Source organism: Sphingobium sp. MK2 (genome assembly GCF_040170545.1).
Taxonomy (GTDB): domain Bacteria; phylum Pseudomonadota; class Alphaproteobacteria; order Sphingomonadales; family Sphingomonadaceae; genus Sphingobium.
The window spans coordinates 230729-285873 of sequence record NZ_JAZDXA010000001.1; the positions used below are offsets into that span (position 1 = coordinate 230729).

Sequence of the window (55145 nt, forward strand, 5' to 3'; positions counted from 1 at the left end):
CCCCCCCCCCCCCCCCCCCCTCACCCTATCGATAGGGTGACACCCCTCCGTCTGGCCTGCGGCCAGCCACCTCCCCCACTGGGGGAGGATGTTTTTCAGGCGATCCCCGCGCGTTGGCGGACCGTTTGCTTCAATATGTCGAGCGGCATGGCACCGAGTGTCAGCACGTCATGGAAGGCCTTGATGTCGAAGGCGTTGCCCTGTTTGCGCTTCACTTCCTCGCGCAGGTCGTTCCAGACGGTGTGGCCGATCTTGTAGCTGCAGGCCTGACCCGGCCAGACGGTGTAGCGGTCGATTTCGCCCTGGCTGCGGCCGCGGGCGATGCCGGTGGTGGCGATCAGATAATCGGTTGCCTTCTCGCGGCTCCAGCGTTTGACGTGCATGCCGGAGTCGACGACGAGGCGAGTGGCGCGGAAGAGGAGCGACTGGAGATAACCGACCTGGCCCAGCGGATCGCCTTCATACATGCCCATTTCGTCGGCGAGCTGTTCGGAATAGAGCGCCCAGCCTTCGCTATAACCGCTATAACCGCCGCGACGGCGGATCATCGGGATAGCATCAGATTCCAGCGCGACCGACACCTGGAGATGATGCCCTGGCACGGCTTCATGATGGGTCAGGGTCGCGAGGCCGAATTTGGGCCGGTCGAACGTGTCGCGCAGGTTGATATAATAGATGGCCGGACGCGAGCCATCGAGCGAGGCGTTTTGATAATAGCCGCCCGGTGCGCCCGCCTGAATGGTGACCGGCACGCGGCGGACCTCGACCGGGGCCTTGGGCACGGTGTTGAAGGCTTCGCCGAGGCGTTTCTGCATGGCGATGATCTGGACATTGAGTTGGGCGAGCAGTGCTTCGCGACCGGGATCGGTATTGGGGAAAAGCTGGTCGGGGCGCTTGTTGAGCGCGACGAGCCGATCGCCGACCGTCCCCTGGCTCATCCCTTCGCCCTTGAGAATCGTGTCGATCCGGGCGCTGATCTGGGCGACCTGATCGAGGCCGATCTGGTGGATTTCATCGCCAGTGAGCGCGGTGGTGGTCGCCGCTTCTGCGGCGGCAGCATAGAAGGCCTCGCCTTCGGGCAGACGCCACACGCCCGCGTCATGGGTGGCCTTGGCGCGGAGATCCTGCACCAGGGCGCGCTGGCGGTCGAGTGCGGGGAAGATCTTGTCGGTGACGATCTTTTCAGCCTGCGCGGCGCGTTCGGGCGGCAGGCCGGCGGCGGCGAGTTTCTTCACGAAGGAGGCGACCAGGACGGTCTGCGCGGCGGGCTGATCGCGTAGCGACGCCTGCATCTTGAGCGTCGTGTCGAGAATATAGTCGGGCGCAAACACGCCCTTGGCCGCATCCTCCTTCTGCCGGGCCAGTTCGCCGTCCATGGCGGCCGGGAAGGCTTCGAGGCGGGCGAGATAGGCGTCGGCATCGGCGGCATTGGCGACGCGATGTTGCGAATCGAGGAAGTCGGGGGTTTCGCGATAGCTGCCAGTGAGTTGGCTCAGAATATAGGGGGCATAGCGGCCCGCCGTTTCGCCATAGCCGAAGCGTTCGCCGCCGATCGCGCGGTCGAGCTGATAGGTGACGACATCATAATCGAGTTTGGACGTGTCGCTGAGGGAATTGCGGTCGATGGTCGCGAGTTGCCTCGCCTGCGCCTTGCTGCGCGCGAGGTCGCGGGCGACCCCGGCGGCGGAGGTGTCGCTGAGCTTGCCGCGCAGGGCGGCGCGCTCGCCGGTGTCGAGGCCAAGGCGGGTGGCCTGTTCGGGCGAGTCGGCGAGCCGTTCGTAGAAGAAGCCATCGAGCATGGCGCGCAGCCGGGCGTCGGCGGAGCCAGCTTGGGCCAAGGCGGGGGAGGCTGTGGCGGCGCTCAGCGCGGTGGCGCCGCTGGTGGCGAGAAATTGGCGTCGGTTCACGACTATGGGCTCCACAAATGGGGGAAGGGCGGCGAGGGACGTCGCCCGCGATGCCCCCTTGTGCCGTGATCCCAAGGGCTTGGCTAGGGCAGTCCGGTGCAAAGCCACTGGCGCTATACGCTGCGATGTCGATGGGATATGCGACAGCCGCCTCCAAGGGAGACTTACCATGGCCTACACGCTGATCACCGCGAACCGCAATTATAGCAGCTGGTCGCTGCGCCCCTGGGTGCTGATGACCGCGCTGGGCATCCCGTTCATCGACCGGATCGAGCCGTTTTTGCAGCCGACCAACTATGCCGCCTTCCGCAGTTTTTCGCCGACGGGGCAGGTGCCTGCGCTGATCGATGGCGAGCGGACGGTGTGGGATTCGCTGGGGATCATCCTCTATCTCGCCGATCGCCATGCCGAAGTCTGGCCGCGCGATGAGGCGGCGCGGGCCTGGGCGCAATGTGCAGCGGCGGAGATGCATAGCGGCTTTGCGACGTTGCGGAACGATTGCCCGATGAACATCGGGGTGCGGGTGGAACCGCATTTGCCCTCGCCCGCGCTCAACAAGGATATCGCCCGGCTGACCGAGCTGTGGGAGGAGGGGCTTGCGCGCTTTGGCGGGCCGTTTCTGGCGGGGGATGCCTTTACCGCCGTCGATGCCTTTTACGCGCCGGTCGCGTTTCGGGTGCGGACCTATGGGCTGGATGTCGGCCCGGCCGGGCAGGCGTGGGTCGAGCATATGCTGGCGCTGCCCGCGATGCAGGCGTGGGAGGCGGCGGCGCTGGCGGAAAGCTGGCGCGAGGACGGCCATGAAGCGGAAATCGGCGCGGCCGGGCGCATCGTGGCGGATTATCGCGCGGTGTAACTTTCTTGCCTGCGTGGTGGAGAAAGCATAAGATAGCATCGGCTTTCCCCCTTTTCCCCCTGCCCTTACGGGTCTAGGGGGGAGGCACTATGGTTAAACTCCGCACCCTCTATGAGAAGATCTGGGACGCGCATGTCGTGGAGCGTCGCCCGGATGGCACTTGCCTCATCTATATCGACCGGCATCTCGTCCATGAAGTGACGAGCCCGCAGGCATTTGAGGGGCTTCGTCTTGCCGGGCGCAAGGTGCGGCGGCCCGACCTGACGCTGGCGGTGCCCGATCATAACCTGCCCACGACCCCGCGTCGCGACGCCGATGGCAAGCGCATCCCGATCGCCGATCCGCAGAGCGCGCAGCAGTTGGAAGCGCTGGAACGCAATGCGCCGGAATTTGGTGTCCGCCTGATCGGTGACGCCGATGTCGAGCAGGGTATCGTCCATGTCGTGGGACCGGAGCAGGGCTTCACCCTGCCGGGCACGACGTTGGTGTGCGGTGACAGCCATACCAGTTCGCACGGGGCCTTGGGCGCGCTGGCGTTCGGGATCGGCACGTCGGAGGTCGAGCATGTGCTGGCGACCCAGACCTTGCTGCTAAAGCAGTCGAAGACGATGGCGGTCGTGGTCGAGGGCGAATTGGGCTTTGGCGTTACGCCCAAAGATGTCGCGCTGGCGATTTGCGGGCGGATCGGCACCGCAGGCGGCACCGGCTATGTCATGGAATATCGCGGGTCCGTATTTCGCGCCATGTCGATCGAGGGGCGTCTGACGGTCGCCAACATGTCGATCGAGGCGGGCGCCCGGTCGGGTCTGTTTGCGCCGGACGAGACGACCTTTGCCTATCTGAAAGGGCGTCCGATGGCGCCCAAGGGCGCGGATTGGGACGCGGCGGTGGCCTGGTGGCGCACGCTCGTCACCGATGAGGGCGCGGTGTTCGACAAGGTGGTGGTGATCGACGCGGCCGACATCGTGCCGACCGTCACTTGGGGCACCAGTCCCGAAGATGTGGTTGCGGTGACGGGTGTGGTGCCTGACCCGGACAGCTTCGAGGATGCGTCGAAGCGCGCGGCTGCGCAAAAGTCGCTCGATTATATGGGGCTGACCGCCGGGCAGCGGATGGCCGACGTGGCGGTGGAGCATATTTTCATCGGCAGTTGCACCAATAGCCGGATCGAGGATCTGCGCGCGGCGGCGGCGTTGCTCGACGGGCGCCGGATTGCCAGCGGGATCAAGCATGCCATGGTCGTGCCGGGGTCTGGCCTGGTCAAGCGGCAGGCGGAGGCCGAAGGGCTGGATCGCATTTTCACCGACGCGGGCTTTGAATGGCGCGAGCCGGGCTGTTCGGCGTGCCTGGGCATGAACCCGGACAAGGTGCCGGCGGGCGAGCGCTGTGCATCGACCAGCAACCGTAATTTCATGGGTCGTCAGGGGCCGGGTGCCCGCACGCATCTGGTGTCGCCTGCCATGGCCGCTGCGGCGGCGCTGACCGGGCGGCTGACCGACGTGCGCGAATTATTGAAAGAACAAGAGGGGATGGCATTGTGAAAATGATATTCTGGCTGCTGACAGCAGGCGCGCTGGCAAGTGCGGCGATGGCTGCGACGCTGGGCCATGCCGAAGATGCGACCGCTGCGAAAGCACAGCAGGCGCGCTGATGGAGAAGCTGACGACCGTCGAGGGGAAGGCCTATCCGTTCGGGATGAAGAATGTCGACACCGACATTGTCATCCCCTCGCACTGGCTCAAGACGATTTCGCGCGCCGGGCTTGGCAAGGGCGCGTTCGAGGTCTTGCGCAAGGAACCGGGTAATGTCTTCGACGATCCGGCCTATGCGGGCAGCCCCATCCTGATCGCAGGCGACAATTTCGGCTGCGGCTCCAGCCGCGAACATGCCGCCTGGGCGCTGGGTGACCTGGGCATCAAGGTGGTGATCGCGCCGAGTTTCTCCGACATCTTCTCTAGCAATGCGTTCAAGAACGGCATATTGACCGTGGCACTGCCGCAGGCGGCGATCGACCGGCTGATGGAGGTCGCAGAGACCGACGAGATTCATGTCGACCTGGAGCAGCAGACGGTCACGACGCAGTTTCAGGACCGTTTCCGCTTCGAGATCGATCCTTTCCGCAAACATTGCCTGCTGGGTGGCCTGGACGAGATCGGCCTGACGCTGGGCGATGCGGACGGGATCGCCGTCTATGAAAAGAGCGTTGCGCAGGATCGTCCCTGGATCATCCCCGCCGTTGCGTAATCGCGCGCTTCTGCCTATCTCATTTTTTCGATATCCGCTTTGAACAGGGCTTTTGGGCATGACGACTTTCAACGATCGCGAACGGGCCTTTGAAAATATGTTCGCGCATGACCAGGAAATGCAGTTCCGCATCCAGGCGCGACGCAACCGGCTGCTGGGCGAATGGGCCGCAGCCAAGATGGGCCTGACGCCCGAAGAGACCGACGCTTACGCCAAGGCGGTGGTGCAGGCCGATTTCGAGGAAGCGGGCGACGAGGATGTGATCCGCAAGCTGGTGGGCGACATGACATCGGCCGGGATCGATATTGACGAGCCGGGCGTGCGCGCCGCGCTGGAAGAGCAAGCGGTGATTGCCCGCCGCATGTTCATCGAAGCGCAGTAAGGCCGCCCGCAATGCCAATGGCCGCCGACGAAATTGCCGACATGATTCGCGCCGCCATTCCCGATGCAAAGGTCGAGATTACCGATCTGGCGGGTGACGGCGACCATTATGCCGCGCGCGTGGTAGCGGAAAGTTTCCGGGGGATGAGCCGGGTGGCGCAGCAACGCGCCGTCTATGCTGCGCTCGACGGGCGGATGGGGGGCGTGCTGCACGCCTTGCAACTGACCACGGCGGTTCCCAACTAGCACCGCATGGATAGTATGCGTCGGCCTAGCGCGACGCCAGACAGGAATGGACTTTGGATCATGACCGACGCCGTGCATCAGCGCATCGCCGACCTTGTGGGTGCCCATGACGTGGTGCTTTTCATGAAGGGCACGCCGCTCTTTCCGCAATGCGGCTTTTCGAGCCGCGCGATTGCGATTTTGGAGCATCTGGGCGTTGCCTATGACACGGTGGACGTGTTGCAGGACCAGGCCGTGCGGCAGGGCATCAAGGCCTTTTCCGACTGGCCGACCATTCCCCAGCTTTATGTGAAGGGCGAATTTGTCGGCGGCAGCGACATCATGATGGAAATGTATGAAGCGGGCGAACTGCACCAGTTGATGGCCGACCAGGGCGTCGCCGCCGCGAACTGATCGTAGCCGCGATGATGGAATAGAAAAGGGCGGTCCGGTATGGGCCGCCCTTTTTCGTGCGCGGCGCATGGGTCAGCCGCCACAGCGGTATTTTGCTGATTGACTACAGCCGTAATCGGTGCGATTACAAATGTAGTTGAACAGGAGCGCGGGTGCGTGGCGGACATAAGCGAGAAGATCAGCGAAGCCGAGCTGGTGGTGATGGAGGCGCTGTGGGAGCAGTCGCCACAGACCGCCACCGATGTCGCCGATCGCGTCGCCGCCGCGCGCGACTGGAGCGTCCAGACGGTCAAGACGTTGCTGTCGCGGCTGATGGCCAAGGATATCATTGCCGCCGATCAGGATGGTCGCCGCTTTCTCTATCGGCCGCTGGTCGCGCGCGATGATTATGTCGCAGGCGAATCGGGGCGGCTGGTCAATCGCCTGTTCGGCGGTCGCATTTCGCCGCTGGTCGCGCAGTTGGCGAGTCAGGATCAGTTGACGGCGGAGGATATCGCCGAGCTGGAGGATATCCTCAAGGGGCTGAAATCATGAGCGTCTGGATCGTCGAAACGCTGATCGCCACCAGTTTGCTGATGGCGCTGGTGATGCTGCTGCGCCGTCCCGTGGCGCGCTGGCTGGGCGCCGGGGCGGCCTATAGTCTGTGGCTGCTGCCGTTGCTGCGGATGATGCTGCCCGTATTGCCCCAGGAAATGGCAGCGCCATCGCCCCTGCACATCGCGGTCGATCAATCCGGCTTGCCGGGATTGCTCGCGCTTTCCAGTGAAGCGCAGGCGGCATCGGCGTCGGGCTTCCCTTGGCTGGAGGCAGGGATTGCGCTGTGGTTCGCCGGATTGCTCGGCTTTATCGTGGTGCAGGCCGTGGGCTATATCCGCTTTCGTCGGCATATGATGGATGGCGCTGTTGTGCTGGGGCAGGAGGGGCGTATCCGCACGATCGCCAGCCCGCAGGCGTCGGGACCACTGGCCTTTGGCGTGACGCGGCCGATGATCGTCCTGCCGATTGATTTCGCGCAGCGTTATGATGATCTGGAGCAGGAAATGGCCATAGCGCATGAGCGCGCGCATCATGAGCGCGGCGACCTGCTGGCCAATATGATCGCGCTACTGCTGCTTGCCATCCATTGGTGCAACCCGATCGCCTGGATCGCTTATCGCGCCTATCGCGCGGACCAGGAAACCGCCTGCGATGCGCGCGTCCTCTCGCTCTATGGCCGCGACCAGGCTCATGCCTATGGCCGCGCCATCCTGAAAGCCGCCGGCGGGCGCCAATTTGTCGCCGCCTGTCATCTCAATCGCATCGCTACACTCAAGGGGAGGCTTGCCATGCTTTCACGTCATGAAATTTCGCTCCAGCGGATCAGTTGGGGTATGGCCGCCGTTGCCATTGTCACCGCCACGGGCCTGGCCCTCACGGCGTCGGGTAGCCGTGCGGCGCGACAAATGGCGGCGATCAGCGAAACCGTTGAATCCGCCGATCTGGCCCGACTGAGCGATCTGGTCGCCCGGCCTGCTGCCGCCTCCGCGCCGACCGTGCCCGATGTTGCGGCGGCACCGGCGGTTCCCGATGTGCCCAAAGCGCCGACTGCCGCGACCATCGCCGCCGAAACCGAGCCGCTGCCGCCGCCCATGGTACCGCCAGCGCCGATCGTGCCTGCCGCCGACATGATCGCGCCGTTGCCGCCCGTGCCCCCTGCTCCGCCTGTGACCTGGCGCGCGGAAAAGGCGCGGATCGACGCAGGCCGTGCCAACAAGTGGGGGCAGGCCCGGCCCATCCCGACCGAGGCAGACATTGCCCGCATGGTGCCGGTGGTGGATGTTCGCAAGGGCTGCGAGGGCAATCAGACGGTCAACCAGCGCGAGACGGTGGACAGCAATGGCCGCCGGACCATCCGAGTTCGCATCTGCGAAGCGCAGATCGAGGCGCAGGCGTTGCGATCAGCACGCGCCGGTCTGATGGCGACGCGAAAGAGCGTGGTGCGTGCGACGAATATGTCCGATCGCATTCGCGCCGACGTGCTGCGCGATCTGGACGAGGAAATCGCGAAGATCGACGGTCAGCGCGACTGACGGCGCACCGTCAGCGGCTGAGGATGCGGGCTACGGCGACGAAATCCTCGACGCTGACGGTTTCGGCGCGGCGTTGGGGGTCGATGCCGACCTCTGCCAAGGCATCGAGCGCGCCGGGTAGTCCTTTGAGGCTCTGGCGCAGCATCTTGCGGCGTTGGCCGAAAGCCGCGGCGGTCAGGCGTTCCAGCATCTTGAGTTGAACGCCGTCCGGGGCGGGTTTCGCGGTAATATGCACCACCGCCGACATGACCTTGGGCGGTGGGGTGAAGGCGCTGCGATGCACTTTCATCGCGATCCGCGCCTCGCTGCGCCACTGCGACAGAATGGCGAGGCGGCCATAATGGTCCGTACCCGGCTGGGCGACGATGCGTTCGGCCACTTCCATCTGGAACATGAGCGTCAAGCTGGACCACCAGGGCAGCGGTTCCCACGCCGCCGACAGCCAGCCGACGAGCAGGGGCGTGCCGACATTATAGGGCAGGTTGGCGATAATATGCGCGCCCTCGCCAGCCTCGGCGCGGGCATCCACTTCCATGGCGTCGCCCGACAGGACACGCAACTGGTCGGGGAAAGCCTCTTCCAACTCGGCGAGGGCAGGCAGGCAGCGGTGGTCGCGCTCGACCGCCACAAGCCGTGCCCCTGCACGCAGGATGGCGCGGGTCAGGCCGCCAGGGCCGGGGCCTACCTCGAAAGCGGGCTGGCCGTCCAAGGGGCCGGGAATGGTGGCGATCCGGTCGAGCAATTGTTCGTCGAGCAGGAAATTCTGCCCCAGCGCCTTGCTGGCGGCAAGACCATGGCGGGCGATGACATCGCGCAGGGGTGGTAGCGCCGGGCGGGTGTCAGCCATGCGCGATGCGAGCGCGGGCAGCGGCTTCGGCCATGCGGATCGCGGCAATCATCGCGCCCGGATTGGCGCTGTCCGTGCCCGCGATGCCGAACGCAGTGCCATGGTCGGGCGAGGTACGGACGATCGGCAGGCCCAATGTGATGTTGACGCCATCGTCGAAATTCAGGGTCTTGATCGGGATCAACGCCTGATCATGATACATGCACAGCGCCACATCATAGGTTTCGCGCGCGCGGGCGTGGAACATGCCGTCGGCCGCCAAGGGGCCGACAATGTCCAGCCCTTCGGCGCGCAACTGTTCGATCGCGGGGCGGATGATCTCGATCTCTTCACGGCCCAGCGCGCCATTTTCCCCGGCATGGGGGTTGAGGCCCGCGACGGCGAGGCGCGGGCGGGCGATACCGAAATTCTTTTGCATCCCCTTGGCCGTGGTGATGGCGCGGGCGCGGATCAGGTCGATGGTGAGTGCGGCGGGCACATCGGCGAGCGCGATATGGATGGTGATCGGCACGACTTTGAGCGACGGGCCGGCCAGCATCATCACCGCATTATGGGATGATACGCCGCAGCGTTCGGCGACGAACTCGGTCTGGCCCGGATGGGTGAAGCCGACGCCATAAAGCTGTTCCTTGCCGACCGGGGCAGTGACGATGCCAGCGGCGGAACCGGAGCGGGCAAGGCCGACCGCGACTTCGAGCGCCTGAAACGCGATGCGCGCACCATCGACGCTGGGCGACCCCGGCACGATCTCGCCAGCTTTGGCGATTTCAAGGCAGGGGAGGCCGGTCGCAAAGGCTGCCGTCGCTTCTTCGGGCGCGCTGATCGGGGTGATCGGGCCGAGCCAGACCGCGCGCAACGCGGCGGGATCGCCCACCGCGAAGAAGGGCGCAAGGCCGCGCGCCTCCCGCATGACCCAGCTTTTGGCGACGATCTCCGGCCCGATACCGGCCGGATCGCCCAGCGGCACCGCAAAGGGTGCTAGAGAGACGACATCAATTATATTCGATCACCGCGTCGCGCCGCAGATCGCGCAGATAGATGCGCGCCCGCTTGTTGACCCGTTCCTCTTCCAACTGCGCCTGGATCTGTTCCGCATTGGGCGCATTGGCCGATGCCGGATCGTCGCGGCCGCAGACGATCAGCACGCGCACGCCGTCGGTGATGGACCCGAAGGGCGGGGTGGCTTCGCCGACCTGAAGATTAAGGAGAATATCCTGCAACTGGGGCGGCAGGTCGCGGATCGCCACATTGTCGTTATCGACCACGTCGGCACCGATGCGCGCGCCCACTTCATTCGCCTGGCCGCAGCCCTTGATCTCCTTGATCGCGGCGGCGAAATCGGCGGCCTTGGCACTGGCCTGCTGCGTGCTCGTGCCCTTGGGGAAAAGCACGGAAAGCTGCTTGAGGCTGAGCAGCGAATCGCGCGGATCAGCGGTCAGCACCTTGCGCTTGTCCATGACATAGAGCAGCGACATGCCGCCGACCGTTTCAATGGGACCGGCGATCTGCCCAACCTGCATTTCCGCGGCGGCCTGCGCCAGTTCGGGCGGCAACTGCGCGGGGCGGACCCAGCCCAGGTCGCCACCGACAGCCGCCGTCGAGGCTTCGGAGAATTGGCGGGCATAGGCGGGGAAGCTGCCGCCCTGCTGAATCTGCTGAATGATGTTGCGGGCGTTGGCGATGATCTGCGGCCGATTTTCCGGTGTCGCCGACAGATAAATTTCGCCGATCCGATATTCATCGCTGCCCTTGGCAGCGTTCAGCCGGTCGACCACCGACTTCACTTCATCTTCCGACACATTGACGAAGGGCTGGATATTGCGACGGAGCAGACGGCTCCAGGCCAGCTCGCCTTCGATCTGGCGCTTGATGCTGGCCGCCGAACTGCCCTGCGTGCGCAGATAGGCTTCGAATTGTTCGGGCGACTGGCGGAAATTGGCGGCGACCCGCTCGTAACTCTGCTGCACTTCGGCAGGGTCAATCCGAATGTCGTTGGCGGCGGCTTCCTGAATTTGAAGCGTTTCGTCGATCAGGTTGCGCAGAACCTGAACGCGCAGCCGTTCCTTTTCTTCCTCTTCCACCTTGCCGCCATTAGCGGTGATGATCAGCGCGAGCCGCTGGTCAATGTCCGTGCCGGTGAGGATACGACCGTTGATGATCGCGGTCGCCTTGCGGACATTGGGGTCGCTCTTGCCGAAAACCGTGACATTGTCGGGCAGGTTGAGTTGCTGGTTCGCGACTTCGCCACCGTCATCGACGATCTGCGCGACGACGCCCTGGACCCCCATGCTCAGCAGCGCGCTGGAGGCGAGCGCCATGCGCAGGCCGGAGCGAAGGGAATGGCGGATGCGGTAAGGCAGGAAAACCATGGGCAGCATCGTCGGCAAAAATCTCCAATACGGTCCTGCGCCAATGCGCCGGTCCGCCTTAACCAGTCCTGACGGGACGCGGGAAGGCTGATCCTTATATGCCAATATTGCGGAAAGCTAGCCGTAGCTGGAAGCCATTGCCCTTTCGCGCGTCGCCATTGGCCACATAATCGCGCCGCCAGGTGAGGCCAAGCGTAAGGCAATCATCCTCATAGGCGACGCCCAGCCGGTGGCGGACCGGCTGATAACCGTCCGCCGCGCTCAGCGGGTCTTCCTTGGCATCGGTGAGGTCAATGACGGTCGATCCGAAGGCCGACCAGAAGCGGGCGAACTGCACCCGGCCGCCCAGCCGTATTTCCTCGCGATCCTGCAAATCCTCCAAAGTCGCGTCGGCATCGCGATTGAGGCGCAGATAGCCGACCATGACATAGGTGCTTTTGCTGCCCACCGTCGCGTCGACTTCGTTGCGGCGAACCGCCATGCTGCCCTTGTCCAGGCGGAATCGGTGGGTCAGGCTGATGAAATCCTTGTACCGCGCCGTAACGCGGCCGACGATATCGGACGTGCGGCCTGACAGGCCGGTGCCTTCAGGCAGGATGCTTTCCCGGTTGGTCAGGCGATAGCTTTGCCCGACAATGCTCTGGAGCGAGAAGTCAGGCAAGGCGAGGCTATATTCGAGACCATAGGTGATACGGGTCGAATCCTCGAACCGATCATAGCCTGCGAAGCGGTTGAGCGCGAAGAGATTGCTATCCTCCAGATCGACCGCGCGGGCATCCTCGTTGGGCAGCGACAGATTGGCAAGACGCGGCGCGGCGACGATCTGGATGCGCGGCGCTATGCGTTGCACCCCGCCGAACGCTTCGCCCACGAAGGGCCAGCGCATGTCGATGGCCGCGGCCGCGATGCCGCGGCCCTGCCAGCCGGGGCTGCCCGCATAGGTGTCGACGGAGGTCAGGTCATTGTCGCTGCTATGATAGGCGTCACCGCGCAGATAGCCGGTGAAGGTCACTTCCTGGCCCAGGCCGGTCAGCGTGCGCAAATTCCATTCAGCCGCCGCGAAGGCGCGCTGTGTATCCTGACCATGGGTACGTGTGATGGCCAATGTGTTGGCCTGCAATTGCAGCACGCCGCCCAGCAGAGGGTCATTCACCCGCAGCCGATAGTCGATCAGCGGCAGGGCGATCGGGGTCTGCCCCTGCGAATCGCCGGCGCGCAGTGTTTGCACGGCCCAGCCGCGAATCGAGAAATAGCTGTTGTCGCCAATCCGTTGCGCGCCCAGGGTCGAGCGGAGCCGGTCGTCGCGGTTGATGTCGTAACGGCGCAGGAAGGTCCGGTCGGAGGCGAAGCGGATCGACCCGTCCAGGCTCCATTCCGGCGTCAACTGCATGGCGCCGGAAGCGTCGAGATAGCCACGTATGTCTTTTTCCGCTTCGGTCGGTAGGGTTCCGATCGGCGTGTCGCCCGTCGCCACGCGGCTGCCATAGGTCAGGAAACCCGTGACCTGATAGGCACCGCGATCATAGAGATGGCGGTAGTTCGCCTCCAGCATCGGCAGCGCATTGGTATAGACATGCGGGGTGACGGTAAGGTCGCGATTGGGCGCGAGCTTGAAGAAATAGGGGAGCGCGACTTCGAAGCCATTATTGCGGTCATAGCGCAGATTGGGCATCAAAAGCCCGCTGCCGCCGCCTTCGCCGACGGGATGGGACAGGCCGGGCAGGGGGATGAGCGGCAGGCCGAACAGTTCGATATTGGCGTTGGTATAGCTCACCCGCTCGCGGGTGGGATTATAGACGACCTTGACCGCGTTGATCTGCCAGGTGGGCTCCTTGGGGCAGCCCTTGCTGTCTTCCACCGCGCAGCCCGTATAGGCTGCCCGTTCGAGCGTATAGATGCCGTTGACCCGCGTGCCTCTGGTCGAGGCGAGCCGCCCGCCCGACTGAAGGACCAGCAGCATATTGTCGACCATGCCGTCCTTGAGCGTGTCCGTCACATCGAATCGGTCGCCATAAGCGATATTGCCGTCCGCATCGGTGAGCGAGACATTGCCGAGCGCTTCGACCTTTCCGGTCTCCCGGTCCCACACCACCTTGTCGGCGCGCAGGCGGTTGCCCTCGCGCAGCAATTGAACGCTGCCGGTCGCGGTCACGACCTCCGCATTGCTGTCATATTGCAGCGCGTCGGCGGCGAATCCAATCTGGTCGTCGTTGGTGGGAACAGGCGCGTCGGGCGCGCTGATGGGGGTCTGCGGCTCGTTAAGCTGCTGCGCCAAGGCTTGGGGAGCCAGCGCCAGCAAGGGCAGGGCACTGCCCAGCAACAAGGCGGAACGAAACGGGAAAAGGGGCGTGACCAACAAAAAGAGCCTCGAAACAGGGGCGCATATCGTCTCGCCTATCGCATTGCTTCGCCCGCGCCGCAATCATGCGACCATGGTCTTTTACGGTAAAATCGGTCGAACGGCTTTGCCAGACACGGTTCGCCGCACTATCTGACGAACATCAGCGGGCCAGACGCCCCGAAAGCCGTCCTCACGCCAAGAAAAGGTCCATCCATGGATATCGTCATCAGCCCGACCCGTCCCGACACCGACAGCCTGGCCTTTGCCGTTGCCAAGGGCGCGCTGGCCAGCCTGCCGCTCGCCGCGTCCGCGACGCTTGTCGCCGGTGCGGCGGCTGCGCGTTTCACCGGCGAAGCCGGGTCGAGCTTCGAGAGTTTCGTGGAGGAAGGCGGCAAGACATTGCGCATCGTGCTGGTGGGCACGGGCAGCGGCAGCGACGCCGACATGGAGCGGGCTGGCGGCGCGCTGGTGGCGAAGCTGCTGAGCAGCGGCGCGACCCATGTCGCGGTGGAATATGTCGGCGATGTCACGGGCGAGGGCGCGGCGCGATTTGCGTTCGGCGCACTGCTGCGTAGCTGGCGGATCGACACCTATCGCACCAAAATGCCCGAAAAGGCCAAGCCGACGCTCGAAACTGTGACGATTGTGTCGGCCGATGCGGGTGCGGCCTGGGATCGTTGGGCAGCGGTGGCGGCGGGCGTCGCCTTTACGCGCGAACTGGTGTCCGAACCCGCCAACATCCTCTATCCCGAAAGCTTCGTGGAACGCTGCCGTCACTTGGCGGACCTCGGCGTCAAGATCAGCGTGCTTGACCGCGCGGCGATGGAAGAATTGGGTATGGGGTCGCTGCTCGGCGTGGCGCAGGGGTCGGTGCGCGAAGCGCGGCTGCTCGCGATGGAATGGGACGGCACGGGCGGCACGTCGGACAAGCCGGTCGTGTTCGTCGGCAAGGGCGTGACGTTCGACACCGGCGGCATCTCGATCAAGCCGGCGGCCGGTATGGAAGATATGAAGTGGGACATGGGCGGTGCTGGCGCGGTCGCTGGCGCGATGAAGGCGCTGGCCGGGCGCAAGGCCAAGGCGCATGTCGTGGGCATTTGCGGGCTGGTTGAAAATATGCCCGACGGCAATGCGCAGCGGCCGGGCGACATCGTGACCTCTATGTCCGGGCAGACGATCGAAGTGCTCAATACCGATGCCGAAGGGCGGCTGGTGCTGTGCGATGCGCTGACATGGGCGCAAAAGACATATGCGCCGGAAGTGGTCATTGATCTGGCGACGCTGACCGGCGCGATCCTGGTGTCGCTGGGCGACCAATATGCAGGCCTCTTCTCGAACGATGATGGCCTGTCCGATGACCTGATCGCGGCGGGCAAGGCCAGCGGCGATGAATTGTGGCGCTTCCCCTTGTCCGACGCCTATAACAAGCTGATCGACAGCCCGATCGCCGACATGAAGAATATCGGCGGGCGCTATGCCGGGTCGATCACTGCCGCGCAGTTCCTCAAGCGCTTCATCGACGATGGCGTCAAATGGGCGCATCTCGACATTGCGGGCATGGTATGGTCCGACAAGCCCGGTGCGACATGGGACAAGGGCGCGACCGGCTATGGCGTGCGGCTGATCGACCAGTTGGTAGCGGACAAGTTCGAGCAGTAAGATGCCCCCACGCCCGTTCGGGCTGAGCTTGTCGAAGCCCTGTCCTTCTGCGCAAAGAAGAACAGCCCCCTTCGACTGCCTGCCAAGGCAGGCGCTCAGGACAGGCTTCGACAGGCTCAGGGCGAACGGGGTTAGGATTGTAAGACCATGCAGGTCGATTTCTACCAGCTAAGCCGCGATCCGGTCGAACAGGTACTGCCCGCCATCGCGGCGCGCATCCTGGGGCTGGGCGCGCGGCTGCTGGTGGTGGCGGATACGGCCGACCGGCGGGAGCGGATATCGCAGGGCTTGTGGGCCGGGCCGCCCGAAAGCTTCCTGGCGCATGGGCAGGCGGGGGAGGGGCATGAGGCGATACAGCCCATCCTGCTCGCCCCGACCTGCGCGCCCGCCAATGGCGCGCGGCATGTGGCGCTGGCCGATGGCGTGTGGCGTGACGAGGCGCTGGAATTCGAGCGGGCCTTTTATTTTTTCGACGCCGATACGATCGAGGGCGCGCGGGCAAGCTGGCGGGCCCTGTCGAAGCGCGAGGGTGTCGAGCCGCGCTTCTGGCGGCAGGAGGGACGCAAATGGGTGCGGGGGCCATAGCGCGGGCTTTGGCTTCAAGCCTCTTGCAGCGCAGCACGGCCCCGTCTAAAGGCGCGGCCAGCATTTCCACCCATTCGGAGTATCGAGGGCCATGGCCGTCACGCGCACCTTTTCTATCATCAAGCCCGACGCGACCCGTCGCAACCTGACCGGCGCCGTTACCAAGATGCTGGAGGAAGCGGGCCTGCGTGTCGTCGCTTCCAAGCGCATCCGCATGAGCCGGGAGCAGGCCGAAGGCTTCTATGCCGTTCACAAGGAACGCCCCTTCTTCGCCGACCTCGTCGCCTTCATGATTTCCGGCCCGGTCGTCGTCCAGGTGCTGGAAGGCGAAAATGCCGTGCAGCGTAACCGCGACATCATGGGCGCGACCAACCCGGCCAATGCCGACGCCGGTACGATCCGCAAGGAACTGGCCGAATCGATCGAAGCCAATTCGGTCCATGGTTCAGACAGCGAAGAAAATGCCGCGATTGAAATCGCCTATTTCTTCAAGCCCGAAGAAATCGTCGGCTAAAGCCCCGAACCTTTCGAGCGGAAAAAGCCCGGTCCTTCCATGAAGGGCCGGGCTTTTTCGTGGGGCCGCCTCAGTTGCGCGCGGTGATGACCGCCGCCCATCGCGCGTCAACCTGTGCGGCGGGGGGATTTGCCGGTTTCGCGCGTGACGAGCGACAGACCGCGCAACGCTACATCATGCCCCGACAGCCATCGGCCCGAAATGCCATAGCCGATATCATAGATGGCGCAGTCTTCCCGCGTTTCGCCATTCACGACAAAACGGGTGGTGATGAACACGGGCAATTGTTCGTCGCCTACGCTGTTGTCGGGCAGCTCGGCTTTGTCCCGCGCCCGCTTGAGCGCATTGTCGAACCAGCGTGCCTCGATTCGCGCTTCGCCTGTGGTCGATATTGGCGCGATGCCGAGCGCCGCGGGAAACAGAAAGGTCTGGCCCTGTACGACCTGATCTGTGGCGGCCGGGGTCAGCACCAGTCGCTTGCCATCCTCCGCCCTGGCATTCAGCACGAGCTTGGCGGCGCGGACGGATGCCTGGCGGCTTTCGAGCGCCTTCTCGGCGCGCTCGTCCTGCTTGTTGGACCAGTTGAGATAGAGGGTCAGACCGGAAATGCTGACGGCCAGCAGCGCCAGCATTTCGCCCAGCGTGATCCAGCGGCGGCGAATCGCGGCAGCCTCGGCCGCGCGCGCTTCCTTGGGAGTATCGGGCGCGTCGGTCATTGCCTTACGCCACCTGCGGCGGCACCTCGAAGCGATCAATCACCCAGTCTTCGGCCTGCGCGCCGCCAATCCATTCCTGCATCCAGGGATGGGCGATGATCGCCTGCATATAGGCTTGGGCGAAGCGGGCGACCGGCAATTGATAGGTAATGAAGCGGGTGACGACCGGCGCGAACATCACATCGGCCGCGCTGAAGGCACCGAACAGAAATTCGCCTTCGCCGCCATGGCGCGCACGGGCCTGCGCCCAGAGCTGCATCATGCGGAAAATATCCTGCGCCACCGCCTCGGAGGGCGGTACGGCGTCGTAGATGCGGCGGATGTTCATGCTATGCTCGCGACGTAGCGCGGCGAAGCTGCTGTGCATTTCCGCTGCCATCGACCGGGCCATGGCGCGCGCGGCGGGATCGGTCGGCCAGAACAGGTCGCCGCTGGTTTTTTCGTTCAGATATTCGATGATGGCGAGGCTGTCCCACACGACGATATCGTCGCCGTCCCACAAGATCGGCACCTTGCCGGAGGAGGGCGCGAACTCGTCGCCTTCGCGCCGCTTTTCCCACGCCTCGTCATAGAGGGGGACCACGACTTCCTCGAAGGGCAGGCCCGATAGCTTGCACGCCAGCCAGCCGCGCAGCGACCAGCTTGAATAGGCCTTGTTACCGATAAACAGCTTCATCATGCCCCCTCTTAGACGGGAGGAGCGCGGCAAGTCGAGCGGGAAGAAGGGGCCGGCCCCATAGCTGTCCGGGATTCACAGCTTGAGCGCCAATTGAGGTGGCGGTGGTAGTTTTGCGGGTTGGGTCGGCGGGGGGGGGGGTAGCGCGTCCTGAGAGATCAATCCGGTTGAAGAGTGCGACCTTGATGCGCATGATGAGAGCCTTTGGCGCATGGCGGTTGGAGGCGGCGCAAGTTTGCCGCAGCATGCGCAGGAGCAGATAGGCGATCAGAGCGACGTAGATCTGGATTTTGACGGCGTTTTTGCGGCGTCCCAGGAAGCGTTTGATCTTGAGGTTCTGCTTGATCCACTTGAACAGGAGTTCGATCTGCCAGCGCTCCTTGTAGAGGGCGGCGGTCTCGGTTGCGGGGCGCACCAGGTCGTTGGTGACAAGGCGCATGGGAGCCTTAACCCTCGCGCGCGACGAGTATCTCGCGAAGCGGCGTGTTGAACAGCAGGTTCCTGGCCCTGCTGGCGTACCACCCGGCTCACCTGACCGATCAGCATCTGGCAGATGTCGTGGAAAACCGCCGCTGGCCGGTGCGCCTGCGCATCGCTCAGCGTCGATCGGCGCGGCAGGCGAAGGTCGAGATGATACAGTCCGCCAGGATGCGCAGCCAGTCCCTGCTCGATCTCGCGCAACGAGTTGAGGCCCGCAAATTGCGCGAACAGCATCGTGCGCAAATGCCGCACGCAGGTCCATGCTTTAGGACCAGACCCCACACCGCGGTCCTCATCATGTCGCGCGACAAGGCGATTGAGCACCCGCCGATCAAGCGGTTCCAGAAGCTGCGAAAACGCGCTAGCCATATGAGGAACGGCAGATCTCCAAAATCATGTCTCGACACCATGATCTTGGCAGATTCCGCAGGACGCCGCTGCCGTGCAATCTATCCCCGCAAAAATATCCCGGACAGTTGTGGGATCAAGTCCGGGATCCATTAGCCTCACTTTTTCGATGGCGAACGACCATCAGGCCCGGTCGGAAACACCGTCACCGCAAACGCTGGCCTATCCCGCCAGTCCTGCTATGCGCAGGCGATGCAAAATATGCACAATCTTGCGGGCATCATCCACGTCGATGGTGAAACCTATGAATGGGAACTCCGCCGCGAACCCCAATGGAGCGACATTGACGGGTGGAAAGGCATGGCCATCGCCTTGCAGCAGAAAGACACGCAACGCGGCGCGCTCCTTGAATTTCCGCCGCCCAAGCGCTTGCTGAAAGGCCTGCAACGCGGCCGCCTGCAGATCAACGATGCGATCATCGCCCGTGGCATCCGCGCCGCGCTGGAAGCCGGCTGGGAACCCACCTCGCGCGGCAAGCCCATGGTGTTCACCGTCGACGCCGAGGGTAATTGAAGGATTTTAGGCGCTCCGCCCTTAGCCCTCTCCCGTCTTTCACGGGAGAGGGTTGGGTGAGGGTCTGCCTTTCTGTCCGGTTCCCCTGCCAAAGCCGCTAGCTGCATCTGCCGTCAGCTTGCGCTAGACCGGCGTGACAACCACAGGAGGGATGCCCCGATGATCGACCTGACCCGCACCCATCACAAGGGTATTGCCGTTGCCGATATCGACCGCGCCGTCGCGGATTATGGCGCGGCGCTCGACCTGACTTTCGCGCCGGTGCGCGATTTCGATCCGCTGCCTTTCTGGACGCCGGAAGACGGCCTGCGTGAGATTCGCGTGCGCGCTACCTATTCGCTGGGTGGCCCGATCCACATCGAACTGGTGCAGGGGCAGGGACCATTCTACGATCCCGCGACCGCCACCACGGCCCGCCATATCGGTGTCTGGGTCGACGACCTGCCCGCCGAAACCGCCCGGTTGGTCGATCTGGGCTGGACCGTACGCGCGGCGAACGCGAAGCCTGAAGATGGCTATGGGCTGATCGCCTATCTTGCGTCCCCGGACGATGCGCTGCTGGTCGAGTTGATCTCGACGGCGCTCAAGCCCGCAATCGACGAATGGCTGGGCGAATAAGCGCGCCCGACTCGGCGCGTGGCTTGAAATTCCGCGCCGTTTCGCTATTTTGTCACGATGGCGATACTTCCTATTCTTGAGGCACCCGATCCACGGTTGCGCACCATTTCGACCCCGGTCGAGGCGATTGACGACGATCTGCAACGGCTGATCGACGATATGTTCGAAACGATGTACGACGCGCCCGGCATCGGACTGGCCGCGATCCAGGTCGGCGTGCCCAAGCGGGTGCTGGTGATGGACTTGCAGGAGCCCGAATCGGACGCGGAGGATGCGCCCCCGGTCAAACGGCCGATGGTCTTTATCAATCCCGAAATCCTGCGCGAATCGCAGGATATGTCGGTCTATAATGAAGGTTGCCTGTCGGTGCCGGAGCAATATGCCGAGGTGGAGCGCCCCGCGACGATCCGCGCCAGTTGGATGGATCGCGATGGCCGCATCCATGAGGAGCAGCTTGAAGGCCTGCTCGCCACCTGCCTCCAGCATGAGATGGACCATCTGGAAGGCGTTCTATTTATCGATCATCTCTCGCGCATGAAGCGCGACATGCTGCTCAAGAAGCTGACCAAGGCCCGCCGCGCGGCCTGATCCGATATAATGGAACGCCCCGGCCATGGCGACCGGGGCGTTCCGTCATGTCACGCTACCCCGTCGGTATCCAGCGCATAGCCAGCCGACCGCACCGTGCGGATGATGTCGGTATAGACGCCATCGGCGTTGATCGCCTTGCGCAGGCGACGGATATGCACATCGACCGTGCGCAGTTCGATATCGCTATCCTGTCCCCACACGCTGTCGAGTAGCCGCTCGCGCGAAAAAACCCAGCCCGGATGCTCCAGAAAATGCTTGAGCAGCCGGAATTCGGTCGGCCCAAGCGGGATCACTTGCCCGCCGCGCCGCACCTTATGCCCCACCGTGTCCATCTCGACATCGGCGAAGGTCAGCGTTTCACCGGCCAGTGCTGGACGCACCCGACGCAGCACCGCGCCGACCCGCGCCACCAGTTCGCGGGGCGAGAAGGGCTTGGTCACATAATCGTCCGCGCCCGTTTCCAGGCCACGGACGCGATCTTCTTCCTCGCCGCGTGCGGTCAGCATGATGATCGGCACATTGGCGGTGCCGGTCATCCGCCGCAGCCGACGGCACACCTCGATCCCCGACAGGCTCTCGACCATCCAGTCGAGCAGCACGATGTCGGGCACATTCTCCTGCGCCATCAGCAAGGCTTCCTCGCCATCGACCGTATGGGCGACGTCGAAATCCTCGCGCTTGAAATGCCAGATGAGCAATTCGGCCAGCGCCGCGTCATCCTCCACCAGCAGCATCTTGGCCCGTGCCATGGTCAGATCTCCGCCTGGGCGTCAGTGCCGCCACGCTCGCGTTCCGGCATGGTCTGCCCGGTTGCGGCATAATAGACCATTTCGGCGACATTGGTGGCGTGGTCGCCGATCCGCTCGATATGCTTGGCGACGAACAGCAATTGTGCGCATTCGCTGATCGTCTTGGGGTTTTCGACCATGAAGGTCACCAGCGTACGGAACACGCTGTTGTAGAAATCATCGACCACGGCATCGCGGTCCACCACCGCCTGCGCAAGGTCAGGATCACGCGCCGCATAGGCGTTCAGCACATCATGCACCATTTCAGCCGCGACCTGCCCCATGGAGGGAAGGAGCGACATGGGTTCGAGCAACCGCTTGTTCGTCGCGATCAAGGGCACCCGCTTGGCGATATTCTTGGCATAGTCGCCGATCCGCTCGATCACGCTGACGATCTTGAGCGCGGCGATCACGTCGCGCAGATCGTTGGCCATCGGCGCACGCAGCGCGATCACCTCGATCACCAGCTTCTCGACCTCCGCCTCGATCGCGTCGATCCGCTTGTCGCCCTCGACCACCTCGGCCGCCAGCGCCAGATCCTGCCGTTGTAGCGCCAGCATGGCGTTTTCGATCGCCGCCTCGGCGCGACCGCCCATTTCTGCGATCAGGCCGCGCAGCCTGTCGATTTCATCATCGAATGCCTTGATCGTATGTTCAGCCATGTCTTGTCTCTCTCCGCCCGGTCAGCGCCGCAAATCAGCCGTAACGCCCGGTGATATAGTCCTTGGTCCGCTCTTGGCGCGGATTGGTGAAGATGTCCGACGTCACCCCATATTCGACCAGTTCGCCCAGATGGAAGAAGGCGGTCCGCTGCGACACGCGCGCGGCCTGCTGCATATTATGGGTGACGATGACGATCGCATAGCGGCCGCGCAGCTCGTGGATCAGTTCCTCGATCTTGGCGGTGGCGATCGGATCGAGCGCCGAACAGGGCTCGTCCATCAGGATGACTTCGGGTTCGACCGCGATCGCGCGGCCGATGCAAAGCCGCTGCTGCTGTCCACCCGATAAGGCCGTGCCGCTGTCGTGCAGCCGGTCCTTCACTTCTTCCCACAGGCCGGCGCGGCGCAGCGACTTTTCAACCACCACGTCCATGTCCGCCTTCGATGCGGCCAGGCCATGGATGCGCGGTCCATAAGCGATATTTTCGTAGATCGACTTGGGGAAGGGGTTGGGCTTCTGGAACACCATCCCAACCCGTGCGCGCAACTGCACCACATCCATCGACGAGGCATAGATATCCTCGCCGTCCAGCGTGATTTCGCCTTCGACCCGTGCCGAAGCGACAGTGTCGTTCATGCGGTTCAAGGTCCGCAGGAAGGTCGATTTGCCACAGCCCGAAGGGCCGATGAAGGCGGTGACATGGTCCATGTCGACATCAATCGACACGCCCTTGATCGCCTGCTTCTCGCCATAGAAAACCTTGACGTCACGGGCGGACATCTTTGGATTGGCGATCGTCAGATTGCTTTGGTCTTGGGTCATGGGCGTCATTACCACCGTGTTTCAAACTTGTTGCGCAGATAAATGGCGAGGCCGTTCATCGCGAGGAGGAAGGCCAGCAGCACGATGATCGCGGCCGAAGTCTTTTCGACAAAGCCTTTGGACACTTCATCCGACCACAGGAAAATCTGGACCGGCAGGACGGTCGCCGGATCGCTGATGCCGCCGGGCGGCGTCGCGATGAAGGCGCGCATGCCGATCATCAGCAGCGGCGCGGTTTCGCCGAGCGCACGCGCCATGCCGATGATCGTGCCGGTCAGGATGCCGGGCAGGGCGAGTGGCAGCACATGCTGGAACACCACCTGTACAGGACTGGCCCCGATGCCGAGCGCCGCGTCACGGATGCTGGGCGGCACGGACTTGATCGCGTTGCGCCCGGCGATGACGATGACCGGCATCGTCATCAGCGCCAGCGTCATGCCGCCGACCAGCGCCGCGGATCGCGGCAGGTGCAGCAGGTTAAGGAAGATCGACAGGCCAAGCAAGCCGAAGATGATCGAAGGCACGGCGGCGAGGTTGTTGATCGACACTTCGATAATGTCGGTCCACCACGCCTTGGGCGCATATTCCTCCAGATAGAGGGCGGTGGCGACACCGACAGGGAAGCTGAGCAATAGCGTCACCAGCATCGTCAGCAATGTGCCCTTGAACGCCCCCCAGATACCGACCTGCGCCGGATCGGTGCCGTCACTGGCGGACAGGAAGTTCCAGTTGAAACCCGTCGTCAGTACGCCCGCCTTCTTCAGCCGCGCCACGGCGGCTTCCGCTTCGGGCGGTCCCTCGCTCTTGGCCGCCAGGTCAATACTGGTCGAAGCGGGCAGGGCAATCGTCTCGGTGCGGCTCAGGATCGACGGATCGGCCTTGATCGCATCGCGAATGCTGATCCAGGCTGTCGGGGCCAGCAAGCTGTCGGCATCCGGTCCCAGCACGCGCTGGGCGACCGTGCTGGTGACCATCGGCAAATTGGCCTGGTTGAGCGATTCGTCCGTAATCGCGGCCGGATCGAGCAACAGCGGCGAGGATGGAAAATCGACCGTGAGGGCAATCTCCGTCCGGGTAAAGCCGCGCAGGCCATTGCCCATCATGGTGAAGAGCAGGAAGGCGAGGAAAGCAGCGGACAGCACCACGGCCCCTAAGCCGATCAGCCGGAAGCGGCGTTCCTTGGCATAGCGTCCCGCAATCCGCTTGCGCATCGCCTCCGACTTCCAGTCGGTGGGCAGACGTTCGACGGTCATTCGTAAGCCTCGCGATATTTCTTCACGACCCGCAGGGCCACGATGTTGAGCAACAGGGTGATGATGAACAGCACCAGCCCCAGCGCGAAGGCGGCGAGCGTCTTGGCGCTGTCAAACTCCTGGTCGCCGGTCAGCAACTGGACGATCTGGGTCGTCACCGTAGTCACGCTGGCAAAGGGGTTGAGCGTCAGGTTGGCGGCAAGGCCAGCGGCCATCACCACGATCATCGTCTCGCCGATCGCGCGGCTGACGGCGAGCAACACGCCGCCGACGACGCCGGGCAGCGCGGCGGGGATGAGGACGCGCTTGATCGTTTCGCTGGTGGTCGCGCCCATCGCCAGGCTGCCGTCGCGCATCGACTGCGGCACGGCGGCGATGCTGTCATCGGCCATGGAGGAAACGAAGGGAATGATCATCACGCCCATGACAAGACCTGCGGCCAGCGCGCTCTCCGATGATGCGCCGGAAATTCCGATCATTACCGCAAAGTCGCGCAACGCAGGCGCAATGGTGAGCGCCGCGAAATAGCCATAGACGACCGTCGGCACGCCCGCGAGCATCTCCAGCGTCGGCTTCATCCAGCGGCGCACCGTCGGGCTGGCATATTGGGTCAGATAGACCGCGCTCATCAGGCCGAGCGGAATGGCGACGATCATGGCGATGATCGCGCCGATGAAGATCGTGCCCCAGAAAAGCGGGATCGCGCCAAAGGCATCCTTATTGCCATAGCCCATGGCGGCCGATTGCGGGCTCCAATTGGTCCCGAACAGAAAGTCGATCGGATTGACCATCGAGAAGAAGCGGAAACTTTCCCACAGTAGCGAGGCGACGATGCCGACCGTGGTGACAATGGCCAGCAGCGACGCTGCCAGCAGCAAGGCCATCACCAGCCGTTCGACCCGTGTGCGCGCCCGGAAGTCGGGACGGACGCGGGTAAAGGCATAGGCACCCCCGGCAAAGGCCAGCACCAGCGCCAATATCGCCCCTGCCAGCCCGAACTTGTCGAGTGCCCGCATATAAGGCTCGACCAGCGCTTGCGAGGCGGGATTGAAGGCACCCGCCTGCTTGCCCGTCGCAATCGCGCGCGCTTCGCCCAGGATGGCGGAGCGGGAGAAGCTGTCGAGCGGCAAGGCCTGTGCGGCCGGGTCGTCCAGCACTGCCTGCGTCACGAGGCCCGGCGACACATTCGCCCACACGATCAGGAACAGGGCAGCAGGCAGCAATGTCCACAGCGCCACATACCAGCCATGATAGCCAGGCAGGCTGTGGACGGCGTCACGCCGCCCGGTGGTCCGCGCCACGGCTTGCAAACGCAAGGCGCGCGCGCGGGCGCTGACCCAGGCGATCGCGCCCAGGCCTGCGAGCAGCAGGAAGATTGCGGGTCCGGTCATGGAATAAGGCTCAATGCAACTGCGAACCGTCGAGCACGGTCAAAGCCTTGACGGCTTGCGCGCTCGCGGTGCGGACATCCTCAGGGGCAGCGACCATGCCACGCTTGGTCAGCGCGCCGCCCGGTGCCCAATTGGCGGCAAAGGCATTGAGAAAGCCCTGCAACCCCGGAATGGCGGCCATATGCGCCTTCTTCACATAGATAAATATGGGGCGCGCACCGGGATATTGGCCGGACGATACGGTTTCATAGGATGCCTCGATCCCGTCGATCGGAATATCCTTCAGCGTCGCGCGATTTTCTTCGAGGAAGCTGAAGCCGAACACGCCAACCGCATTGGGGTTCGCACCCAGCTTTTGCACGATCAGATTGTCGTTTTCGCCCGAATCGACATATTTGCCGTCCTCGCGAACGCGGGTGCAGGTCGCCTTAAATTCGTCCTCGCTCTTTTCCTTGAGCGCCTTCATCGCCGGATCGCTCTGGCATCCCTTTTCCAGGATCAGTTCGGCCAGCGAATCGCGCGTGCCGCTGGTGGAGGGCGGGCCGAACACCGAAATGGTGATGGCGGGCAGGCTGGGGTCGACATCCTTCCAGGTCTGCGTCTTGTTCGGCCCCTTGCCATAAGGATTGGCGGCCAGCGCCTCATAGACGATCTTGGGGGTCAGCTTGTAACCGGGGCCGTTCTTCGATTCAGCAAAGGCCAGCCCATCGACGCCGATCTGAACCTCGATGATATCGGTGACGCCATTGCCTTGGCACAGGTCGAACTCGGCCTTCTTCATCCGGCGCGATGCGTTGGCGATGTCGGGATATTGCGCCCCGACGCCGCTGCAGAACAGCTTCATGCCGCCGCCGGTGCCGGTCGATTCGATGATCGGCGACTTCATGCCCGGATTGGTCTGAACGAACAGTTCGGATGCGGCCGTGGCGAAAGGATAGACGGTGGAGGAGCCGACCGCGCGGATCTGATCGCGGGTCGCGCTGGCGCCACCCTGATCACCACAAGCGGCAAGGCCAAGGACGCTCAGCGCCGTGGCAGCGAGCAAGGCGAATCTCTTCACGGAAAACCTCCATAGACTAAGGCCGCGATTCGCATGTCGCCGCCCCCCATGGAGCAAGCGTCTAGCTGCGGACCATCGCGCCTTTGTGACAGTCAGGTTGCAGTTTCATGACATGGTGCCCGAAAGCGCCGATGGCCGCCGCCGTTCCTCAGCCTTTGTTACCCCTTCATCGGTCGCTGGAGGCAGCAATATGGTGATGGTTGTACCTTTCCCCAGCGTGCTGGCTATGTCCAGTCGCCCGCGATGCCGCTCGACAATATGTTTAACGATGGCCAAGCCAAGCCCCGTGCCGCCCATCGCTCGGCTGCGCCCCGAATCGACGCGATAGAAACGCTCGGTCAGGCGTGGCAGATGGTCGGGGCCAATGCCTTCGCCCTCATCGGCGACCGCCAGCCGCGTCATGCCGCTCGGTCCCTCGGTCAGTGTGACGCGGATCGGCGTGTCGGGCCGACCATATTTCACCGAATTGCCGATCAGATTATGCACCAGTTGCGACAATTGCGCGCGATCGCCCAGCACCGGGGGCAGCGAATGGGCGATCTCCATCTCCACATCGCGGCCGCGCGCGCCATGGCTGGACCGGAATATGCCGACCACTTCGGCGACCAGTTCCGACAGGTCGACCGCACCGTCGGGCGCGCGATATTTTTCCGCCTCGATTCGCGACAGCGAGATCAGATCGTCGATCAACCGCTGCATCCGCCGCGCTTCGCCGTCCATGATCTTGAGGAAACGCTGCCGCGTCTCATGGTCCTTGCCCAATTCCGGGTCGGCCAGCGTCTCGATGAAGCCCAATATCCCGGCTAGCGGCGTGCGCAGTTCGTGGCTCGCATTGGCAACGAAATCGACCCGCATCCGCTCCGCCGCATGGGTGCCGCTATGATCGACCAGATGCACCAGTCGCCGCATCGACGTGACCGCTCCCACGGGGGCCACACGCATCTGCCAGCGCTGTTCGCGCGTGCCGAGGCCCACCAGTTCGATCATGAACGGATCGGCCAGCGGCGCAGTGCTGGCCAATCGTTCGGCCGCAGCGGGATGACGGATGGCGATCCGCGCATCGTCGCCTTCGATATGCGCGCCCAGCAAGCGCTGCGCCGCGCGATTGGCGCGCACGATCTTGCCCTTTTCCACCAGCATCAGCGGATCGGAAATCCCTTCCAGCAATGTCGGAAAATCGGGATGATCGGCAAAGTCAGGCTGTTCGAGCGGCGGCGGGGCCTGCTCTGGTTCCGGGTCCTGGCCATGGGCCGCAATCAACAGGACGAACAATCCAGCCAGAATCGGCAGGGCAATGCCGATTGGCGAGGCACCGAGCAATAATGCGCCGCCCGTGCCCAGCATAAGCACGGCAAGCGACGCGGTAATCTGGGAAATGCTGAGTCGATTCATGGTTACCGCACTGGATTTGTCGCGCAAAGACTGCAAAGACCTTGGCCCAATAGCGTGCAATCATTACGCTTTGGCAAGCGCGAGATGCGGAACAGGACGATATGAGCGAGCAGATGCCCGATCAGGACGGTCCCCAGATGGACGAAACCGCCGCCGAGTCGGCCGTCGCCTCGCGTCGCCAATTGTTGATGGGTGGAGCCATGGCGGCGTCCGCCATCGTCTCGATCCGCCCCGCGCTCGCCAACACCGCCGCTTCGGTCCTCAACTGCACCATCCCGGTGCCCGACAATAGCCGGGCGGGCAATTTCATCGCACCCAACGGTCAGGTCGTGCCTGCGGGCACCCCTGGAGCCTTTCCCGGTACGGGTCGCAGCTTCACCGGCGAACAGGTGAAGCAAGCCTTGCGCGGCCGCCCGCTGCCCGGCACCGGCTATCAGCAAAATCAGGCCTATCTCAATTATATCCGTCGCCTCCAATCGGGGCAGAGCGGCTTCACCTGCTACGCCTCGCTGCAGATGCCGCGCTGAGCTGAAGCGCCACTTTTCCGCGACTACCCTAGCTGCAACGATCAAGCCGAATACGGCTTTCCTGCGTTGAGGACGTCGAACCTGCGAAGGTTTGATCCAACGCGAGGGCAGCGCCATGTTCCACTTCCGCCAGTCCCCGGCGCATGCCCTGTCGGTGGCGGTCTATCTCTATGAGCCAGGCGATGGCGGTCTTGATCGGGTGGCGATCCTGCTGGCCAATCATCTTCTGCGTCGTGGCGTGCGCGTCGAACTGTGGATGACCCGCACCGATGGACCGACGGCGCATCTGATCGACCCGGCACTGACCGTCCGCCGCATTCCCGCACCGGGCGGCAACCGGCGGCTGGCGATGATCGCGCAATGGCCTGCGCTTGCCCGACTGGTCCGGCGGCATCGCCCCGACATCCTCTATTCGGCCGGCAATCAGAGCAATATGCTGGTCGCGCTCGCGGCGCTGGGCACGGCGACGCAGGCGGTCGCCCGCATTTCCAATCCGATCCAGCGCCCCGGTGGCTATGGCCTCGCGGCCCAGGCCCGGCTCCTCCGCTTCCGCGCCATCGCGCGGCTCAGTGCCCTGACGATCGTGATGGGCCAGCATGATCGCGCCTTGCTGGCGGACAGCGGCCCCGTGCGCCTGCTCCCGCGCCCGACCGTCACGCCGGTCATGGATCAGGCCCGCGCCGCCCGCTTACCCCGCAATCCCGCCGCGCCGGTGCGTTTGCTGATGGTAGGCCGCCTGACCGCGCAGAAGGATCAGGCAACCGCGCTTGAAGCGCTGGCGCTCCTGCCCCATCTCGACTGGCAGTTGACGATCGCTGGCCAGGGTCCGCTGCGCGCTGCCCTTCAGAAGCAATGTCTTGCGTTGGGCATCGCCGACCGCGTGCATTTTACCGGCTTCGTCGCCGAGCCACAGAAGCTCGCCGCGCTGATGGGGCAAGCCGACCTGCTGCTCCAGCCTTCTCGCTGGGAGGGCCTCTGCGCCACCCTGATCGAAGCCCTGGCCTGCGGCGCGGGCGTGGTCGCGACCGACAGCACGCCCAACATTCACCCCGTCCTCGCCGCCGCCACCCAGCATCCCCCGGTGCCCATCGGCGACGCGACCGCCTTCGCCCGCGCCATCGAACGCGCGCTGCGCCAGCCCGCCGACCCCGCAACGCTCGCCGCCGCCGTGCGCGATCATCATGTCGATCGAGCGCTCGACGGCTATTGGCGCGCCTTCGCGGCTCTCGCCGATCGCCCCGAAACCCACGCCCTGCCATCGCCAGCCCTGCGCTGATACGTTAGGCACTTGGCTACGCTTCCGCGCTAGAGGGAGCCAAAGCAGCAGGGTGCCGGACTATGGACAACAGCCTATCCTATCGACGCGATACGGCCGACGCGCTGCTCAGTTGCGCGCTCGATGACTTGACGCTGCTCTATCATCGCCGGTCGGGCCAGACCCACATGGTCATCAGCCCCGTGCCCGAACTGCTCGACCGCATGGCCGACGGCGCCCCCGTCACCGCGAACCTACTGCATGACCGGCTGGCGCAGGAATTCGACCTCGGCTTGCCCGACGACGCCATCGCCGAAATCGCCACCCATCTCGACGCGCTGGCCGCGCTAGGCCTGGTGCGTCCGGCATGAAGCATGCGCTGACCCTGCGCATCGGCCCCGCCACCTTCCGCATCGGCGCGGCCTGGCCCCAACCGATCGCGCAGTTACAGCGCCTTTATGCCGCCTATCCCGATGTGACGGGACAAGTCGCCGACTTCACTGTCCGCCTCCAGCCGACCAGCGCGCTACGCCGCTGGCTGCGCCCTTCCATCTTCATCACCGGCGACCATGGCCTGGCCGACGCCGCGCCCATGAGTCTCTCGCATGGACTGCTGGCAGCGGAGATGGGCATGAACCTTCAGATGGCGCTCGGCTGGCGACGGCATCTGCTGCTCCACGCATCGAGCGTCGAAAAGGATGGCCGCGTGCTGGTGATGACCGGCGAGTCCGGGTCTGGCAAATCCACCCTCGCGGCGCTGCTCGGCGAACGCGGCTGGCGCTTCATGGGCGATGAATTTGCGTTGCTCGATCTCGACAGCGGCGCGATCCTGCCATTCCCCCGCCTCGTCAGCCTGAAAAATCGCGCGATCGACGTGGTCGCCGATACGGTGGGGCAGGCCCGCATGGGTCCACTGCTCGCCGCCACCGCCAAGGGCGACATCCGCCACATGGTCCCCCGCGCCGATGCCGTGGCGCGCATGGGGGAGGGAGCAATGCCCGCCCTGCTGCTCTTCCCTCGCTTCGGCCATGCACCGGACATCCGCCCGGTCGGGCAGGGCGAAATCTTCATGCGCTTGACCCAGGCCTCGACCAACTATGTCGCACTCGGTGAACCCGCCTTCGCTGCCCTGACCCGCTTCGTGCGCGAAGTCCCTGCCCGCGCCATCGACTTCCCCAGCGGCGAGGATGCCATCGCCATGGTCGAACGTCTGTGGGAGGAGCGGGCATGAGCGCCGCGCTGCTGGTGCGGGCGCTACGCGATCCGTCGTCCGTCACGACACTCGATGCGACGGGCTGGAACGGCCTGATCGCCGCAGCGCGCGCCGAACGGTTGATCGGTACGCTCGCTTTCCGCCTTGCGGACATCGTCGTCCCGCCAGCGGTGCAACCGATCCTCGCCGACGCCCGCACCGACGCCGCTCGCGAAGCGCGCCAGGCCTTGTGGGAAGCCGACCGCGCCGTCCAGGCGCTGCGCCCGCTCGACGTGCGGGTCATCCTGCTCAAGGGCACCGCTTATGCAGCGGCGGGGCTGCGCGCCGGGCAGGGGCGCTTCATCGGGGACCTCGACATCCTCGTGCCGCGCGACCGGCTGGCGGCGGTCGAACAGGCGCTGATCGCGGCGGGCTGGGAATGGGTGAAGGAAGACGCCTATGACGACGCCTATTATCGCCAGTGGATGCACGAACTCCCCCCGATGATCCACCGTACCCGCGACCGGATGATCGATGTGCATCATACCATCCTGCCGCTCACCGCCCGCCCCACGCCTGATGCAGTCGCGCTGATCGCTAACGCCCAACCGATAGCCGATGGGTTATTTGTGCTCGGCCCAGAGCATATGGTCTGTCATTCAGCGGCCCACATGTTGGCAGACGGCGACTTGCAGGGCGGTTTGCGCAACCTTTGGGACATTCACTGTCTATGCTGCGAATTTGGCGCGCAGGACGATAATTTCTACTTATCGGTATTTGAAGAAGCGGCGTTCAATGGTCTTACGGTCGCTGTATGGCGAGCACTCAGGCTGGCCCATCATCTCTACGGCACGCCAGTCAAAGCCTATCGAGCACCCATAGCCTTAGATTATCGGCTCAAACCTCTCGACCGCCTTTTCATTGCCCGCCTGCTCGCCCGCGACGGCTGGGGCCGCGAGACCCGCAAGCTACTTGTCTTCGCCTTCTTTCTCCGCTCCCACTGGCTCCGCATGCCCCTCCTCATGCTCGCCCGCCACCTCTGGACCAAATGGCGCAAGGGCCACCGGCCGACATGATATGTTGGCTGTTCCGTTCGCCCTGAGCCTGTCGAAGGGCCTTGCTTGTTCCCGCTCTACCGACATGATATGTGTATGATTCTCTAATCGGATACACATCATGCGCACCAATATCGTGATTGACGACGAACTCATGGCGCGGGCCATGCGCGCGACCGGCATCAAGACCAAGAAAGAGGCCGTGGAACAGGGGCTACGCACCCTGCTGCGCCTGAGCGAACAAGCGGAATTGCGGTCGTTGCGCGGCGCGATCGACTGGGACGGTGATCTTGACGTCCAGCGCTGCGACGGATGATCCTCGTCGATAGCAGCGTCTGGATCGACTATTTTCGCGGCATCGCAACGCCCCAGGCCGACCGTCTCGACAGTCTGTTGGGGCGGGAGCCGTTGCTGGTCAGCGATCTCATCCTTGCCGAAATATTACAAGGCATCAGTGCCGACCGGGAGTTCGACCGCGTTCGCCGCCTGCTCCTGACCATGGACGTGATCATCATCGGCGGGACGGAGGTGGCGATCGATGCCGCTCGGCACTTCCGCCACCTCCGCGCATTGGGCATCACTGTCCGCAAGACGATCGATACGCTGATCGCCAGCCGATGCATCCGCGACGGCCATGCGCTGCTTTTCAGCGACCGTGACTTTGATCCCTTCGTCGCGCATCTCGGCCTCAGAACTGCAATGGCGTAGGAATGGAAGGCACAGTTAAGCTTATTTCTCCTTCAATATATCCAGCGCCAGCACTGTCATGGCTTCGCTGGCCGACGCGATCACCTTGTCGGCCTGCGGTGCCCAGAAGGGGCTGTGCAGCGACGGCAGCGTCGCCTGTCCCGCGGCGGCCGCAGCCATCTTATCGGCGGGCACGCCGCCCACCCAGAAGATGAAGCTGTTGATGCTCTTGTCCGCGCGATAGAAGCGGCCGAAATCCTCGCCGCCCATCACCGCCGGGGTGTTGACCACCCGATCATCGGCGAAATGGGCCTTCAGCACGCCTGCCATCTGTTCGGCAAATTCGGGCGGGTTGAAAGTCGAGGGGGTGAACTCGTCCTTCACGCTCACCACCGGCATCCGGTTGTCGGGGATGCCCGCTGCGATCGCCTCGCCGCGCGCGATCCGTTCGATCCCCTTGATCAGCTTCTCGCGCGTCTCATCCGAATAGCTGCGGATCGTCAGCAGCAGCTTGGCCTCGTCGGGGATGATATTATGCTTGGCCCCGGCCTGGAAACTGCCGACCGTCACCACCGCGGGATCCTGCGGCTCCTGCTCACGGCTCACCAAAGTCTGGAGCGATCCCACGATCCGCGATCCCAGCACGATCGGGTCTCTGGTCGTTTGCGGATAGGCACCATGGCCACCCACGCCGCGCACCACTATGTCCACGCTGTCGACATTGGCCAGCGCATAGCCCGGCGTATAGCCGATCTTGCCCGCTTCCAGATTGGCGGCATCATGAAAGGCAATCGCATGGGTCGGCCGGGGGAAGCGGGTATAAAGCCCGTCCTCCAGCATCAGCCGCGCCCCGCGTCCGACTTCCTCGGCGGGCTGGAGGATCATGACCAGCGTACCCTTCCAATCACTCTTGCGCGCCGCCATCAGCTTGGCGGTCTGGATGAAGGCGGTCATATGCGTGTCATGGCCGCAAGCGTGCATCACGCCCGTTTCCACGCCTTCGGGCGTCTTGGTGCGGACCTTGGACGCAAACTCCAGCCCCGTCTGCTCGACCACCGGCAGGCCGTCCATGTCGGCGCGGATCAACAGCACCGGGCCGGACCCATTCTTCATCACCGCGACAACCCCCGTGCCGCCAACCTTCTCGGTCACGTCATATTTCATCGCCTTCAACCGCTTGGCGAGCTTGGCGGCGGTGTTGACTTCCTTCTCCGACAGTTCCGGATTGGCATGCAGGTCGCGATACAGCGCCATCAGTCCGTCCATATCCTTGGCGATTTCCGCGCCGATCGCGCTTTGCGCAGGCGGTGCTGCGGCGACCGGGGCATCCGCCGTTTGGGCCGTGGCGATGGACGAAAAGCTGACGGCGGCCATGATGGCCGTAAGCGCGTGGCGCATGCTGATATGTCTCCCTTGGATCGGGGGAGCATAAGCCTATTTTGCGCCGGTTAAAAAGGGGCTGTTTCCAAGGCGCCCTTGTAAACTTGCGCATAAGAGACTATTTCACATGTGAAAGGAACGATCCGTCGCACGACGCGGCCCGATGATCGTCCTCCCTGCGGCACTACCCCTATTCTGGCCCTGCCGCCACGAACGCCCCATTCCTCGCATTAGGAGCCTGATCCATGGCCCAGACATCGGCATTCTGCCTCACCCAGCAGTCGCTCCACATCGCCCGTTCGCAATCGGAAACCCTGCCCAACACCCGCCGGATCGCGCTTGCCGCTGCCGATGCCTGGGGCAAGGAAGCCACGCTCGCCGCCAATGCCGAACGCCGTCGCGCGACCCGCACGGTTGCCACAGAAGACGAAGCGATCGTCGCAGAATTTCAGGCCGAAGACGAAGCCGCCGCGCGCGCGGCCGGCTGACCTTTTCCCCTAATCGAAGGAATGGATGATGGCCAAGAGCCAGAAGAAATCGAACAAGGAAGTGCGCAAGCCCAAGGCGGAAAAGCCGCCCAAGGCCAATGCGTCCAACCCGTCCACCAAGGCGGGGCCGGTCGGCATCGTGACGTTGAAGAGCTGATTGATGACGACGCAAACACCTGACGCCGCCACCACGCCAACGCCCGCGCGCACCGCGCCCGGCCGACGCTTCACGCCCCGCAACGCTGTGCGCCTCGCGCCCGATGCGACGGAACGGCAGGGCCGCGTCACGCGCCTTGCCATCGAGGCACTGGGCGCGTCGGCCGCGATCCTGTTCCTCAACAGTGAACATGACGGCCTGTCCGACCGGCCACTCCCGCTGGCGACCGCCAGCGAAGATGGCCTGCAATCGGTGCTGCGCCTGCTGGAGCCAGCGGCCGCCTGAACGAACCGGCGACGGCGCTTTATTGCGCCGTCCACCCCCCGTCGATGCTCATGTTCGCGCCGGTGATGTTTGCGGCGGCGTCACTGCACAGGAACAGCGCCATGGCCGCGACCTGTTCGACCGTCACGAATTCCTTGGTCGGCTGTCCCGCCAGCAGCACGTCGTTCATGACCTGCTCGCGCGTCATGCCCCGCGCCTTCATCGTGTCGGGAATCTGGTTCTCGACCAGCGGCGTCCAGACATAGCCCGGCGAAATGCAGTTGGCGGTGATCCCGAACGTCGCGACTTCCAACGCGACGGTCTTGGTGAAGCCCGCCAGGCCATGCTTGGCGGTCACGTAAGCGCTTTTGAACGGTGACGCCGCCTTGCTGTGCGCCGATGCCGTCTGGATGATGCGCCCCCATTTCTTCGACTTCATATAGGGCACGGCCAGCCGGGTCGTGTGGAAAGCACTGGTCAGGTTGAGCGCGATGATCAGGTTCCACTTGTCGACCGGAAAATCCTCGACCGGCGAAACATGCTGCGTACCGGCATTGTTGATCAGGATATCGACGCCGCCAAAGGTATCAGCCGCCTGCGCCATCATCGCCTCGATCTCGTCGGCCTTGGTCAGGTCATGGTTGCTGTAAAGCGCCTTCGCACCGCTCAGCGCCTCCAGTGCCAGCCGTTCCTTTTCGATCGCATCGGCGTCGCCAAAGCCGTTGATGACGACATTCGCGCCTTCGCCCGCCAGCACCTTGGCATAGGCGAGGCCGATGCCCGACGTCGAACCCGTGATGAGGGCGGTTTTGCCCGTCAGGGTCTTGCTCATGCCTTTTTCTCCTTGAGATGGTCGGGGGCGTCGAGATCGAAGGTCGAACTCTTGCCGTTCAGGATGTTGCGCGCGATCAGGTCGCCCTTGTGCATCACTTCCTCCACCGCGTCGCGGCCCTGCGCCCAATGGTCCAACATCGTGGATCGAGAAAATTCAAAGTCCTTCGCCCCACTTTCCCAATCGCGCGTGCGGTAGATGAGGTGGACGATATTGACCGATCCGACATCGAGGATATCGCGCAACCTTTGCGCTTCCGGCGTGTCCTCAAGTTCGCGCGGCAGCTTCTGGAGCAACGCCTTGATCGCGCCATGTTCGCGCCGCAGCCGCAGATATTGATCGGTAACCTGGCGGGTGCGGCTGGAAAACTGAATGTCCTTAGCGCGCGAGTAGACATCGGTCATCTGGCGCGGCATCGGCCCTTCGGCGGGGAAGAGGTCGACCTGAAACACCAGCATGTCGTCGGTCTGGTGGTCGAGCACATGGGCGAGTGGCGTGTTCGACACGATACCCCCGTCCCAATACCAGCGCCCATCGATTTCGACCGGCGGCAGGCCGGGCGGTAGCGCCCCCGATGCCATGATGTGCCGCGCGTCGATTCGCGTATTGCCGCCGGGGCCGCGCGTATCCCAATAAGCGAAATTGCCGGTTTCGACATCGACCGCGCCGACCGACAGCCGGACCGGGCCGTCGTTGAGCAGTTCCCAATTGACGCAGGCGTCCAGCGTCTCCTTGAGCGGCGCGCTGTCATAGAAGCTGATCGCACCCGCGGTGCCTTCGGGCATAAGCGTCGCTGGCCACAGGCGCGGGCGGAACATGCCGGGGACGCCAAAGCTCGCCACCGTCCCGGCCGCCAGCAAATGCATGGCTTCCCGGATCTTGTCGATTTCCGGCAGGATGATGTTGGGCATGCCGCCCGACACTGTGTACCAAAACTTCTTCAAACGGCTGATCCGTCGATGCGGCTCATTGCCCGCGATGATCGCGGCGTTGATCGCGCCGATGGAAATGCCCGCGACCCAGGTCACATCGACGCCGAGTTCGTCGAGTCGCTCATAGGCACCGGACTGGAAGGAGCCGAGCGCACCGCCGCCCTGCAACAGAAGCGCGACTTCGCGGGGGAGGGGGAGCGGCGTGCGCGCGCGGCGCAGCGGCTTGGGGCGGGCGGGGGGATCACTGTCAGCCATGTCGCAGTGCAATATAGGGTTTGGCCTCGGCAATCCAACGCATAGTGGCAGGTAAATTATTCGCCGCTTTGCAACCCCATGGCGCTTGCGATGGTTTCCAGCCGTCAGGGAATCGCGTAGGCCGCGATGACGATAGGGAGGGCATGATGCGGCTCGACGACGAACGCGAAAGCAGCAATTTCGAAGTGCAGGACGGCCGGGGCGGGGGTGGCGGCCTTGGCGGCGGCCTGGGCATGCTGTTGCCGTTGATCGGTAGTCGCTTTGGCTGTGGTGGCATCGCCGTGGTGCTGGTCATCATGGTGGTTATGGGCATGAACCCGCTCAGTCTGATCGGCGGCGGTGGTGGTGGTGGCCAGCCGGTTCAGACGGAGCGCCCGGCGACAACAGGACTCACCGACATTCAGCGCACCTCGCTCAAGGTGCTGGGCTCGACCGAGCGCCGCTGGGCGGACATCTTCAAGGCAGAGGGGCAGCAATATCCGCCGCCGACGCTGGTTTTCTACACCCAGAACGGCCAGTCGGGCTGTGGCGCGGCGCAGTCGGCCATGGGGCCATTCTACTGTCCGGCCGACCAGCGCATCTATATCGATACGGACTTCTTCAACGAGATGGAAAGCCGCTTTAACGCGCCGGGCGACTTCCCGATCGGCTACATCATCGCGCATGAAGTGGGCCATCATATCCAGACCATCACCGGCACCGCCGATAAGGTCCGCGCGGCGCAACGCCGGGCCAGCGAGGCGGAGGGCAATGCGATCCAGGTCAAGATGGAGTTGCAGGCCGACTGCTATGCCGGCGTATGGGCCGCGCGCGACACCAATTTGATGGAAGCGGGCGATCTGGAAGAAGGTATGCGCGCGGCCGAGGCGATCGGCGACGATACGCTGCAAAAAGCGGCTGGCCGTCGGCCAGTGCCCGAATCCTTCACGCATGGCAGCGGCGCGCAACGTCAGGCCTGGTTGCGCAAAGGCCTTTCGACCGGCGATCCGGCGCAATGCGACACGTTCAGCGGCGCGCTGTGAGGCCTATTCGGCGTTGGGTGAGCCGGGCGGAGCTGACAGGGGCGAGAAAGCAGGCGTGCCGATCATTGCGGGCGCGTCAGGCAGGCCTGCGCCAGGGATAAGTGTCGGCTGGCCCGCACCAGGCATAGGCTGTCCAAAATTTGCTGGCGGCGCAACGGATGGAGCCTGCGGCGCGATGACAGGCGGCGCGACGGGCTGCGGCACGAAATCCGCTGTCTCCACGGCCACGCTTTCCGGCGAAGCGGGTGCCTTGGGCACCACCGCCTCCACCATCATGACGAGGAGGGGTGCGCCCAGCAGCGTGGCAATGGCGAAATTGCGATAGAGCATGGCAGCATGTCCCGTGACACTGGCGACGATGCTGTAGGACCTTAGGGATTAAGGGTTAACAAAGCCCTATCTGGCCGCTTAACTCAATGCTGGTCGAGCTTCTTCAACAACGCCATCATGTCGTCTGGCAAGCCGCCGCGCGGGGGGCTGTAGGTCTTGCGCAGCGCATTGCCAATGCCTTCATAAGGGGCAGGCAGCGATACGGTGACGATCCGGCCCTTGTCGCCGTCCCCTCCCGTTGCCGATCGGCAAGCATATTTGCGCTGCATTTCCATAAAGCTCAGAACGGCCGGGGTGCCGAAAAGTTTCTGGCATTCGTCGCATGGTCGCGCGATAGCCCCCGCAAAGATGGGAGAGAGTGAGTGACGGACTGGTCGGAAACGCAGGCGCGGATACGGGCGCATTCGCCCTTTCTGGCGCGTGTGCTGGATCGTTTGCCTGCTTTGGCGGACTGTCTGGCCACAGGTGATTTCGACGCAGCGCTGGCGCTTGCTCATGCGGCAGGCAGGCCGGAGGACGGGGTAGCCCGATCGCTGCGGCGGCGACGCAACGCCATCGCCCTGACCGTCGCGGCCGCCGACCTGTCGGGGGTGTGGGATCTGGACCGGGTCACCCGCACCTTGTCCGACTTTGCCGACACCGCGCTGGAAGAGGCGCTCGTGGCCGCCATGCAGGAACGCTACCCCGACATGCCCCATCGCGGTTTCGTCGTGCTGTCGCTCGGCAAACATGGCAGCCGCGAACTGAATTATTCGTCGGATATCGACCCGATCCTGCTCTATGATCCGGCGACCCTGCCGCATCGCGATCGCGAGGATGTCGCCGACGCCGCCGTGCGGATCGCGCGACGGATGACCGAATTACTGAGCGCGCCCGATGGCGACGGCTATGTCTTTCGCGTCGATCTGCGGCTGCGCCCGTCGCCTGAAGCGACGCCGATCGCGCTGCCGGTGGAGGCGGCGATCGGCTATTATGAATCGATGGCGGTCGGCTGGGAACAGGCCGCCTTCATCCGCGCGCGTTCGGCAGCGGGTGACATCGCGCTCGGCGACTATTTCCTGCGTCAGATCCGCCCTTTCGTCTGGCGGCGCAGTCTCGATTTCGGGGCGATCGACGCCATCGTCGACATCAGCCGCCGCATCCGCGACCATTATGCGCAGGGGCAGGCCTTTGGCCTCGGCTATGACTTGAAACGGGGCCGTGGCGGCATCCGCGAAGTCGAATTTTTCGCGCAGGTGCATCAGTTGATCCATGGCGGGCGCAACCCCGCGTTGCGGTCGGGCAACACCCGCGAGGCGTTGCGCGCCTTGGCAGCGGCAGACGTGATCGAACCCGATGTCGCGGCGCGGCTCGATGCCGCTTATGTCCTCCTGCGCACCATCGAACATCGGCTGCAGATGGTCGAGGATCTCCAGACCCATGAACTGCCCAGGACCGACGCCGCGCTCGACAATGTTGCGCGGCTGCACGGCCTTGCCGACGGTCCGGCGCTGCTCGCCCTGTTGACACCGCATGTCGAATGGGTCGGCCGCAATTATGACCGGCTGACTCCGCAGACCGACGACACATCGCTCTCTCATGACGAGGATCGGTTGAAGGACCAACTGCTCGCCATGGGCTTTGTCGATGCCGACACGCCACTCGCCCGCATCGCCCGCTGGCGCGGCGGCACGATCCGTGCGCTGCGCAGCGGCCCCTCGCGCGAGGCGCTGGAGGCCCTGCTGCCCGGCCTGATGCGCGCGATCGCCAAGGCGCCCGATGCCGCCCGCGCGCTCAACCGGCTCGACGACATGATCGCCCGGCTGCCGAGCGCGATCAATTTCTTCAAACTGCTCGCCGCCCGGCCCGCTTTGGTCGAACTGCTCGCCGAGATACTAAGCCATGCCCCCACGCTGGCCGATGCGCTCGCCCGCCGGGTCGAACTGATCGATGGGCTGATCGACGCCACCGCCTTCGACCCGCCGCCCTCGGTTGAAGGGCTGATCGTCCAGCTTGGCGCGCTGGAGCCGGGCGAGGATTATCAGGCGCTGCTCGACCGCGTGCGCCAGCGGGTGGGCGATCGCCGCTTCGCGCTGGGGGTACAGATCATTCGCGGCGGCGATCCGCTGGAAGCCGCGCGCGGCTATGGTCGCGTGGCTGAGGCCGCGATCGACACATTGGCCAATGCCACCATCACCGAGTTCGAATCCGCCCATGGGCGGGTGCCGGGCGGCGAATTGGTCATATTGGCGCTGGGCCGGATGGGTGGCGGCCTGCTCACCCATGCCTCCGATCTCGATCTCATCTATCTCTTCACCGGCGATTTCCAGACCGAGTCCGACGGAGCGCGGCCATTGGGCGCGACGCTCTATTTCAACCGCCTGGCCCAGCGCGTCACCAACGCGCTGTCGGTCCATACTGCCTCCGGCCCGCTCTATGAGGTCGATACAAGGCTGCGGCCATCGGGCGCGCAGGGGCTGCTGGCGGTCAGTTTCGACAGTTTCGCCAAATATGAGCGCGAAGCTGCCTGGACCTGGGAGCACCTCGCGCTCACCCGCGCCCGTTCGGTGTTCGGATCGCCCGAAGCTCGCGCTGCATTGAAGGCCATCCTCACCGAAACATTGCACCGCCCCCGCGACTTTGACGAGCTGGCGCGGCAGGCGGTGCAGATGCGGCGGGACATCGCCACCCACAAACCGCCCGCCAGCGACCTCGACGTCAAGCTGGTGCCCGGTGGCCTGGTCGATCTCGAATTTCTGATCCACGTCTCGCAATTCCGTCATGGCATGGCGTTCGACCCGGATCTCGGCAAGGCGCTGGCGGACCTCGTCGCTGCCGGGCATCTGCCCGCCGACCTCCTCGCCGCGCATGACCTCATCACCCGCTATCTCGTCGTCTCGCGCCTCGTCGCGCCCGGATCGACCGAACCGGCCGAAGCGACTCGCCCGCTCGTCGCGCGCGCCTGCGGCGCTGACCATTGGGACAGTCTGCTTGAAAGCTATGCGCAGGCGCGGCAAAGCGTCGGTCAGGCTTGGGCCGCGCTCGCCGCGCCCTATTCGGAGGATATGTGATGCTGCAACAGGGCGACGCCATCCCAACAGGGACGATCAAGGACGCAGACGGCGTGGAATTCACGCTGGCCCGCTACGCAGGCAAGCCGCTCGTCGTCTATTTCTATCCCAAGGCGGACACGCCGGGCTGCACCAATGAAGCCAAGGATTTTACCGCACTGGCCGACGAATTTGCGGCAGCGGGCGTGCCGGTCGTCGGCGTGTCGAAGGACAAACCCGCCAAGCTGCGCAAATTCGCCGACAAATATGGCCTTTCGGTGATCCTGGCCTCGGACGAGGAAGGCGCGCTGTGCGAAGCCTTCGGCACCTGGGTCGAAAAGTCCATGTATGGCCGCTCCTATATGGGCATCGAACGTGACACCTTCCTCTTCGACGCGGAAGGTCGCCTGCAGCGTGTCTGGCTCAAGGTGAAGGTCAAGGGCCATGCGCAGGAGGTGCTTGAGGCGGCGCAAGCGCTTTGAGCCTGCCTGCTGGTGTTACCAGCGTAGGCGTGGCCTGCGCCCATGTCCTGCTGACCGCCGATCCCGTCGCCAAGCTGATGGCCGCCCGCGCGACCGCGCGGGCGTGGCGGCTGGGACATTTGGCCCATCATTTCGATGTGGCGATGCCCGATCGACCAGCGCGGCCGACGACACCGGAACTGCTGCCGCCCGCCCAGATGCCCCGGCGCGGCAAGATCGGGTCGGACCGGGCGCGCATCGCCATGATCCACGCACTCGCCCATATCGAATTTGTCGCGATCGACCTCGCTTTCGACCTGATCGGCCGCTTTGGCGCACAATTCCCGCCCGCCTTCACCGACGAATGGATGCGCGTGGGCGCGGATGAAGCGATGCATTTCGCGTTGCTCGACCGGCGGCTGCGCCAGATGGGCAGCCATTATGGCGCGCTGCCTGCGCATGACGGCCTGTGGCAGGCGGCCACCGAAACGGCGGAGGATGCGCTCGCCCGCCTCGCCATCGTCCCCATGGTGCTGGAGGCGCGCGCGCTCGACATCACGCCCGCGACGGTCGAACGGTTCGACCAGGCGGGCGATGGACCCACCGTCAAAATCCTGCGGCGCATCATTGTCGATGAGATACGCCATGTCCGCGCCGGGACGAACTGGTTTGTCATAGAGGCGAACCGAAGGAACCTAAATCCACCGATTCATTACCAAATGCTGGTGAAACGCCATTTTCGGGGCAGCGTTAAGCCACCGTTCAACGACTCGGCGCGTCGACAGGCCGGTTTGACCCACGAATTCTACGCCGCGCTTGCAACATGATCGCCAATTTGCAGTCTATGTCTGGCGGGGGCGATTTAGGTCGCCAAGAAAAACACGGGAAGCGCCGACAGGCAATCAAGCCTGCGGTGACATAAGTCGGGGTCGGCATGCTGTTTCTTCAATCGATCAATGCTGGTGCATCCAATTTGTTCCAGAATGCAGCGAAAGCCGCGAAAATTTTTGGAAGCATCGCCATGGTCGGAACGCTCTGTGCGGCGATGCCCGCCCAGGCGACCGAAGATGACGATCCCTATGGCGAAGTGACCGAAGCGGCGGCGACCACGCCCGCCCCGGTCGATCTCGCCTTCTCCAACATCTTCTCCAGCCTTCAGCGCATGGATGGTACGCCCAAGGCGACCGCGTATATCCCATCGGGCCGCCCGGTCGAAAAGCTTTCGCTGACCTCCAATTTCGGCACCCGTTCCGATCCGTTCAACGGCCAGGCCCGGATGCACAAGGGCATCGACATTCCCGGCCCCGTCGGCACCCCCATCTATGCGACCGCCGATGGCATCGTCAGCCGTTCGGGCTGGGCCAGCGGCTACGGCAATCTCGTCCAGATATCGCATGGTGGCGGCATGGAAACGCGCTACGGCCATATGTCGAAGCTGATCGTTCCAGCGAACAGCTATGTGAAGCGCGGCCAGGTCATCGGCCTGATGGGCTCGACCGGCCGTTCCACCGGCAGCCACCTTCACTATGAAGTCCGCGTCGATGGCGCGGCGATCAACCCCATCCCCTTCGTCGCCGGTCCCGACTATCTGGTCGCGGTGAACACCAAGCCGCCGGTCGCCATGGGCGGCCCGACCAAGGCGCAGGAAAAGGCGGCGGATTGATCCTCTCTTTTTCGACTTTCGCAAAAGGCCCGGCACCCCATGGGTTGCCGGGCCTTTTGCTTGATCCTATCTAAGGTCCATGACCGACATTGATCTCACCCCGTCTGCCGCCGCGCGTGTCGCCGCGATCGCTGCCAAACAGGGCAAGCCCGCGATCCTGCGGCTGGCCGTGGAGGGGGGCGGCTGTTCGGGCTTTCAATATCGGTTCGGCCTCGCCGATCAGATCGATGCCGAGGATATATCGGTCGAGCGCGACGGCGTGACGCTGGTGGTCGATGACGTGAGCCTAGACCTGGTACGCGGATCAGCCGTGGATTTCGTCTCCGATCTGGGCGGCGCGGCCTTCAAGGTGACCAATCCCAATGCGACCGCCGGTTGCGGCTGCGGCACCAGCTTCTCGGTCTGATAGCCAAGCGTCGTTCCAGCCCTTAGGGACGGGGGCGAGGAGAATCGTCCATGCGTATCGCCACCTTCAACATCAACGGCATCAAGGCGCGCCTGCCGCGCCTGCTCGAATGGCTTGATGAAACGCGGCCCGACATCGCTTGCCTGCAAGAGATAAAGACCTCTGACGAGACCTTCCCGGTCAAGGATATCGAGGATGCCGGCTATGGCGTGATCTGGCACGGGCAAAAGGGCTTCAACGGCGTCGCCATCCTCGCGCGCGGCGAAACGCCGGTCGAAATCCGGCGCGGCCTCGACGGCGAACCGGAGGACGACCATAGCCGTTATCTGGAGGCCGATGTGAAGGGCGTGCGCGTCGCCAGCATCTACCTTCCCAACGGCAATCCACAGCCCGGCCCCAAATTCGACTACAAACTCCGCTGGATGCACCGCCTGCGCAACCGCGCCGCCGAAATCTGGGCGGAGGAAGCGCCCGCGATCCTGGCGGGCGACTATAATGTCATCCCCCGCGACGATGACACCTATTCCGTCAAGGTGATGGCCAATGATGCGCTGATGCAGCCCGAAAGCCGGGCTGCCTATCGCCGGATGCTGGCCGATGGCTGGACCGACGCGCTGCGCAGCCGCCATCCTGCTGGCGGCGTTTGGACCTATTGGGATTATCAGATGAACAGTTGGCCACGCGACGCAGGCTTCCGCATCGATCATCTGCTCCTAAGCCCCGCCGCCGCCGACCGCCTTGTCGACGCGCAGGTCGATCGGGACTTTCGCGGCCGGGAAAAGGCCAGCGACCATGCCCCGACCTGGGTGGAATTGCGCGGCTGAGGCGGGGCTGAGGCCTATCGCGCCAACCAGTCCCGCGCGTCTTCGATCGTCAGAAATACGCGCAGTCTGGGATGCACCAATGTGCGTTCGGCCTGCGCCTTGTTCAACTGGCTGCCAACAACCACGGCGGCGCGCCCGGACGTCAGGCTGATCCCGCCCCGCATGATGTTGCTGAGCAAATCAGCGACATCATTGGCCTGTACCGGGAACGCCAGCGAGTCGACCAGCACGTTGAAATCGTCGCGGATGGCGCGCGCCTCCTGGGCTTTCACACCGACCTCCTTGGCGAGTGCCACCACCGTCTCGGCCGTCCAGAACCCCTCTACCCGCATGTTCAGGCAATTGGCGTGGCGGTCATAGTCTATTTGAAACATCGAATTTCGGTTTGATTCATGGCTGCCTTGCAATCGGTTCAAGCCGCCAGTCGCAGGAACGGCACTGGCTGGGTCGATCGTAGCACGATCGGCTTGCCCTCCGACGCTTCGAACAATTCGCCGTCCAGAATGACGCTGCTATGATTGCCCTCGATGCGGATCGTGTCACCCTGTTCCAGATGGATGCCCTGCATCTGGCGCTTGCCCACCCGCCTGAAGAGGCTGGCCCACATCAGGCGCAGCAGCGCTGGGAGGTTTTGATCCACCGCCATCAGCTTCATATTGCCGCGCCGACTGTCACCCGGCTGCACGCCCAATAGCAGCCGTTCGAGCGTGGTCACGATGAGTACCGCATAGCGCCCGACCAGTTGCCCGTCGCGGATCAGCGAAATGCTGACCGGCTTGCTCGACGGCGGCAGAAAGCGCGCGCTGATGCCGAACAACAGCGACACCAGCACCGCCATCGCGGTGATGAAATGGCTCAGGCCATTGGAAAGGCCCAGCGGATAAATCTGGTTGCGGCAATAGAGCATATAGTCGGCCAGCCCCGCGCCGCCCAGGAACATGCCCAGCACCGGGCGGCTGCCGACCTGTCCGTCCGACAGGGCGATAAGCTCGCGTGCGACGACATGATCGTCCACACCCGCCTTGGCGATCGCGACGATCCGCTCCAGTGCCTTGATCGGGTCGCCATGGATGCCCAGGTCCAGCGCGATCAGGTTGGTCTTGCCATTGGGCAGCACCGCGATCGGTGGCACCCGGCCCTTGAAATGTTCGCCCTGATAGAGTTCGGTCAGCGACGCCTGCACCGTCCCGTCGCCGCCATTGATGACGATGACGACCGGATCGACGCGGGCGATGGTTTGGAACGCCCGGCCGATCTGTTCGACATGCTCCACCTCATAATGGAAGATGTCGGGGTTGCTGGCGCAATAGCTGCGCACGCGCGGAAGCGACTGCCGGTTGCCCGTGGATTTGGGATTGGACAGGAGGGCGACGCAAACCATGGCTTTGGGGTCACATATATTTGAGGGTGATCGTGATTTTCGTCACGCCGGGACCGGCATAGAAAGCGGCTTTCTCGACACCGGGCTTGCCCAGGTTGAAGAGGCTGATCGACGGATTGTTGGAAAAACCACCGCCGTCGCTGGAAATGTCGGTCTTACCATTGCCATTGCGGTCATGCCGCACGGCGATGCCATATTTGCCCGGCTGCGGCACTGGCATACAGAATCGCATCGCGCCATTGGCCGGGCGGACCGCCGTATCAATGCGATGCAGCCATTCGCCCTTGGTCAGCCATGCCGCCTTGGTCGCCGGATAGGATTGAAGCCGCACCTTGCCCGTGGCGGCGGCAAAACCGCGCACATCGACCAGCACAGCAGGCCCGCTGGCGCTTGCCGCACAACGGTCCAAATCATTGGCAATTTCCTGGCCATGGGCGAATGCGGGCACCGCAGCGATCAGCGCTGCTCCCGACATCAGACCCATTGCAACTTTTATCATGACCATCAGACTCCTGGAAGCTATAGCCACCGGCATGGGCCGGATGGCGAGCCCCTGTTCGCCCCGCAACGCTATGCCATTTGATATGGCCGGGGTTTGCGGCCAAAACATGGTGATGGGACGACGACTTAGAGAATGCTGACCGCCACCGACCGTTATCTCGCCCGCCTGATCGCGGTGCCCATGCTGGGTACGCTGGTGATCGCCGCGATGCTGCTTGTCCTCGACAAGATGCTCAGCCTGTTCGATTTCGTCGCGGCGGAGGGCGGGCCGGTCAGCGTCGTGTGGCGGATGCTCGCCAATATGCTGCCCGAATATCTCTCGCTCGGCATCCCGATCGGCTTGATGCTCGGCATCTTGCTCGCCTTTCGCAAACTGGCCATGTCGTCCGAACTGGACGTCATGCGCGGCGTTGGCCTGTCTTATGGTCGCTTGCTGCGCGTCCCCTATATGTATGCGATTGCGCTGGCGTTGCTTAATTTCGGCATCGTCGGCTGGGTCCAGCCCCTGTCGCGCCACGCCTATGAGGCGTTGCGCTTCGAATTGCGGTCAGGCGCGCTCGGCGCGTCGATCAAGGTGGGCGAGTTCACGAATCTTGGGCGGCGGATGACGATGCGAATCGAGCGCAGCCTGGACGAAGGCCGCAACCTTCAGGGCATCTTTGTGCGCGCCAGCAGCCGCGATGGGCAATCGGTTGCGGTTACGGCGGCGCAGGGCATGTTCCTTGCTACGGATGATCCCGACACGATCATTTTCCGGTTGCGCGATGGTGTGCTGGTCAATGATTCGCCCAAATATAAAACGCCGCGTATCCTGTCCTTTTCCAGCCATGATCTGCCGATCGACCTGCCGCAAATCGAAAATTTCCGTGGCCGCGACGTGGATCGGGAAAAGACGATCCCCGAACTGGTGGTGATCGGCCACAGCAGCGAGACCCCCGCCAAATTACGCGACGAAGTGCGCGCCAATTTCCATTTCCGCATGGTCGAAGTGGCGATGATGTTGCTGCTGCCGCTTGCCGCGCTGGCCTTCGCCATCCCGCCCAAGCGATCGACATCGGCGCTCGGCGTCTTCCTCTCGATTGTGTTCATCGTGACCTATCACAAGATCAACCAATATGGCGAAGGCATCGGCGCATTGGGCAAAATTGATCCGATCATCGCCTTGTGGGGTCCGTTCGTGCTGGTGGCCGGACTTATTCTGTGGATGTATCATGTCATCGCCCATCGTCCTGGCGGCCAACCGATCGGGGCGCTGGAATTTGCCTTTGCCAAATTGGGGAAGCAGGTCGCACGACTGTTGCGGCTGGGCCGCAAACGTCGGCCGGTCGTGACCGAGGAAGGAGCGGCCTGAGGCCATGCAGTTTAATTTCTTCCCATCGACGCCCATCACCCTTTATATGGCGCGCCTGTTCCTGACCCGGACGTTTGCCGTGCTGGCGCTGCTGGTGGTCGTGCTTCAAACACTCGACCTGCTGGGCAATTCCAGCGACGTGCTGGCCTATCCCGGCAATGGCGATGCGCAACTATGGCACTATGTCGGCCTGCGCGCGCCGCAGATCATTGCGCGCTTCCTGCCCTTCTCGGTGTTGCTGGGCACGCTGGTCATGCTGGCGACGCTCAACCAGAATAGCGAGATCATCTCGATGAAGGCGGCGGGGCTGTCCGCGCACCAGATACTCGCACCGCTGATCGCGGCGGCGCTGGGTGTCTCGCTGATCAGCTATGTGTTCAACGAACGGGTCGTGGCGCGATCGACAGCAGCGCTCAGTGCCTGGGAAGCGGTGGATTATGGCCCGATCCCGCGCGATAGCGGGGTCAAGAGCAATCCCTGGGTTCGGGACGGCAACAATCTCGTCAACGCCGCGATCGTGGCGGGGCGCGGCACTGAAGTCCAGTTGCGGCAGGTGCGCATTTACAACCGGATCAACAATCGCCTGACGACGATCGTGGAGGCACCACGCGGCCATTATGATGTGGAAACCAGCAGTTGGCTGCTGGAGGGCGCACGCCAGTTTGATGTGGCGCGCGGCACGATAACCGATGTTGGCACAATCCGCTTCGGCCGGGATATTCGCCCCGATCAGTTCACCCTGGCCAAGGTCGACCCCGACGCGCTGACCTTCGCGGAACTTAAGGCGGCGATTTCCGACCTGCACGATGCCGGGCGGCCGACGGCGGAGCTGGAGGCCAGCCTGTGGCACAAAATGTCCGGGCCGCTGTCGGCACTGCTGATGCCGATCCTGGGGTCCGTGGCGGCCTTCGGCCTCGCCCGGTCGGGGCAGCTATTCGTGCGCACGGTGATGGGCATGGCGCTCGGCTTTGCCTATTTCGTCGCTGACAATTTCTCGCTCGCGATGGGCAGCCTGGGTGCCTATCCGCCTTTCCTGGCCGCCTGGGCACCCTTCTTTCTGTTCCTGCTGGTTGGCGAAACCATGTTGTTCAGGACCGAAGAATAGCCTCAGCGCGCGCCCATCGTGCTACGCGCGATCTTGCCTACCAGCGGGATCATCCCCGGATAATTGCCGCGATGATAGGGCGAGCCAGCGTCCAGCGTTGCGATCAGGCGGGCATGCGCCTGACCCAGCGCATGATAGGGGACGCTCGGCAGCAGATGGTGGAGCGCATGATAGCGCAGGCCCACCGGCGCCCATAGTTCGGGCAGCGCACCGGGCGGCGGCACATTGACCGAATCGAGATATTGGGCCGTCACCGTCATTGGATCGCCCTCATTCTCCCACAGATGCGCGACCAGGGTGCGCAACTGGTTGACGACGGTCATCGCCGAATGGATCGCCATATAGACGAGCAGAGGCTTCCATCCGAAAACGAATACGCTGCCCACCAGCGCCAGCGCGAACAGGCAGGCACCTGCTTCCTGCCACGCCCACATGCGCGCAAAGTCACCTTCCGGCGCGCGACGGCGATAGGCGGGGTTGATCGACAGCGCCGATAATTCCGCCACCACCTTGCGGCGCAATGGCGGCAGGAGGAGGCTGAGCGGGGTCAGCAGCCCGAAGCGCAGGATGAGGCCGACAGGGGCCAACGCCGCGACCAGAATGAACAGCGGCAATGACCAGGGCTTCATCAGCGCCAGCGGCAGATATTCGGGGTCTTCCGCCGTGCCATAGCGGGTGCGGGCATGATGCTGGGTATGCACGCCCTCATAGAGAAAGGACGGGATCATCAGCGGAATGCCGACGATCAGGTTCCAGCCGAAGCGAAAGCCCGGCAGCGCGCCCTTGCGGATATGGGTGAGTTCATGAATGAAGCTTGCAGCGCGATAAAGCGCCAGCATCGCCACAACCCCGCAAACGATGGCGATCGCGACATTGTGCGCCATGATCGCCCCGGCCATCCCGGCCCAGCCGATCAGCGCCGAACCGAGCATATCGGGCCAGTAGATGCGCGGATTGGCGACGCTATAGTCGCGCGTCAGTTCCGCCGCAGCCCGCAGCATGGCGGTGTCGTCGGGAATGGTCGCTCGCGCCCGCTGGGCGGCGGCCAATATGGGATCATGCACTGTCATAAGACCGTCCTACACTCCAAATGCGCTGATATCGTGGCAGCACCATGACATCCGCGTCCCGATACGCCGCCATCCCGCGCCCGTGATTGACATTGCGCAAACAAGCGGCGAACTGCGTCCTGTTCCCATCATCAAGGCGGCAACCGTGACGCAATCCGATCTGGTCATCACTCCTGTTTCCGGCAAGGCCGACCTCAAGGCTTTTATCGACCTCCCCTGGTCGATCTATGCGAACGACCCGAACTGGGTGCCGCCGCTCAAGGCCGAGGTGAAGGCGCTGCTGACGCCGGGCGACAATCCCTTTTTCGACCATGCCGAGGCGCAATATTTCCTTGCGCGGCGGGGCGGTCGGGTCGTCGGCCGCATTTCGGCCCATTTTGATCGCCTCGCGCTGGCCCAGCCCGCCGAGCAGGGCATGGGGCCGGGCACCGGCAATTTCGGCCTGTTCGAAGCCACCGATGCGGATGTCGGCGCGGCGCTGATCGCAGCGGCGGAAGACTGGCTGCGCGCCAAGGGCATGACTCGCGCGCTGGGGCCGATTTCGCTCTCGATCTGGGAGGAGCCGGGGCTGCTGATCCAGGGTCATGACCATCCCCCCACGGTGATGATGGGCCATAACAGCCCGGCCTATCAGGCGATGATCGAGGGCGCAGGCTACGCTCCGGTCAAACAGCTCAAAACCTACGAATTGGACATCACGAGCAGTTTCCCGCCACTCATCCAGCGGATCGTCGCATCGGGCCAGAAAAACCCGCGCATCCGCATCCGCAAGGTGGAAAAGGCGAAGTTCGACAAGGAAGCCGCGATCATCCTGTCGATCCTGAACGATGCATGGGGCAAGAATTGGGGCTTCGTGCCGATCACCGATGCAGAGGTCGTGCATACAGGCAAGAAACTGAAGCCCATCGTGTTCGAGGATCTCATCATGATCGCTGAACTGGACGATGAGCCGGTTGCCTTCATGATGACGCTGCCCGACCTCAACGAGGCGCTGGGGCCGCTCAACGGGTCGCTTTTCCCCTTCGGCTGGGCAAAACTTCTGTGGTGGTTACGCAAGCCCAAGGTCCGCACCATGCGCGTGCCGCTCATGGGCGTCGTGCAGCGCCTGCAATCCTCGCGCATTGCCAGCCAGCTTGCCTTCATGATGATCGAGCATATCCGGCTGGACGCCGTTGCCCATTATGGCGCCACGCGGGGCGAGATCGGCTGGGTTCTAGATGATAATCAGGGCATGAATGCCATTGCCGAAGCGATCAATAGCACGGTCAACAAAGTCTATCAGATTTACGAAAAACCGCTCTGATCAATCCTCGACCGGCACCGCCACCTCGATTGCGCCAGCCGCGACCTTGGCGGTGACGGGAGTCTTGGCCAGCACTTCGCCATCAATCGAGATGCGCTGGGTCGGACGGGTCGAAATCGTGAACGACTTGCCGGTAAATTCCTGCGTGTGCGAATCGCGGTCGCGCAGCTTGAAGAATTTGGCATACCAATCCCAGGCAAGCCGGACATGGCTGCGCCCGACGACCGCTTGAATGACAATCTCGCCCGTATCCACATCGGCATGGTCGGACAATTCGACCCCACCATGAAAGGGGCCGTTGAGAATACGGACTTCGGTCGACCAGAGCCGATGTTCCTTCAGCCCGTCGTCGATGACGAGGCGAAAGGCGCGGAATCCGACCGAGCATTTGACCGCCCAGACGAGATAGCCGATGCGCCCCAGATAGCGTTTAAGCTTGTGCGGCACGGTGCGGCCAATGATCGGTGACAGGCCCAGCGAGGCGGCGTTGACGAAATAATCCCGATCGATCATGCCCAGATCCACCCGTCGTCGGCGGCCATGGGCGATCACCTGCACCGCGCCATCCAGGTCGAGCGGCAGGCCCAATGTACGGGCAAAGCTGTTCGCGGTACCGAGCGGTAGCACGGCAAAGACGCAATCCTTGCCCACCAGTTCATCGACCGTGCCCGACATCGACCCGTCGCCACCGCCCACGATCACCATCGGCGCGCCGTCGGCGATCGCTTGACGGACCGTCCTATCCATCTGGCTCGGATCTTCGACCGCATGGGCGGCAACCAGTCGAACGCCCGCCTCTTCCAGCTTCTGCTTGGCTTGCGCATACAGATCCTGGCCCTTGCGACTATGGGCATTGACGATCAGCGCGGCCTCGCGGGGGAGGGGGCGAAGAACAGGGCTGGGGGGCGCTTTCGTTTCCATGGCACAACAACACGGCAAGAGGGGATTAGGGTCCAATGGAAACCATCTGCTTACACTTCGTTACCCTTTGATGGCCCGTATCGCACATCTCTCCGATATTCACTTTGGCGCGAACGATCCAAAGATCGTTGATGCCGCCACGGCATGGCTGGAGGCGCGCCGACCGGACCTGGTCGTGATCAGTGGCGATTTCACGCAGCGCGCCCGCGTGAATCAGTTCCGCGCTGCGTCCGCCTGGCTCAACCGCTTGCGCAGCGCCGGCCTTAAACTGCTGGTCGTGCCGGGAAATCATGATGTGCCACTTTACGACGTGATACGACGCTTCATGACCCCGCTCGATCGCTACAAACGCTATATCAGCAGCGACTTGTGCCCCTTCTATGAAAATGCTGAAGTGGCGATCCTGGGTATCAACACGGCCCGGTCGCTGACCATCAAGGATGGGCGGATCAACCATGGCCAGATGGAAATGCTGCGCAAACGCTTCGCATCAGTGGCACCGGACAAGACCCGCATTCTCGTCACTCACCATCCGCTCTTCGCCATGCCGATCGGCCGGGGCGGCGAATTGAGCGAAGCGGTCGGCCAGCATGAGGATGCGATCCAGGCCGCGTGCGAAGCTGGCGTACATCTCGCCCTCGCCGGCCATTTTCACCGGACCTATGCCGAATCGGCCGCCAAAATGGTGGAGCAGTCGGGCGGCGCACTGGTGATTCAAGCTGGTACCGCGACATCGACACGCCTGCGCAATGATGAGCCGCAAAGTTTCAACTGGCTCCACGTCCATCGCAACAATGAAGTCGAATTGCAGGTGATCGTCTGGGACGGCACGGGCTTCCAGCGGGCCAGCCATGTTGCCTATCGACAGGAGGGCGACAGTTGGACCGGGCAGGCGGTTGATGACCCGGCGAGCGTGGGCGCCATCGCCTGACATCGGCAGGGCTGCTTTTGTCGGGCAGCGCGATCGGCTAGGACGCGGCCTATGAGCGTTCGCAACCGGAATCCACGCTGAGATGGCGATCGTCAGAAGCCTGTGCGGCCAGTGTGGCATGGGGTGCGGCGTGCGGGCTATGACCGGCACCGATCGCGACCTGCGGATTGAGGGTGACAAGGCGCATCCCGCTAATGCCGGACAGTTGTGCGAAGGTGCGGATGCGCTGACGGCCATGACGGACTTGGAAGGACGACTGTTGCACCCGCAGGTCGAGGGCAAGCGGGCGACCTGGGACAAGGCTGTCGCGCAGATTGCGCGGCGTCTGGCCGCCGTGCAGGCGCGGCATGGGCCGGGCAGCGTCGCGCTCCATGTGGGCGGTGGCTTGCTGACCGAGGATTATTATGTCGCCAACAAGCTGATGAAGGGCTTTTTGGGGTCCGCTCACATCCATGCCCCATGGCGCGGCGCGATCGGCGACTTGCAGCGCGCCGCCTATGGCGAAGATGTGATGCCCGCCACGCTGGAGGATATCGACCGCGCCGACATGATCCTGATCGCCGACGTGCCCGCCTTGCTGGCGCATCCGCTCTTGCTGGACCGAGTGCAGGAGGCGCGCACGACGCGCGGCACCCGGCTCGTGGTGCTAGGCACGGGGATCGAAGCCGACATGTCATTGCCGGTTCGCGCAGGGAGCGTCGCCCGCTTGCTCGCGGGGTTGTTGCTGCATAGCCTTGATGTCCGCCTGACCGACGCGGATTTCGTGGCCGCGCATGTGACCGTGCCCGACGGGTTTCGCGATCGGTTGGCACCCGGACATGATCTATGGTCGGTCGCACGGGCCTGCGGGATCGAACCGGGACAGGTGCGCGATTTCTTCGACGCGCTGGGCACGGCCGATCGGCTCGTGACTCTGTTCGGCGAGACGGCGGGCGCGGACGTCGCGGCGGCGGCGATCAACCTACATCTACTCACGGGACGGATCGGGCGACCGGGGGCCAGCCCTTTTGCGCTGCCGACTGGCGCGAACGGTATGGGCGCGCGCGAAGTGGGTTGTCACGCCGCCGACCTTGCCGCCCATGGCGATTTCTCCGTGTCCGTGCGGGCCAATGTCGCGCGCTTCTGGGGCGCGCGGCAGTTGGTGGAGCAGTCGGGACTGGAGGACGCAGCCCTGCTCGACGCCATGCGCGACGGACAGGTGCGGGCGCTGTGGAGCATCGGTGCGGATGACGGCGCGGCGGACTGGCTGCGCGCCGCGCGAGCGGCCGTGCCGCTGTCGATCCGGTCGACCGATCGCGCGGACGAAGCCGCCGACGGCTGGACCCTATGCCTCCCATCGGCAAACTGGATCGAAAAGGATGGCACCGTGACGGGACTGGACCGCCTCGTCAGCCGACAAAGGCGCTTGTTCGACCTGCCGGGCGAGGCGCGGCCCGACTGGTGGATGCTGACGCGGGTGGCGCAGACGATGGGCTGGGGCGATGCCTTCCATTACGAACAGCCCGCCGACATTTATCGCGAACATGGGCGATTGACCGCCTATCGTAATGATGGCACGCGACTGCTCAACCTGCGCCGCCATGCACCCATTTCCAACCCGGCCTATGCCGAATTGACGCCGTGGCGCTGGGGCGAGGTGCCGTTCGACGGCGGGCATTTTCCGACGCCCGACGGCCGGGCGCGGATCTTGCCGATCGCGGGTCAGGTCGAGGCGGCGATCCCCTGAAGATGCGCCAGTAGCGCGTCGCCATTGGCCGCCCAGGTAAAGCGCAGCGCCGCCTCGCGCACCTTTTCGGGTGCCGGTGGATTATCAAGGATGGCGCGGATGGCCGCCGCGATAGCTTGCGGATCGCGCTCGACAATCTGCCCGGCTTCGGGCCGATCGAGCAATTCGCGCGCGCCGCCCACATCACTGATGACAATCGGCGTGCCGCAGGCGAGCGATTCGACCCAGGCATTGGCGAGGCCTTCGGATGCCGATGGCAGCGCCATCACATCGGCCGCAGCAAAGATGCGCGGCAATTTATGATGCGGCACCGAC

At 63.9% G+C, this 55145-nt stretch carries 63 protein-coding genes and 1 pseudogene (1 of these 64 cut by a window edge); 37 read left to right on the forward strand and 27 right to left on the reverse strand.

What is annotated here, in order from left to right; all coding sequences use genetic code 11:
- Nucleotides 1-95: 95 nt before the first annotated feature.
- A complete protein-coding gene (locus V2I08_RS01130) occupies nt 96-1907 on the reverse strand; it encodes a DUF885 family protein (RefSeq protein WP_349633499.1) in 1812 nt (603 codons plus the stop codon).
- 169 nt (nt 1908-2076) lie between these two features.
- Between V2I08_RS01130 and V2I08_RS01135 the strand changes: the two genes are divergently transcribed.
- The 8 genes from V2I08_RS01135 to V2I08_RS01170 all read left to right on the forward strand — a co-directional run bounded on the left by V2I08_RS01135 (nt 2077) and on the right by V2I08_RS01170 (nt 8096).
- Nucleotides 2077-2763 carry a glutathione S-transferase family protein gene (locus tag V2I08_RS01135; RefSeq protein WP_349633500.1) on the forward strand — a complete coding sequence of 229 codons (687 nt, stop codon included), beginning with the start codon at nt 2077-2079 and terminating at the stop codon, nt 2761-2763.
- An 89-nt stretch (nt 2764-2852) separates the two neighbouring features.
- Nucleotides 2853-4304, forward strand: a complete 1452-nt coding sequence (leuC, locus tag V2I08_RS01140; RefSeq protein WP_349633501.1) for a 3-isopropylmalate dehydratase large subunit — start codon at nt 2853-2855, stop codon at nt 4302-4304.
- Between the two features lie 109 nt (nt 4305-4413).
- Nucleotides 4414-5007: a 3-isopropylmalate dehydratase small subunit gene (gene leuD / locus V2I08_RS01145; protein WP_349633502.1), complete on the forward strand. Its 594-nt coding sequence runs from the start codon at nt 4414-4416 to the stop codon at nt 5005-5007.
- A gap of 58 nt (nt 5008-5065) precedes the next feature.
- Nucleotides 5066-5389: a DUF1476 domain-containing protein gene (locus V2I08_RS01150; RefSeq protein ID WP_349633503.1), complete on the forward strand. Its 324-nt coding sequence runs from the start codon at nt 5066-5068 to the stop codon at nt 5387-5389.
- A gap of 11 nt (nt 5390-5400) precedes the next feature.
- Nucleotides 5401-5634 (forward strand): BolA family transcriptional regulator, encoded by a 234-nt coding sequence (locus V2I08_RS01155; RefSeq protein WP_349633504.1) that lies wholly within the window; start codon nt 5401-5403, stop codon nt 5632-5634.
- Nucleotides 5635-5694: 60 nt separating this feature from the next.
- Complete coding sequence (grxD, locus tag V2I08_RS01160) at nt 5695-6027, forward strand: Grx4 family monothiol glutaredoxin (protein WP_349633505.1); 333 nt, start codon at nt 5695-5697, stop codon at nt 6025-6027.
- 165 nt (nt 6028-6192) lie between these two features.
- The gene (locus V2I08_RS01165; RefSeq protein WP_349633585.1) at nt 6193-6561 is read left to right on the forward strand and encodes a BlaI/MecI/CopY family transcriptional regulator; all 369 of its coding nucleotides are present in this window, start codon (nt 6193-6195) and stop codon (nt 6559-6561) included.
- On the forward strand, nt 6558-8096 hold the full coding sequence (locus V2I08_RS01170; protein ID WP_349633506.1) for a M56 family metallopeptidase: 1539 nt from the start codon (nt 6558-6560) through the stop codon (nt 8094-8096). The genes V2I08_RS01165 and V2I08_RS01170 overlap by 4 nt, the downstream gene beginning before the upstream one ends.
- 10 nt (nt 8097-8106) lie before the next feature.
- Here V2I08_RS01170 and rsmA read toward each other — a convergent pair whose 3' ends face one another.
- The 4 genes from rsmA to V2I08_RS01190 form a co-directional block, all read right to left on the reverse strand.
- A complete protein-coding gene (gene rsmA / locus V2I08_RS01175) occupies nt 8107-8943 on the reverse strand; it encodes a 16S rRNA (adenine(1518)-N(6)/adenine(1519)-N(6))-dimethyltransferase RsmA (protein WP_349633507.1) in 837 nt (278 codons plus the stop codon).
- The gene (pdxA, locus tag V2I08_RS01180; protein ID WP_405053609.1) at nt 8936-9904 is read right to left on the reverse strand and encodes a 4-hydroxythreonine-4-phosphate dehydrogenase PdxA; all 969 of its coding nucleotides are present in this window, start codon (nt 9902-9904) and stop codon (nt 8936-8938) included. Before pdxA ends, rsmA begins: the two co-directional genes overlap by 8 nt.
- Before the next feature lie 31 nt (nt 9905-9935).
- Nucleotides 9936-11321: a peptidylprolyl isomerase gene (locus V2I08_RS01185; RefSeq protein ID WP_349633508.1), complete on the reverse strand. Its 1386-nt coding sequence runs from the start codon at nt 11319-11321 to the stop codon at nt 9936-9938.
- Nucleotides 11322-11406: 85 nt separating this feature from the next.
- On the reverse strand, nt 11407-13671 hold the full coding sequence (locus tag V2I08_RS01190; RefSeq protein WP_349633509.1) for an LPS assembly protein LptD: 2265 nt from the start codon (nt 13669-13671) through the stop codon (nt 11407-11409).
- Here V2I08_RS01190 and V2I08_RS01195 point away from each other — a divergent pair.
- From V2I08_RS01195 to ndk, 4 genes are all read left to right on the forward strand, one after another.
- Entirely contained in the window at nt 13661-13807 is a 147-nt protein-coding gene (locus tag V2I08_RS01195) for a hypothetical protein (RefSeq protein ID WP_349633510.1), read from the forward strand. The two genes, V2I08_RS01190 and V2I08_RS01195, sit on opposite strands and share 11 nt — an antisense overlap.
- 59 nt (nt 13808-13866) lie before the next feature.
- Nucleotides 13867-15312, forward strand: a complete 1446-nt coding sequence (locus tag V2I08_RS01200) for a leucyl aminopeptidase (RefSeq protein ID WP_349633511.1) — start codon at nt 13867-13869, stop codon at nt 15310-15312.
- Nucleotides 15313-15459: 147 nt separating this feature from the next.
- Nucleotides 15460-15897, forward strand: a complete 438-nt coding sequence (locus V2I08_RS01205; RefSeq protein ID WP_349633512.1) for a DNA polymerase III subunit chi — start codon at nt 15460-15462, stop codon at nt 15895-15897.
- 91 nt (nt 15898-15988) lie between these two features.
- Nucleotides 15989-16411 carry a nucleoside-diphosphate kinase gene (gene ndk / locus V2I08_RS01210; RefSeq protein WP_066857605.1) on the forward strand — a complete coding sequence of 141 codons (423 nt, stop codon included), beginning with the start codon at nt 15989-15991 and terminating at the stop codon, nt 16409-16411.
- A gap of 107 nt (nt 16412-16518) precedes the next feature.
- On the opposite strand, the gene V2I08_RS01215 is transcribed toward ndk, so the two are convergent.
- The 4 genes and pseudogenes from V2I08_RS01215 to V2I08_RS20585 form a co-directional block, all read right to left on the reverse strand.
- Nucleotides 16519-17127 (reverse strand): hypothetical protein, encoded by a 609-nt coding sequence (locus V2I08_RS01215; protein ID WP_349633513.1) that lies wholly within the window; start codon nt 17125-17127, stop codon nt 16519-16521.
- A gap of 4 nt (nt 17128-17131) precedes the next feature.
- A complete protein-coding gene (locus tag V2I08_RS01220) occupies nt 17132-17806 on the reverse strand; it encodes a glutathione S-transferase family protein (RefSeq protein ID WP_349633514.1) in 675 nt (224 codons plus the stop codon).
- Complete coding sequence (locus tag V2I08_RS20580) at nt 17784-18545, reverse strand: transposase (RefSeq protein ID WP_405053602.1); 762 nt, start codon at nt 18543-18545, stop codon at nt 17784-17786. Before V2I08_RS20580 ends, V2I08_RS01220 begins: the two co-directional genes overlap by 23 nt.
- Nucleotides 18491-18652 (reverse strand): annotated as a pseudogene (locus V2I08_RS20585) (DUF4372 domain-containing protein); the annotation flags it as partial. The pseudogene V2I08_RS20585 and the gene V2I08_RS20580, both read right to left, overlap by 55 nt.
- Nucleotides 18653-18892: 240 nt before the next feature.
- On the opposite strand from V2I08_RS20585, the gene V2I08_RS01235 reads away from it, so the two are divergent.
- The 3 genes from V2I08_RS01235 to def all read left to right on the forward strand — a co-directional run bounded on the left by V2I08_RS01235 (nt 18893) and on the right by def (nt 20410).
- Entirely contained in the window at nt 18893-19204 is a 312-nt protein-coding gene (locus tag V2I08_RS01235) for a hypothetical protein (protein WP_405053603.1), read from the forward strand.
- Nucleotides 19205-19363: 159 nt separating this feature from the next.
- Complete coding sequence (locus V2I08_RS01240) at nt 19364-19822, forward strand: VOC family protein (protein ID WP_349633516.1); 459 nt, start codon at nt 19364-19366, stop codon at nt 19820-19822.
- Nucleotides 19823-19879: 57 nt separating this feature from the next.
- On the forward strand, nt 19880-20410 hold the full coding sequence (def, locus tag V2I08_RS01245; RefSeq protein WP_349633517.1) for a peptide deformylase: 531 nt from the start codon (nt 19880-19882) through the stop codon (nt 20408-20410).
- A gap of 50 nt (nt 20411-20460) precedes the next feature.
- Here the strand turns inward: def and phoB are convergent, their stop codons facing one another.
- The 7 genes from phoB to V2I08_RS01280 form a co-directional block, all read right to left on the reverse strand.
- Nucleotides 20461-21162 (reverse strand): phosphate regulon transcriptional regulator PhoB, encoded by a 702-nt coding sequence (gene phoB / locus V2I08_RS01250; protein WP_037477010.1) that lies wholly within the window; start codon nt 21160-21162, stop codon nt 20461-20463.
- Between the two features lie 2 nt (nt 21163-21164).
- Entirely contained in the window at nt 21165-21863 is a 699-nt protein-coding gene (gene phoU / locus V2I08_RS01255; RefSeq protein ID WP_310226003.1) for a phosphate signaling complex protein PhoU, read from the reverse strand.
- A gap of 34 nt (nt 21864-21897) precedes the next feature.
- Nucleotides 21898-22686, reverse strand: coding sequence for a phosphate ABC transporter ATP-binding protein PstB (gene pstB, locus V2I08_RS01260; RefSeq protein ID WP_310226001.1), 789 nt, complete (start codon nt 22684-22686; stop codon nt 21898-21900).
- A gap of 8 nt (nt 22687-22694) precedes the next feature.
- Complete coding sequence (gene pstA / locus V2I08_RS01265) at nt 22695-23939, reverse strand: phosphate ABC transporter permease PstA (protein WP_349633518.1); 1245 nt, start codon at nt 23937-23939, stop codon at nt 22695-22697.
- A complete protein-coding gene (gene pstC, locus V2I08_RS01270) occupies nt 23936-25330 on the reverse strand; it encodes a phosphate ABC transporter permease subunit PstC (RefSeq protein WP_349633519.1) in 1395 nt (464 codons plus the stop codon). Before pstC ends, pstA begins: the two co-directional genes overlap by 4 nt.
- Before the next feature lie 10 nt (nt 25331-25340).
- The gene (locus tag V2I08_RS01275; RefSeq protein ID WP_349633520.1) at nt 25341-26390 is read right to left on the reverse strand and encodes a substrate-binding domain-containing protein; all 1050 of its coding nucleotides are present in this window, start codon (nt 26388-26390) and stop codon (nt 25341-25343) included.
- Between the two features lie 105 nt (nt 26391-26495).
- Entirely contained in the window at nt 26496-27782 is a 1287-nt protein-coding gene (locus V2I08_RS01280) for an ATP-binding protein (RefSeq protein ID WP_349633521.1), read from the reverse strand.
- Between the two features lie 101 nt (nt 27783-27883).
- Here V2I08_RS01280 and V2I08_RS01285 point away from each other — a divergent pair, with 101 nt between their 5' ends.
- The 7 genes from V2I08_RS01285 to V2I08_RS01315 all read left to right on the forward strand — a co-directional run bounded on the left by V2I08_RS01285 (nt 27884) and on the right by V2I08_RS01315 (nt 32519).
- A complete protein-coding gene (locus tag V2I08_RS01285) occupies nt 27884-28309 on the forward strand; it encodes a hypothetical protein (protein ID WP_349633522.1) in 426 nt (141 codons plus the stop codon).
- Between the two features lie 91 nt (nt 28310-28400).
- Nucleotides 28401-29585 (forward strand): glycosyltransferase, encoded by a 1185-nt coding sequence (locus V2I08_RS01290; RefSeq protein ID WP_349633523.1) that lies wholly within the window; start codon nt 28401-28403, stop codon nt 29583-29585.
- Nucleotides 29586-29647: 62 nt separating this feature from the next.
- Complete coding sequence (locus V2I08_RS01295; protein WP_349633524.1) at nt 29648-29935, forward strand: HPr-rel-A system PqqD family peptide chaperone; 288 nt, start codon at nt 29648-29650, stop codon at nt 29933-29935.
- The gene (locus tag V2I08_RS01300; RefSeq protein WP_349633525.1) at nt 29932-30795 is read left to right on the forward strand and encodes an HprK-related kinase A; all 864 of its coding nucleotides are present in this window, start codon (nt 29932-29934) and stop codon (nt 30793-30795) included. Before V2I08_RS01295 ends, V2I08_RS01300 begins: the two co-directional genes overlap by 4 nt.
- On the forward strand, nt 30792-31832 hold the full coding sequence (locus V2I08_RS01305; RefSeq protein WP_349633526.1) for a nucleotidyltransferase family protein: 1041 nt from the start codon (nt 30792-30794) through the stop codon (nt 31830-31832). The genes V2I08_RS01300 and V2I08_RS01305 overlap by 4 nt, the downstream gene beginning before the upstream one ends.
- 100 nt (nt 31833-31932) lie before the next feature.
- On the forward strand, nt 31933-32127 hold the full coding sequence (locus V2I08_RS01310) for a type II toxin-antitoxin system VapB family antitoxin (protein ID WP_349633527.1): 195 nt from the start codon (nt 31933-31935) through the stop codon (nt 32125-32127).
- Nucleotides 32124-32519: a PIN domain nuclease gene (locus V2I08_RS01315; RefSeq protein WP_349633528.1), complete on the forward strand. Its 396-nt coding sequence runs from the start codon at nt 32124-32126 to the stop codon at nt 32517-32519. Before V2I08_RS01310 ends, V2I08_RS01315 begins: the two co-directional genes overlap by 4 nt.
- Nucleotides 32520-32540: 21 nt before the next feature.
- On the opposite strand, the gene V2I08_RS01320 is transcribed toward V2I08_RS01315, so the two are convergent.
- Nucleotides 32541-33896, reverse strand: coding sequence for an amidohydrolase (locus V2I08_RS01320; RefSeq protein WP_349633529.1), 1356 nt, complete (start codon nt 33894-33896; stop codon nt 32541-32543).
- A 227-nt stretch (nt 33897-34123) separates the two neighbouring features.
- Here V2I08_RS01320 and V2I08_RS01325 point away from each other — a divergent pair, with 227 nt between their 5' ends.
- From V2I08_RS01325 to V2I08_RS01335, 3 genes are read left to right on the forward strand one after another with little or no spacing between them, the layout of a single operon-like run.
- Entirely contained in the window at nt 34124-34366 is a 243-nt protein-coding gene (locus V2I08_RS01325) for a hypothetical protein (protein ID WP_333973887.1), read from the forward strand.
- Between the two features lie 25 nt (nt 34367-34391).
- Entirely contained in the window at nt 34392-34523 is a 132-nt protein-coding gene (locus V2I08_RS01330) for a hypothetical protein (protein ID WP_310225974.1), read from the forward strand.
- 3 nt (nt 34524-34526) lie between these two features.
- Complete coding sequence (locus tag V2I08_RS01335) at nt 34527-34808, forward strand: hypothetical protein (RefSeq protein ID WP_349633530.1); 282 nt, start codon at nt 34527-34529, stop codon at nt 34806-34808.
- A 19-nt stretch (nt 34809-34827) separates the two neighbouring features.
- Here V2I08_RS01335 and V2I08_RS01340 read toward each other — a convergent pair whose 3' ends face one another.
- Together V2I08_RS01340 and V2I08_RS01345 are read right to left on the reverse strand one after the other, a co-directional pair.
- Nucleotides 34828-35619, reverse strand: coding sequence for a 3-hydroxybutyrate dehydrogenase (locus V2I08_RS01340; protein ID WP_349633531.1), 792 nt, complete (start codon nt 35617-35619; stop codon nt 34828-34830).
- Nucleotides 35616-36806 (reverse strand): DUF3734 domain-containing protein, encoded by a 1191-nt coding sequence (locus V2I08_RS01345; RefSeq protein ID WP_349633532.1) that lies wholly within the window; start codon nt 36804-36806, stop codon nt 35616-35618. The genes V2I08_RS01340 and V2I08_RS01345 overlap by 4 nt, the downstream gene beginning before the upstream one ends.
- Before the next feature lie 146 nt (nt 36807-36952).
- Here V2I08_RS01345 and V2I08_RS01350 point away from each other — a divergent pair, with 146 nt between their 5' ends.
- Nucleotides 36953-37828, forward strand: a complete 876-nt coding sequence (locus V2I08_RS01350) for a neutral zinc metallopeptidase (protein ID WP_349633587.1) — start codon at nt 36953-36955, stop codon at nt 37826-37828.
- Nucleotides 37829-37831: 3 nt separating this feature from the next.
- Here V2I08_RS01350 and V2I08_RS01355 read toward each other — a convergent pair whose 3' ends face one another.
- Together V2I08_RS01355 and V2I08_RS01360 are read right to left on the reverse strand one after the other, a co-directional pair.
- Nucleotides 37832-38158: a hypothetical protein gene (locus V2I08_RS01355; RefSeq protein ID WP_349633533.1), complete on the reverse strand. Its 327-nt coding sequence runs from the start codon at nt 38156-38158 to the stop codon at nt 37832-37834.
- 83 nt (nt 38159-38241) lie between these two features.
- On the reverse strand, nt 38242-38427 hold the full coding sequence (locus tag V2I08_RS01360) for a hypothetical protein (protein WP_349633534.1): 186 nt from the start codon (nt 38425-38427) through the stop codon (nt 38242-38244).
- A gap of 93 nt (nt 38428-38520) precedes the next feature.
- Here V2I08_RS01360 and V2I08_RS01365 point away from each other — a divergent pair, with 93 nt between their 5' ends.
- The 6 genes from V2I08_RS01365 (at nt 38521) to xth (ending at nt 44541) form a co-directional block, all read left to right on the forward strand.
- Entirely contained in the window at nt 38521-41208 is a 2688-nt protein-coding gene (locus V2I08_RS01365) for a bifunctional [glutamine synthetase] adenylyltransferase/[glutamine synthetase]-adenylyl-L-tyrosine phosphorylase (RefSeq protein WP_349633535.1), read from the forward strand.
- The gene (gene bcp / locus V2I08_RS01370) at nt 41208-41669 is read left to right on the forward strand and encodes a thioredoxin-dependent thiol peroxidase (RefSeq protein WP_349633536.1); all 462 of its coding nucleotides are present in this window, start codon (nt 41208-41210) and stop codon (nt 41667-41669) included. The genes V2I08_RS01365 and bcp overlap by 1 nt, the downstream gene beginning before the upstream one ends.
- Nucleotides 41666-42475: a ferritin-like domain-containing protein gene (locus tag V2I08_RS01375; RefSeq protein ID WP_349633537.1), complete on the forward strand. Its 810-nt coding sequence runs from the start codon at nt 41666-41668 to the stop codon at nt 42473-42475. The genes bcp and V2I08_RS01375 overlap by 4 nt, the downstream gene beginning before the upstream one ends.
- 107 nt (nt 42476-42582) lie before the next feature.
- Nucleotides 42583-43311 (forward strand): M23 family metallopeptidase, encoded by a 729-nt coding sequence (locus V2I08_RS01380; RefSeq protein ID WP_349633538.1) that lies wholly within the window; start codon nt 42583-42585, stop codon nt 43309-43311.
- 79 nt (nt 43312-43390) lie between these two features.
- Nucleotides 43391-43717, forward strand: a complete 327-nt coding sequence (erpA, locus tag V2I08_RS01385; RefSeq protein ID WP_037474406.1) for an iron-sulfur cluster insertion protein ErpA — start codon at nt 43391-43393, stop codon at nt 43715-43717.
- A gap of 50 nt (nt 43718-43767) precedes the next feature.
- A complete protein-coding gene (gene xth / locus V2I08_RS01390; RefSeq protein ID WP_349633539.1) occupies nt 43768-44541 on the forward strand; it encodes an exodeoxyribonuclease III in 774 nt (257 codons plus the stop codon).
- Nucleotides 44542-44555: 14 nt separating this feature from the next.
- Here xth and V2I08_RS01395 read toward each other — a convergent pair whose 3' ends face one another.
- From V2I08_RS01395 to V2I08_RS01405, 3 genes are read right to left on the reverse strand one after another with little or no spacing between them, the layout of a single operon-like run.
- A complete protein-coding gene (locus V2I08_RS01395; protein WP_310225951.1) occupies nt 44556-44915 on the reverse strand; it encodes a hypothetical protein in 360 nt (119 codons plus the stop codon).
- A gap of 38 nt (nt 44916-44953) precedes the next feature.
- Nucleotides 44954-45922, reverse strand: a complete 969-nt coding sequence (locus V2I08_RS01400; protein WP_349633540.1) for a diacylglycerol kinase family protein — start codon at nt 45920-45922, stop codon at nt 44954-44956.
- A 10-nt stretch (nt 45923-45932) separates the two neighbouring features.
- Nucleotides 45933-46427: a DUF2141 domain-containing protein gene (locus V2I08_RS01405; RefSeq protein WP_349633541.1), complete on the reverse strand. Its 495-nt coding sequence runs from the start codon at nt 46425-46427 to the stop codon at nt 45933-45935.
- Nucleotides 46428-46556: 129 nt separating this feature from the next.
- On the opposite strand from V2I08_RS01405, the gene lptF reads away from it, so the two are divergent.
- Nucleotides 46557-47774, forward strand: a complete 1218-nt coding sequence (gene lptF, locus V2I08_RS01410) for an LPS export ABC transporter permease LptF (protein ID WP_310225945.1) — start codon at nt 46557-46559, stop codon at nt 47772-47774.
- 4 nt (nt 47775-47778) lie between these two features.
- A complete protein-coding gene (gene lptG, locus V2I08_RS01415) occupies nt 47779-48879 on the forward strand; it encodes an LPS export ABC transporter permease LptG (RefSeq protein WP_349633542.1) in 1101 nt (366 codons plus the stop codon).
- 2 nt (nt 48880-48881) lie between these two features.
- Here lptG and V2I08_RS01420 read toward each other — a convergent pair whose 3' ends face one another.
- A complete protein-coding gene (locus tag V2I08_RS01420) occupies nt 48882-49949 on the reverse strand; it encodes a fatty acid desaturase (RefSeq protein ID WP_349633543.1) in 1068 nt (355 codons plus the stop codon).
- 145 nt (nt 49950-50094) lie between these two features.
- Here V2I08_RS01420 and V2I08_RS01425 point away from each other — a divergent pair, with 145 nt between their 5' ends.
- Nucleotides 50095-51252 carry an N-acetyltransferase gene (locus V2I08_RS01425; protein WP_349633588.1) on the forward strand — a complete coding sequence of 386 codons (1158 nt, stop codon included), beginning with the start codon at nt 50095-50097 and terminating at the stop codon, nt 51250-51252.
- On the opposite strand, the gene V2I08_RS01430 is transcribed toward V2I08_RS01425, so the two are convergent.
- Complete coding sequence (locus V2I08_RS01430; protein ID WP_349633544.1) at nt 51253-52173, reverse strand: diacylglycerol kinase family protein; 921 nt, start codon at nt 52171-52173, stop codon at nt 51253-51255. It abuts the gene before it with no gap.
- Nucleotides 52174-52243: 70 nt separating this feature from the next.
- On the opposite strand from V2I08_RS01430, the gene V2I08_RS01435 reads away from it, so the two are divergent.
- Nucleotides 52244-53104: a metallophosphoesterase gene (locus tag V2I08_RS01435; RefSeq protein WP_349633545.1), complete on the forward strand. Its 861-nt coding sequence runs from the start codon at nt 52244-52246 to the stop codon at nt 53102-53104.
- Nucleotides 53105-53186: 82 nt separating this feature from the next.
- Nucleotides 53187-54830 carry a molybdopterin-dependent oxidoreductase gene (locus V2I08_RS01440; protein ID WP_349633546.1) on the forward strand — a complete coding sequence of 548 codons (1644 nt, stop codon included), beginning with the start codon at nt 53187-53189 and terminating at the stop codon, nt 54828-54830.
- On the opposite strand, the gene V2I08_RS01445 is transcribed toward V2I08_RS01440, so the two are convergent.
- Nucleotides 54806-55145, reverse strand: partial view of a glycosyltransferase gene (locus V2I08_RS01445; RefSeq protein ID WP_349633547.1) — the 3' portion only. 833 nt of this gene lie beyond the right edge of the window; the window shows 340 of its 1173 coding nt (coding positions 834-1173); the start codon falls outside the window, past its right edge; the stop codon is at nt 54806-54808. The genes V2I08_RS01440 and V2I08_RS01445 overlap by 25 nt on opposite strands.

Coding starts and splice junctions, on each gene's coding strand:
- V2I08_RS01135 (WP_349633500.1), top strand. CDS start 2,077: ATGGCCTACACGCTGATCACCGCGAACCGCAATTATAGCAGCTGGTCG.
- leuC (WP_349633501.1), top strand. CDS start 2,853: ATGGTTAAACTCCGCACCCTCTATGAGAAGATCTGGGACGCGCATGTC.
- leuD (WP_349633502.1), top strand. CDS start 4,414: ATGGAGAAGCTGACGACCGTCGAGGGGAAGGCCTATCCGTTCGGGATG.
- V2I08_RS01150 (WP_349633503.1), top strand. CDS start 5,066: ATGACGACTTTCAACGATCGCGAACGGGCCTTTGAAAATATGTTCGCG.
- V2I08_RS01155 (WP_349633504.1), top strand. CDS start 5,401: ATGCCAATGGCCGCCGACGAAATTGCCGACATGATTCGCGCCGCCATT.
- grxD (WP_349633505.1), top strand. CDS start 5,695: ATGACCGACGCCGTGCATCAGCGCATCGCCGACCTTGTGGGTGCCCAT.
- V2I08_RS01170 (WP_349633506.1), top strand. CDS start 6,558: ATGAGCGTCTGGATCGTCGAAACGCTGATCGCCACCAGTTTGCTGATG.
- rsmA (WP_349633507.1), bottom strand. CDS start 8,943: ATGGCTGACACCCGCCCGGCGCTACCACCCCTGCGCGATGTCATCGCC.
- V2I08_RS01185 (WP_349633508.1), bottom strand. CDS start 11,321: ATGCTGCCCATGGTTTTCCTGCCTTACCGCATCCGCCATTCCCTTCGC.
- V2I08_RS01200 (WP_349633511.1), top strand. CDS start 13,867: ATGGATATCGTCATCAGCCCGACCCGTCCCGACACCGACAGCCTGGCC.
- V2I08_RS01205 (WP_349633512.1), top strand. CDS start 15,460: ATGCAGGTCGATTTCTACCAGCTAAGCCGCGATCCGGTCGAACAGGTA.
- ndk (WP_066857605.1), top strand. CDS start 15,989: ATGGCCGTCACGCGCACCTTTTCTATCATCAAGCCCGACGCGACCCGT.
- V2I08_RS01215 (WP_349633513.1), bottom strand. CDS start 17,127: ATGACCGACGCGCCCGATACTCCCAAGGAAGCGCGCGCGGCCGAGGCT.
- V2I08_RS01220 (WP_349633514.1), bottom strand. CDS start 17,806: ATGATGAAGCTGTTTATCGGTAACAAGGCCTATTCAAGCTGGTCGCTG.
- V2I08_RS20580 (WP_405053602.1), bottom strand. CDS start 18,545: ATGGACCTGCGTGCGGCATTTGCGCACGATGCTGTTCGCGCAATTTGC.
- V2I08_RS01235 (WP_405053603.1), top strand. CDS start 18,893: ATGCACAATCTTGCGGGCATCATCCACGTCGATGGTGAAACCTATGAA.
- V2I08_RS01240 (WP_349633516.1), top strand. CDS start 19,364: ATGATCGACCTGACCCGCACCCATCACAAGGGTATTGCCGTTGCCGAT.
- def (WP_349633517.1), top strand. CDS start 19,880: ATGGCGATACTTCCTATTCTTGAGGCACCCGATCCACGGTTGCGCACC.
- phoB (WP_037477010.1), bottom strand. CDS start 21,162: ATGGCACGGGCCAAGATGCTGCTGGTGGAGGATGACGCGGCGCTGGCC.
- phoU (WP_310226003.1), bottom strand. CDS start 21,863: ATGGCTGAACATACGATCAAGGCATTCGATGATGAAATCGACAGGCTG.
- pstB (WP_310226001.1), bottom strand. CDS start 22,686: ATGACCCAAGACCAAAGCAATCTGACGATCGCCAATCCAAAGATGTCC.
- pstA (WP_349633518.1), bottom strand. CDS start 23,939: ATGACCGTCGAACGTCTGCCCACCGACTGGAAGTCGGAGGCGATGCGC.
- pstC (WP_349633519.1), bottom strand. CDS start 25,330: ATGACCGGACCCGCAATCTTCCTGCTGCTCGCAGGCCTGGGCGCGATC.
- V2I08_RS01280 (WP_349633521.1), bottom strand. CDS start 27,782: ATGAATCGACTCAGCATTTCCCAGATTACCGCGTCGCTTGCCGTGCTT.
- V2I08_RS01285 (WP_349633522.1), top strand. CDS start 27,884: ATGAGCGAGCAGATGCCCGATCAGGACGGTCCCCAGATGGACGAAACC.
- V2I08_RS01295 (WP_349633524.1), top strand. CDS start 29,648: ATGGACAACAGCCTATCCTATCGACGCGATACGGCCGACGCGCTGCTC.
- V2I08_RS01300 (WP_349633525.1), top strand. CDS start 29,932: ATGAAGCATGCGCTGACCCTGCGCATCGGCCCCGCCACCTTCCGCATC.
- V2I08_RS01305 (WP_349633526.1), top strand. CDS start 30,792: ATGAGCGCCGCGCTGCTGGTGCGGGCGCTACGCGATCCGTCGTCCGTC.
- V2I08_RS01310 (WP_349633527.1), top strand. CDS start 31,933: ATGCGCACCAATATCGTGATTGACGACGAACTCATGGCGCGGGCCATG.
- V2I08_RS01315 (WP_349633528.1), top strand. CDS start 32,124: ATGATCCTCGTCGATAGCAGCGTCTGGATCGACTATTTTCGCGGCATC.
- V2I08_RS01320 (WP_349633529.1), bottom strand. CDS start 33,896: ATGCGCCACGCGCTTACGGCCATCATGGCCGCCGTCAGCTTTTCGTCC.
- V2I08_RS01325 (WP_333973887.1), top strand. CDS start 34,124: ATGGCCCAGACATCGGCATTCTGCCTCACCCAGCAGTCGCTCCACATC.
- V2I08_RS01330 (WP_310225974.1), top strand. CDS start 34,392: ATGATGGCCAAGAGCCAGAAGAAATCGAACAAGGAAGTGCGCAAGCCC.
- V2I08_RS01335 (WP_349633530.1), top strand. CDS start 34,527: ATGACGACGCAAACACCTGACGCCGCCACCACGCCAACGCCCGCGCGC.
- V2I08_RS01340 (WP_349633531.1), bottom strand. CDS start 35,619: ATGAGCAAGACCCTGACGGGCAAAACCGCCCTCATCACGGGTTCGACG.
- V2I08_RS01345 (WP_349633532.1), bottom strand. CDS start 36,806: ATGGCTGACAGTGATCCCCCCGCCCGCCCCAAGCCGCTGCGCCGCGCG.
- V2I08_RS01350 (WP_349633587.1), top strand. CDS start 36,953: ATGCGGCTCGACGACGAACGCGAAAGCAGCAATTTCGAAGTGCAGGAC.
- V2I08_RS01355 (WP_349633533.1), bottom strand. CDS start 38,158: ATGCTCTATCGCAATTTCGCCATTGCCACGCTGCTGGGCGCACCCCTC.
- V2I08_RS01360 (WP_349633534.1), bottom strand. CDS start 38,427: ATGCAGCGCAAATATGCTTGCCGATCGGCAACGGGAGGGGACGGCGAC.
- bcp (WP_349633536.1), top strand. CDS start 41,208: ATGCTGCAACAGGGCGACGCCATCCCAACAGGGACGATCAAGGACGCA.
- V2I08_RS01380 (WP_349633538.1), top strand. CDS start 42,583: ATGCTGTTTCTTCAATCGATCAATGCTGGTGCATCCAATTTGTTCCAG.
- erpA (WP_037474406.1), top strand. CDS start 43,391: ATGACCGACATTGATCTCACCCCGTCTGCCGCCGCGCGTGTCGCCGCG.
- xth (WP_349633539.1), top strand. CDS start 43,768: ATGCGTATCGCCACCTTCAACATCAACGGCATCAAGGCGCGCCTGCCG.
- V2I08_RS01395 (WP_310225951.1), bottom strand. CDS start 44,915: ATGTTTCAAATAGACTATGACCGCCACGCCAATTGCCTGAACATGCGG.
- V2I08_RS01400 (WP_349633540.1), bottom strand. CDS start 45,922: ATGGTTTGCGTCGCCCTCCTGTCCAATCCCAAATCCACGGGCAACCGG.
- V2I08_RS01405 (WP_349633541.1), bottom strand. CDS start 46,427: ATGGTCATGATAAAAGTTGCAATGGGTCTGATGTCGGGAGCAGCGCTG.
- lptF (WP_310225945.1), top strand. CDS start 46,557: ATGCTGACCGCCACCGACCGTTATCTCGCCCGCCTGATCGCGGTGCCC.
- lptG (WP_349633542.1), top strand. CDS start 47,779: ATGCAGTTTAATTTCTTCCCATCGACGCCCATCACCCTTTATATGGCG.
- V2I08_RS01420 (WP_349633543.1), bottom strand. CDS start 49,949: ATGACAGTGCATGATCCCATATTGGCCGCCGCCCAGCGGGCGCGAGCG.
- V2I08_RS01430 (WP_349633544.1), bottom strand. CDS start 52,173: ATGGAAACGAAAGCGCCCCCCAGCCCTGTTCTTCGCCCCCTCCCCCGC.
- V2I08_RS01435 (WP_349633545.1), top strand. CDS start 52,244: ATGGCCCGTATCGCACATCTCTCCGATATTCACTTTGGCGCGAACGAT.
- V2I08_RS01440 (WP_349633546.1), top strand. CDS start 53,187: ATGGCGATCGTCAGAAGCCTGTGCGGCCAGTGTGGCATGGGGTGCGGC.